The organism is Paucilactobacillus wasatchensis, from assembly GCF_000876205.1.
GTDB lineage: Bacteria > Bacillota > Bacilli > Lactobacillales > Lactobacillaceae > Paucilactobacillus > Paucilactobacillus wasatchensis.
Map to the genome: position 1 here is coordinate 1 of NZ_AWTT01000004.1, position 57,671 is coordinate 57,671.

Sequence of the window (57,671 nt, forward strand, 5' to 3'; positions counted from 1 at the left end):
CAAATTAATTTAAGGATTGTAAGCCCTTACTATTTTGTGGTAGGCTATAGATAATCAAATAAATATGGTTTATTTCGTTCAGTAAAACGATTTACCTCATAACAAACTAAAGGAGTTTTCATATGACAAACAAAGTTACAGTACTGGGAAGTTTGAACGTCGACACAACATTAAGGATTAAGCGGATGCCACAACCGGGCGAAACGTTAATGACAGAAAACAAAAGCAGCGCCGCTGGTGGCAAAGGTGCTAATCAGGCCGTGGCCGCTGCCCGTGCCGGCGCCCAGACCAGTTTTATCGGGAAAGTTGGCAAGGATAGTGCAGGTCAGTTCATGGTGGAATCATTGAATGATGATCAAATTAATACAGATGGTATTGCTGTAGATGAAACGGTGGGTACTGGTTCAGCATCAATTTTGCTGGACGAAGAAGGCCAGAATAGTATCTTGGTTTATGGCGGATCTAATAAACGAGTGTCCAAACAAGAAGTCGATGCTGCTGCAGAACAGATTAAGCATGCTGACTTTGTGATTGCACAGTTTGAAACACCACAAGAAGCAGCATTAGAGGCATTCAAAATGGCCAAGGAGAATGGGGTAGTAACAATTTTAAATCCTGCTCCGGCAGCCCAAATCGATCCAGCATTATTGCAGGTAACTGATTTGATTGTGCCGAATGAAACTGAGAGTGCTAGTTTGACCGGCATTGAAATTACTGATGATGCCTCGATGGTTGCTAGTGCGAAAGCGTTCGAAAAAATGGGCGTCAAAAATTTGATTATCACAGTTGGTAGTAAGGGAGCCTTTTATTCTACGGCTACCGAGCATGATTTCGTACCAGCATTTAAGGTGAAAGCCGTCGATACCACTGCGGCTGGTGACACATTCATTGGTGCGTTAAGCTCACAGTTGAAGACGGATTTGTCCAATATCGCAACAGCACTGGTATTTGCACAGCGAGCTAGTTCGATCACGGTACAACGGCTTGGAGCAATGCCCTCGATTCCAACAGTTGCTGAAATTAAAGCTGCCAGCAAATAGTTTTTTAGTGACAGATAGGCAATTCACCTTAAAAATGATACAATGTTAACGAAATCACTTTAGGAGGACGAACATGGCTGTTAATATTTATGACTCTGCAAATCAGATGGAACGTGACTTACGAGAAACACAGGAATTCGTTGCATTGAAAGAAGCTTATGAAGCAATGAAACAAGATGCCGCTACATTTGAAATGTTTAAACAGTTCCAGACAATGCAAATCCAGCTACAACAAAAACAATATCAAGGACAACAGCCAAGTGAAGATGAGATTAAGCAAGCGCAAGAACTAGCTGGCAAAGTTGGCCAAGTTGACGCAATTAAAGCATTAATGGAAAAAGAAAAGGCAGTCGATCAATTACTGAGTGACGTTAATAATGTAATTACGAAGCCAATCCAAGAGTTGTATCAAAGTTAACTACAAAGCTGAGCGCCGGTAATTCACGAGCGCTCAGCTTTTTTAGTTGTGTTTTTGTGAAATGGAGAAATTAAGATGAAATTTATTCATACTGCTGACTTACATTTAGATAGCCCGTTTTTAGGCTTACAGGATGCACCAGAACAACTCTGTCAATCAATCCAGCAGTCAACGTTTACATCGTTTGAACGGATTGTTACCGATGCAATCAAGCTTGGCATTGATTTTATGTGTATCGCTGGTGATATTTTTGATCGCGATCAACGCAGTATTGCGGCAGAGAATTTCTTTGTTAAGCAATGTGAACGACTTAAGGCTGCTGACATTGATGTCTATTTAAGTTACGGCAATCATGATTATCAGACAATTACAACTACAACTCATATTTTACCAGCTAATGTTCATGTGTTTGGTAATGAAATTGAAACAAAACAATTGACACTTAAAGATGGTACGACAGTTGCTATTAGTGGTTTTAGCTATGCTAACCGGTGGATTGAAGACGATAAAGCAGTTGATTTTCCTGTTAAGAGCAGTGTGGATTGGCAAATTGGCATGTTGCATGGTGCGCTAACTGGGCTAAAAAATCCACACGATAATTATGCGCCGTTTACAGTGCAGGAATTATTGGCTAAAAATTATGACTACTGGGCGCTGGGACATATTCACAAGCGACAGATCATCCATGAAAATCCGGTGATCGCATATTCCGGCAATACTCAAGGCCGGCACCGTAATGAAGCAGGACCGAAGGGATATTATTTAGTTAGTGAGCAAAATCAGCAATTACAGCCCGAATTTCATGAAACGGCGCCCATTGATTGGCAAACGCAGACAATCAAATTGGACCAGGAAAGCTCAGCCGCCGATTTAGTATCAAATATTAATCATCAAATGGAAGAGCAAATCGCGCAAAAAAAATTAACGTTAGTATCACTAGAATTAACAGGAGCTACTTTGCTAGCACCACAATTGATAACGCAGATTGATAACGGGAGCATTTTAACCCGGTTGCAATCGCAAATAATGACTGTTAACAAGATTCAATTTTGGCCGTATGAAATTAAGATCAAATTGGATGAAATGCGGCCCGATTTTGCATCATTGGATCAACAGTATTGGGACAAGGCCGCACAAAATGTGTTCACAACGGAAAATGTAACTGATTTAGCGGAAAAACTTTTCAGTTATTCATTCATTGAGGAACAATTTAGTCAGCCGGAAATCTTAACATCACTGCAGCAATCAGTATCATTGGCACTCCAAACTAATCAAAACCAGGAGGAACAACAAGATGAAGATTCAACAGATCCAAATTGATGGTTTTGGTAAGTGGCAGGACCAGCAGTTTGATATTGATCCGCAGTTCCAGATTATTTATGGTAAAAATGAGGCTGGTAAAACAACGTTAAGTCATTTTATCACTAGTATTTTGTTTGGCTTTGCCAATGGTCATCAACAATACCAACAATATTTGCCTAAAAACGGTGCGGCATATGGTGGTCAATTAACGATTGAAGCAGAAAATCTGATATATCGGCTGCAGCGAGTTAAAGGTAAAAACGGTGGGCCATTAACAATTAGTGATGAGCAGGGGCAACAGTTACCGGCAACTAAGCTAACTGAAATATTGGGGCCAATTGATCAGCAACTATATGATTCTATTTTTAGTTTCTCACAAATAGATCTCACCCAAATCTTCCAACTGACGGGGCAAAATTTAGCAGATTACTTACGTCAAATGGGTGCTGTCGGTAGCTCTCAGTGGCTTGATTTGATTAAGGAACACAGGAAAAATGCAGATGAGATCTATAAACCAAGGGGAAGCAAACCACAGTTAAATCAGCGATTAAAAGAATACAAGGCATTAAATATAAAAGTACAACAAGCCGCTGGTCGATACGATCATTATCAAACGTTGCTCGCTCAGGTAAATTCAGCCAGTGAGAAACTAACTAAAAATCGAGCACATCTAAAGCAGGTACAACTTGAATTGGAGCACTTGCAAGGACTAAAACGATTGATGCCAATTTTCTTGAAACTGAAAGCTACGACTACTAATCAGGTTGAATTAACTAATGAAGATATTGCACAAGTGCAGCAACTGCAAGCTGACTTAACGCAAATTAATTCGCAAGTACAAAATTTGACACAACAATTAACTGATGTGCAGCAAAACAACCAATTAACTGGACAACAGCAATTTTATTTTGACCATGTGAGTCAATTTGAACGGGTGGCACAATTGATGCCACAATTAAAACTACGATTAGAACAAGATGAGCGTCAAAATGAGCAATTGGATGCATGGACTGTTGCGCAACAGCAAATTTTAGCACGTTATAATGTTAACAGATTGCCAGCAGCAACGTCAGATGAGCAGATTGCAATTTTGGAACAGCTGCAGGGACAACAGCGTGAATTACAAACTAAACTGGAAAGTTTGACGCAGTCACAAATGCGCACAAAACCGACTACAGTTCAATCGACGTGGTGGGGTTATGGCGTTGCAGTGGTCAGCTTAATTGCCTTATTAATAGTACCAAATCTATTTGTTAAAATTATACTGGTACTGGTCTTACTTGGCAGCCTTGTATCGAACGTATGGGTAAATCGAGGTGCAAAAGACCAGCAACAAGTGAACAACCAAGAAAAATTGCAGACGGTTAAAGCCTACCTTGATTCCGTGGAGCAGAAACTTACTAACTGGGGCAAACAAAATAAGGTCACCGCATTCAGGCAGGAGCAGTGGCTATCAATGCAGGGTGATTTACGTCGTTTTGCTGATTTAGAAAAGCAAATTAATCAAGTAGGCGAGCAACAAACCCAGACGAAGATCAAAGAAGCTGAGTTTAAGCAGGCACTGGCATTTGCTCGTGAATGGGTTCAATTGGATGGCTCGGTTAATGAATTAATTGAGCGAGTTGAACAATTTATTGCTAAACAGGCTGGCGCAAAAGATGCCTGGCAGTCACAACAACAACGTTTTTCGATTCTAGCTAAACAGTTGGATGACACCAAGCAACACCAGATTGTTAAACAACAACAAAAGACGGCCATTTACGCACGATTAAAAATCACTAATGATGCTGATTTCAAGGCAACTCACCAGCAATTTTTGATCGCCACAGCTGATCAAGAAAAAGCAGCAGCTTTGTCTAGCCAAGTTTCAGCAGAACAGCAACAGGAGTTGGCAGCATTCACTGACGAAGATGATTTGGCAAATCAATTGATCGCAAAACAAGCGACTGTCGATGAAGTTAAAAAAACTATTGATGATGCATTTGAAATGCAAACGAGCGTTCAACTTGAAATCAACCAGATGGCTAAAAGCGGAACACTCAGTGCTTTAAGACAGCAACAGGCTAATTTACAGGCAACTATCAATCAATTAGTATTCAATTGGTTAAGCGAGCAACTTACTTCTGCATGGATTAATCAGGCGTTGGACCTAGCTTCGAAGGGGCGGTTTCCACAAATTATCAAAAAGGCCAATAAATATTTTGCAACTTTAACCGGGCAACACTATGGTAAAATCGAAGTAGACGATGAAAAAATTACAGTGGTCGATCAAGATGGTGATTCGTTTGAAGTTGGTGAACTTTCACAAGGGACTGCGGAACAGTTGTATGTTGCTCTGCGATTTGGCTTTGCTGTTGTAATGAGTGATACAATCAATTTACCGTTATTAATCGACGATGGATTTGTTAATTTTGATAATTCACGCAAAACAGCAGTTCTAAATGTTATTCAACAAATTAGCGCAGAAAATCAAGTTATTTATTTTACAGCTAACGATCATATCTTGACGCAAATGACAGAAACTAGCATTCTTAATTTAGACAAAGAGTAGGTGAAGTAGATGGCGAATCAAAAATTATTCGATTTTGATGTAGATGAAGTAATGGACATCTTTGTTTTGATCAAAAGCGCAGACGTTCGAGTAGCTAAAAATGGAAAGCGATTTTTGGCACTTACTTTTGAAGATGACTCCGGTGAACTAGCTGGTATGTATTGGGATGCTAATGATGAAGACGTGAGTCTCTTTGTTCCTGGCAAAGTGGTTAAGTTGAACGCTAAGCGGGAAAATTATCAGGGTAAACCCCAAGTTAAAATTACAGGGTTACGGTTAGCAAAAGAAACTGAACCACATGATCCAAGTTATTTCTTACCACATGCGCCAGAGAAACGTTCAGAGATTGAGGCTCAAATTGATCAGTACATCTTTGAAATTACCCAACCAACTTGGAATCGCATTGTACGAAACCTACTGCAAAAGCATCATGAAGCATTCTTTACATTTCCTGCCGCCAAGACAAATCATCATGCCTTTGCCGGTGGATTGTCATTTCATACGTTGTCAATTCTGAATTTAGCTAAATCAGTTGTGAGTCAATACGAGGGAATTGACACGGCACTGTTGTATGCAGGGGCAATTTTACATGATCTAGGCAAGACGGTTGAATTGTCTGGGCCCGTGTCAACCAGTTATACAGTGGCAGGCAATCTAATTGGGCATATTTCGCTGGTAGATGGTGAGATTGTGGCGGCGTGCCAGACATTGAAAATTGATGCTCAACAAGAAGATGTTTTGTTATTACGGCATGTTATTTTAGCGCATCACGGCTTACTAGAATACGGGTCCCCGGTGACACCACATTTGTTGGAGGCTGAAATTCTGCATCGCCTGGATGAACTTGATGCTTCCGTAATGATGATTCAAGGCGCATTAGGACATACTAAACCGGGTGAATTTTCAGAACGAATATTTGGGTTAGACCGGCGTAATTTTTACAAAGAAACAGATAATGATGAACTTAAATCTTGAGGATCAAAAAAAGATTGGCAATCGATGCCAATCTTTTTTGATCTTCAGTTTAGTTTGAAGTTGATGTTGAACTTGATGAAGTTGAAAGGTAATCATCAAGAATGTTCTTCAAGTCACTATCCTTGATAGAAACATTCCCCTTCTTCAATACTTTTGTAACCACGCTGTGTAACTTGGTGCTGTTACTCATATCTTCGGTAATGATTTGTTCTTTCAAGTCTGCAGTGTGTTGCTTTTCAGTTCCTTTACCTGGATTCTTAATCATGTAAATGACCTGATAGCCGCTAGATGTCTTAACAGGTGAGGTAGTGTACTCGCCTGTTTTTAGTTTAAAAGCAGCTTTTTTGTATGCTGAGGCGAGGGAAGTATCAGTGTTATCAAATGCACTGACAACACCACCAGTACTCTTATTAGAAGTATCTGTTGATTTACTTTTGGCTAATTTATTAAACGCCTTTAGCTTATTGCCAGAAGTACTATTCAAAGTATCAATAATATCTTGAGCAGTTGATTTCTTGGCAACTAGGATCTCAGCAGTCTGAACTTTTGGTTCGAATGACTTCCACTGTTTGTTAATTGCTTTTTGAGTAATTTTGGTATGATCCTTAACGGCTTCCTTCAAGAGTAAGTTAGACCGAATTTCTTCTTTCAAGCTTGAAGTTGTCATACTATTTTGAGATAAAACAGTACTAAATGATGTTCCGTATTGTGATTTGTAAGTATTGTATTCTTTAGTAACAGCGGCTTTGGAAACATCATCACCGTATTGCTTTTCCAATACCTTGTTCAAAATCATTTGTTGCAGGACCTGCTTACCACTTGAAGTTGATTTCAAGCTACTGTAATAAGCACTTTCTGTAATTTTTCCACCACTAGTGGTAGCGACAGCCTTATTACCACACGCTGCCAATGGCACCATCAGTGCCACACCGGCTAAAATTGCAAGCCATTTTTTCATGTAATATCCACATCCATTTCTTAGATTTAAGTTTCAAGCTTAAAAACTCACCTGTCTAATATAACACAAACCCCAAAACGGGTAAGCAAAGTAAGGAAAAATTTACAAAAAAATCACATCCAGCCTAAACTTTGATACTTTCTTTAGAATTGGATGTGATTAATTCAGTTATTTTTGATTAGTTATTTGTGTCAATCGATCGATTTCAGCTTGCATTTTTGTTTGTAACTCTTGGATTCGAGTTAGACGTGGTTGTGTTTTGAAGTTGAATTCAGCGATTTTCTTTTGTAAATCATCTAGCTGTGGTTTACTTTGGGTGACTGCTGATTCTAAGTTGGCGACACTTTCAGCTAAGGACTGGCTGACTGTACCTAAATTTTTAACGTCATTGATTAAACTTTTAATCGAATTAAGTAGATTTTTCATATTAGACTCCTAAATGGTTGATAATCGATTGTTGAATTTTTTCGTAATCAGCCGGAGTGTAATTTGCTGAATTGTCTTTGAAAATCATTTGGAAATCGTCTTGTTCCGTATAGCGTGGGATCAAGTGAAAGTGAGAGTGAAAGACGGATTGATAGGCCACAGCACCGTTGTTATTGAGGACATTCATGCCCTTGATCGACGGATCTGATTCTTTAATCGCACGAGCAATTTTAGGGATTCGTGCAAAAACAGCACTGGCTAACGCTTCATCATAGGCAAATAGATCTGGGATGTGTTTCTTTGGAATAACAAGAGTATGGCCAGGTGTTCCTTGCGAAATATCAAGAAAAGCCTTGACTACGTCGTCTTCATATACTGTGTAGCTAGGAATATCACCTGCAATAATTTTACAAAAAATACAATCATCCATAAAAAGAGCCTTCTTTCAGTATTTATTATTTTCAATTATACAAGACAATCACAAGTCGCGCATCTTTTTGTGCTCTTTTTGATATGCTATAATTAATTAAAATATGAGACATTGATGTAAGAAGGAAAATAAATGACACTAAAAGTTGAACACATTGTGGGTGGCTACTCACAAATCCCGGTTTTAAACGATGTTAGTTTTGACGTGCATAATGGTGAATTGGTCGGTTTAATCGGGCTAAATGGCGCTGGCAAATCAACGACCATTAATCACATTATTGGTTTATTAACGCCGTTTAAAGGTTCCATTCAAATTGATGGCATCAGTTTGCAGCAAGATAGTGAACAGTATAAGAGTCAAATTGCTTACATTCCAGAAACGCCGGTCTTATATGACGAGTTGACATTAAAGGAACACTTAGAATTAACAATGACAGCTTATCAATTAGAGCCTAAGTCTGCTCGGCAACGAGCTAATCAGTTATTGAAAGTATTTCGGTTGGACAATAAGTTAGATTGGTTTCCAGCTAACTTTTCAAAAGGAATGAAGCAAAAAGTGATGATTTGCTGTGCTTTTATGACTAATGCCAATCTATTTATCATTGATGAGCCATTCTATGGTCTGGATCCACTTGCTGTGCGAGATTTATTGACTCAAATTGAATCAGTTAAGCAGCGTGGGGCTGCCGTGTTGATGTCGACGCACGTGTTAGATACAGCACAGAAATACTGTGATCGCTTTGTCCTGCTGGCAAACGGTCAAGTTAAAGCAAAGGGTACTTTAGATGAGTTGCGGCAATTGAGTGATAATAAAAATGAATCGCTAGATGACATCTATTTAGCACTGGCAAAGGAAGATTTAGATGGAAAAACTGTATAATAAACGTCGAAGTCAGCATTTTTTGTTGCTGTTGCGCTATTGGCGCTTAGTGTTCAATGATCATTTTATGATCGCCCTATTCGTTTTCTTGGGTGCGTTAATTTGGGGCTATTCACAGGCACTGGATCAGCTAACGCCACCAATTTGGTGGGCTCGACCGATTACAATCGTAATTTTATTAATATTGCTTCAATTTGGCCGGTTAGCGACCCTACTTAAACCTGCAGATCCTGTTTTTTTATTACCACAAAGTAAAATGATGGATCACTATTTAAAACAGGCAGCTCGTTACAGCCTTTTGCTGGCAGAACTGATTGTAGTGGGCTGCACGGTGATTGTCATGCCATTTTTGATGAGCGCAACACAGACAACTAACTGGCAAGCGGGGATCATTATTATTACCGTTATGTTGTTAAAGTATAGTTGGATGGATTTCAGCTTACTGCGGTTATATCGGCGTAATTTTCAACAAAACTCAATCAAATGGCTGCTTCAATGGGGATGTCCGGCAATTATCTTGATCGTGACACTACTGGTGAATGCAATTGCTGGCATGGTATTGGCATTACTGTTATTAGTGTTCACTAAATATCAGTTGTCACAGCTCAAACATCAGTTGTTCAATTGGCGGTTGGCGGTAGCAACTGAATCTCAACGAATGTTGGGTGTGTATCGTTTCTTTAATCTATTTACTGATGTTCCTGCGGTACAGGGGACAATTCATCGACGTAAATATTTGGATTTTATGCTGACATTTTTAAATCGCGACAAGACCGTTTTTTCTTATCTGTATGCACGCGGCTTGTTACGGGGAACCGAAGTCAGCGGTTTGATTGTCCGATTAACTTTAATTGGAATGGTAATTGTATTTTTCGTGCCAGAATTTTGGCTCAATCTAATTTTATTTTTATTATTTATCTACTTAATTGCAGTTCAAATAATGCCATTTTACTGGCAATATGATAGTCACGTGTTTACTTATTTATACCCCATTAAAGTTGAAACTAAGATGAAAAGCTTCAAAAAAATGATGGTTAAAATAATGGCAATCGTCGGAGGATTACTCTGGTTAGCCAGCTTAACAACCCAAATTTCGTTAACTGGAATGGGAATTAAATTAATTTTAGGCATTTTAGAAATATGGTTATTAGGTGGCGTATATGCAACCAGTCGAATTAATAATAAAAAAAGCAAGTGAGGAATAAATAAATGCGAGTGAGAAATAAGCCATGGGCCCAACCTTTAATTGATGCTAACTCTGAACTAATTACTGAGGCACCTGAACAATATGCCGGACAATGGGAAACCCGGTTTGTCGCTAATCAGCCAATTCACGTAGAAATTGGCATGGGCAAGGGGCAATTTATCGTTGGGATGGCCAAGGCTCATCCAGAAATTAATTTTATTGGGGTTGAAATTCAAAAATCTGTGGCCGCGACGGCTTTAAAACTGGCACTGCCGGAAAAGTTACCAAATTTACAATTGGTTTCTGGAGCAGGCGAATCGATTGACACGTACTTTCAGCCCCAAGAGGTAACACAGCTTTATTTGAATTTCTCGGATCCATGGCCAAAAACGCGGCACACAAAACGACGGTTAACCTATAAATCATTTCTGGCAGCTTACCAAAATATTTTACCTGCTAACGGCGTAATTGAGTTAAAAACTGATAATCAAGGCTTTTTTGAATATTCATTGGTGAGTTTAAATAATTTTGGGATGGTCTTTGACGGAGTTTGGTTAGATTTACACAATAGCGAAGAAAATGAAGCCAATGTTGAAACTGAATATGAGCAAAAATTCAGTGCCAAGGGACAACCGATTTACAAAGTTAGAGCGCATTTTATTTCTCCCAAAAATAAACAGAGATCGGAAAAATAAATTTTCACAATCTCTGTCATATTTTTCAGTTATTTAATTTGTTGGCAACACAATCATGATTAGATACGTTTTAAACTTAACACAGTGCCTGTTTTTGAATCTGCCAAAAATTCATAAGTTACTAATTGATTGTCCTCATAACGACTAATGCCACCTTGAAATGCTTCTGTTTTAAAGGCGAATCGTTGATATGGCACTTTTTCATTTTCAATCCAAGAGCCTTCAATTGGGCCTTCTTTTTGGAATGACCGCTTAATTAAAATTAAAATATCGCTTGAACTGAGGTGGTCTGCGCGCAGCAGCCGTCCCAAAAGAAATCCTGTCACGCCAGATATTCCAAGTGCTAGTGGTAATGCAAAACGATCAAATTGGTTTGGTGCTGTATCCATACTAAAACCTCCAGTGCAATAGGAATTAAAATTATTATAACAAATTATTGAATTAACAACAAAGAAATGCAAAATCGGTGCTATTAATTTGATTTTGCGTATAATATAGCATTAGTGAATAAAGTATGCTACTGATTACTACAAAGGAGATAGATAAAATGCAAACAATTGCAAAAACTTCTAAAGATGAATTAATGGACCAAATAAAAACTGGCAAGTATATGCTATTTTTCTCAGCCGGCTGGTGCTCAGATTGTAATTTCATTAAACCACACATGCCAGCGATTGAAGCTGAGTATTCCGATTTCCAATTTATTTCCGTGGATCGTGATGAAAATATCGATTTAGCGGTTGAACTAAACGTGTTTGGGATTCCAAGTTTCATCGCATATGAAGACGGTAAAGAAATTGGTCGCTTTGTTAATAAAGACCGGAAGACAAAAGAGCAGGTAGAACAATTTATTGACGGTTTAGCTAGTTAAAAAATAATATTAGTATTTAAATGGCGGTGCACGCCATTTTTTTGTGATGAAGGGGATAAATTATGTTAATTGCAAGTTATAATCAAGCTGCGTTGGGAGATGTGCTTGTAGTGATTGCAGCAGCTGATGAAGCTGAACAAACAACTACAAAGCGTGACGATATTGTTGAAATCGTGGCGCAATCCGATGGTCATTTAATTGGGTTTAATTTTTTAAAAATTAAAACAATTTTGCCAACTCTCAGTGGTAATGGCAAAATTGAATTGAGTGATGACCAGATTGGTATTCTAAATGAAGCAATTAAGACGGCAGGATTTAGTACAAAATTAGTTGCGGACTATGATGCCAAATTTGTGATTGGCTATGTTGAAACGGTAGAAAAGCATCCTAAATCAGACCATTTGCATATTACAACAACGCTTGTTGACGGCGAACACGAGCTACAAATTGTATCTGGATCGCCTAATATCAAGGATCACATTAAGGTAGTAGTTGCCAAAGTCGGAGCAATGATGCCTAGTGGTCAAATTATTTGGCCGGGACAATTGCGCGGTGTTTCAAGCAATGGTATGATTTGTTCAGGCAGAGAATTAAAGTTAAAAAATGCACCAGAAAAACCAGGCGCATTGATTTTACCTGATGATTTTCAAGCAATTGGACAACCATTTGATTTTGCTAAGGGCAATCTGCTATTTTGAGATTGCTCTTTTATTTTTTAGTTGAGGTGAGGGGTATGACACAGCAATACGATGGACCATCGTTATTTCGTCATCCTTCTAGTGCAGACGATGACAAAATAAACCAATCTGAACGACAGACATTAAAACGGGCAAAGCAAACTTTGCAACAGGTTTATGTTCCACCGGTTATGGCAAATAAGGTCGTTAAACAACGAATTGATTTTAACAAAATCATCCGACAATTACATAAACAACCTGGCTCATATTACTTGCCAGCAACTGAGGTGCCAAAAGCAGGCTTAACTAAGAATGTTGCACCAAAAGAAGCTGACCTAAAGACGTCTCAAGTTCATAAATCAAACAATAAAGCGTTAGGACATTCACTGCACGATATTTTACAAGGTGAACAAAATTCGCAACGTAATTTAAAAATTTTTGATCAAAAATAAATAATATTGGCAAGTGAAAGGAATCTAAATCGGTATGGATAATAAAACAACATATTATTTTATAGGAATCAAGGGTTCAGGAATGAGTGCATTAGCTTTGGTGTTGCACGATAAGGGATTTAAAGTTGAAGGTTCCGATATTGACCAGTATACGTTTACTCAGCGTGGACTGGAAAATGCAGGCATTAAGGCGTATTCTTTTTCTCCATCGAACTTGCATGCTGGATTGACAGTAATTGCTGGCAATGCATTTCCTGATGATCACCCTGAAATTATCCAGGCTAAAAAGCTGGGTCTCAAAGTTTATCGGTACCATGAATTTTTAGGTGAATTGATCGAAGGTTACACGAGCATCGGGGTGGCTGGAGCTCATGGAAAAACCAGCACTACCGGATTATTAGCGCACGTGTTAAGCGGTATTGCACCAACTAGTTATCTAATTGGGGATGGCAGTGGTAAAGGTAAACCTGATGCTCGATTCTTTGTTTTTGAAGCAGATGAATATCGCCGACATTTCATGGCTTATCATCCAGACTATGCCATTATGACCAATATTGATTTTGACCATCCTGATTATTATAGTGGGATCGATGATGTAGCCAGTGCATTTGAGAGTTTTGGTAAGCAGGTAAAAAAGGGTATTTTTGCCTGGGGTGATGACCAAAATTTGAGAAAATTAAACGTCGATGTTCCCGTTTATTACTATGGAACGAGTGCGACCGATGATTTTCGGGCAGCTGAAATCAAACGGACCACCAAAGGATCCAATTTTGATGTGTATTACCATGATGAATTGTTGGGTAACTTTGAAATTCCGTTGTTTGGACAACATAATATTTTAAATAGTTTGGCTGTCATTGCGGTTGCGTACTTTGAAAAAGTTGACTTAAACGATATCAGAACAGAATTATTGACATTCAAGGGCGTCAAACGTCGTTTTAGTGAGCGCAAAGTGGCGGATATGACCATCATCGATGATTATGCGCATCATCCGTCAGAAATTAAAGCCACACTGGATGCGGCCAGACAAAAGTACCCAGATAAAGAAATAGTTGCCGTTTTTCAGCCACATACATTTACCCGAACAATTGCATTACTAGATGATTTTGCTACCAGTCTTAATTTAGCAGATCATGTTTATCTGACTGACATTTTTGGTTCAGTTAGAGAACACGCCGGGAAAGTTTCAAGTGCCGATTTGGGCGCCAAAATTAGTAAGGGCGGCACTGTTTTAAAACTGGACAACATGTCTCCTTTACTTGATTACCATGACGCGGTGGTTGTATTTATGGGAGCCGGTGACGTTCAAAAATATGAACGAGAATATGAAACATTGCTTAGCAACCTAACGCCTAAGAATAACTAGTATTTTGATCATTTTACTTGCGGTTTATAGTGTAGTTCGATAAGATATTGAGAAATATAGATGAAAGAAGTGGATTAATTGAATAACATGAACGAAGATTATTCATCAACTGAACGTCGCGTTGTCGGTAACGAGGCAGGATTAGCCAAATTTATGACCAGGATGTATGGCAATATGACGTTGGCTGTTTTGGTATCTGCGCTCAGTTCCTTTTTAACTTTAACTGTGTTTAAGGAACAAGTCTTTGGTTATATGACACAACATCCAGGTATGATGTGGATTATTTTATTATTGCCTGTGGCCTTATCGATGGGGGTTAGTTTTAGGGCAACTAGAAATCCAGTGATGAGTTTTATTATGTTAATGGCCGTGGCAGTTATTTATGGAGTCGTGTTTGCTCTGATCTGTGCCGCGTACACTGCAACTAGTATTTCAGCTGCATTTATTTCCTCTGCAGCAGTCTTTATAACCATGGCAATTTATGGAAGTGTCACTAAACGTGATTTGAGTAAGTTTGGTGCCCATGCTTTTGCAGCGCTAGTTGCGTTAGTGGTGGCTAGCTTTATCAATATGTTCCTGCAAAGCCCTGCAATCACATATATTTTTTCTTACATTGCAGTGATTATCTTTACTGTTTTGACAGCCTGGGATGCACAAAATATGAAAAATATTTACGTTCGTTATGGTAATCAGGTGTCGGTAAGTGGCTTAGCCGTGATGGGGGCATTACAGTTATACCTTGATTTTGTTAATATCTTCATTAGCTTATTACAAATTTTTGGAATGAGTGACCGAAACTAATAATCAATATTGAAATAATGAGCACTGACGACTAACAGTTGTTGGTGTTTTTTTATGCAGTTGTGTGTTATCAAACGATCCTTTTTGATACAATGGACAGTGTAGGAATAATTTAGTCAGGAGATTATAATGACAAAACAATTATTATTGATCGATGGTAACAGTGTTGCGTTTCGTGCTTTTTTTGCGCTTCATTCACAGTTAGATAAATTTACAAACCAAAATGGTCTCCATACGACTGCAATTTATGGCTTCAATTTAATGCTAGATCATATTTTAAAAATAGTTAAACCGGATGCAGCACTGGTTGCATTTGATGCGGGTAAAACTACTTTTCGTACCGCAATGTTTGCTGATTATAAAAGTGGTCGCGCCAAAACACCACCTGAATTGTCGGAGCAAATGCCATATTTAAAACAACTCGTGGCGGCACGCGGCATTAAGAGTTATGAGCTTGCTAATTATGAGGCTGACGATATTATTGGCACATTAGCACAACAAGCTAGTCAAAGTGATTATAAAACCACAATTGTCACTGGTGATCGTGACTTAACTCAATTAGCCACAGAGCAGGTTACTGTGTCTGTCACACATAAAGGGGTTACTGAAGTAGAGCACTATACACCAGCCCATGTGCTAGAAAAATTTGGCTTAACGCCAGCGCAGATTGTTGATATGAAAGGGCTTATGGGTGACACGTCCGATAATTATCCTGGTGTTACCAAAGTTGGCGAAAAAACAGCCATTAAACTGTTAAAAGAATATGACTCAATTGAAAATTTGTACGACCATATTGATGATTTAAAACAAAGTAAAATGAAGGACCATCTGATCGAAGACCATGATTTGGCAATGATGTCAAAAAAATTGGCTCGAATTAATCAATCGGCACCGCTTGAAGTTGAACTTTCTGAGTTGACGTATTTAGGCGATCAAACTGATGAATTGATCAAGTTTTATCAGCAAATGAATTTTCGTTCATTTCTAACTAAAATGAATGTCGAGCAGACAGAATTATCGCTGGAAGCCCCAGTAGATAAACCAATCGATTATACGGTATTGACAGCAGCGAACCTTGATTTAGTTAAGCAATTTGATCAGCCGGTTTCATTTTATTTAGAAATGCCAGCGGCCAATTACCATGTGTCTGATTTTGCTGGCTTCGTGATTGGTAATAATGATCAGTGGTTTGTCAGTCGAGACGTTGATTTGCTTAAACAGCCTGCACTAGCTCAAGTGTTAGCAAGCACAAAAATAAGCAAAAATGTGTTTAATGCCAAGGCTATGATCGTCGGCTTGCATCGGTTGGGGGTTCAATTACAAAACGTTAATTTTGATTTATTGTTAGTATCGTATTTACTTAATACAAATGACAATAGTGATGATCTAGGGCTAGTAGCGCGTGAACATGGCTACGAAGATGTGCAAGAAGATGAAATTGTTTATGGCAAAGGTGCTAAGTTGGCAATTCCTGCTGATGATTCTGTTTTGTTTACGCACTTAGCCAAAAAGGCCCGGACGATTGATTTATTGTCATCACAGTTATTTGATGAATTAGATCAAAATGAACAAACACCGCTCTATACAGATATTGAATTACCATTAACGAACGTGTTGGCACAAATGGAAATCATGGGTATTAAAGTTGATGTTGACCGTTTGAGTGCTATGGGCAGCAAATTAGTTGAACGATTAAGTGAAATTGAGCAAACTATTTACCAGGAAGCAGGGCAAGAATTTAATATTAATTCAACCAAGCAACTGGGTGAAATTTTATTTGAGCAGATGAAGTTACCCGTGATTAAAAAAACCAAAACAGGTTATTCAACGGCGGTTGATGTGCTCGAAAAATTGCGCGATCAAGCGCCAATTGTCGACAATATTTTGCAGTATCGTCAAATTGCTAAGTTGCAATCGACTTATATCGAAGGACTGCTGAAGGTTGTTCACTCTAGCGATCAAAAAATCCATACCCGTTATCTGCAAACGCTCACGCAGACAGGTCGATTATCATCGGTTGACCCCAATTTGCAAAATATTCCGATTAGACTTGAAGAGGGGCGTAAAATTAGGCAGGCCTTTGTGCCCAGCCATCCCGATTGGGAAATTTTTTCATCTGATTATTCACAAATCGAATTGCGGGTTTTAGCACACATTACAGGCGACAAAAACCTACAAGAAGCTTTTTTAGAAGATCAAGATATCCACGCTAGCACTGCTCGTCGAATTTTCAAACTAGGACCGAATGATGAAATTGACAGAAATTTGCGTCGCCAAGCTAAAGCGGTCAATTTTGGAATTGTTTACGGCATTAGTGATTATGGTTTGTCGCAAAACATCGGGATCACGAGAAAACAAGCGAAGGCATTTATCGACACCTACTTTGAAGAGTACCCAGGTGTAAAAAAATATATCGACACTGTGGTTAAGCAGGCCAAAAAGATGGGGTATGTTGAGACGCTTACGCACCGTCGCCGTTATTTGCCAGACATTAATACCAAGAATTTTAATCAACGGTCATTTGCGGAGCGGACAGCTATGAATACACCGATTCAAGGTAGTGCTGCTGATATTATTAAAATCGCCATGATTGGCATGCAAACAGCACTAAAACAGCAAAATTTACAAGCCAAAATGCTGCTACAAATCCACGATGAATTAGTTTTTGAAGCACCAAAGGAAGAAATTCCAGTGTTAGAAAAATTGGTTCCTAGTGTAATGGATTCTGCGGTCAAATTGGATGTGCCCTTGAAGGTTGAAAGCGCCCATGGAGCAACATGGTACGATGCCAAATAATATATTTTAAAGCAGCAGTGGTTGATTGGAGGACTTAAAATGCCAGAGTTACCAGAAGTTGAAACAGTGAGACGAGGATTATTAAAAATTGCGACTGATCGACAGATCGTTGGCATCGATGTTTTATACGGCAAAACAATTACAAATGATGTTGAATTATTCAAGGAAGCATTAATCGGCCAGACAATTAATACGGTTGATCGACGCGGTAAATATCTGTTGTTTCGTTTTAGTAACCAACTGACAATGGTGTCTCATTTGCGAATGGAAGGTAAGTATTTTAACCTACCAGAAAGTGAGGTGCCACGGAAGCATACACATGTTGTGTTCCATTTTAATGACCAAACCAAACTCTGTTACAATGACACCCGGAAATTTGGCCGCATGACGCTGGTGAAAACGGGTGAAGAAATGCAGGTTGCCGGATTAAAAACAATTGGCCCTGAGCCAACAGACACTACATTGACGGTTGAATATTTAGTCAATATTATGGCGAAAAGTCGGCGTGAAATTAAACCATTTTTGCTAGACCAAAGTAAAGTGGCTGGACTAGGCAACATTTATGTTGATGAAGTGCTCTGGATGAGTCGCATTAATCCGTTGGAGCCAGTGAATCATTTAACAACGCAACAGATTACAAAATTAAGGGCCAACATTATTAATGAGCTTGCCACTGCAACCAAACATCATGGTACAACCGTGCATTCATATACGACGGCGTTCGGTGATGCAGGTGAATTTCAAAATCAGTTGCATGCGTATGGAAATGCTGGTAAACCTTGTGAGCGCTGTGGAACAACAATGATTAAAACAAAGGTCGCTCAACGTGGGACGACTTATTGCCCCCATTGCCAAGTTTTAGGGGCCTAATCATGACAACAATTTTAGGCTTAACTGGCGGGATTGCCACGGGTAAATCCACTGTTAGTAGTTTTTTGCGCCAATTTAAAATACCAATTATAGATGCTGATGTGATTGCTCGTCAGGTAGTTGCGCTTGGCTCAGTTGGGTTAAAACAACTAAGTGACACCTTTGGGAGCGAATTTTTAAATCAAGATCACAGTTTGAACCGTTCAAAATTAGGCAGGTTGGTTTTTAGTGATCCGCACAAGCTAGTTCAGTTAAATACGATTATGCAGCCATTGATTGCTGCCGAAATTAAACAACAAATACTGGCTTACCAACAGCAACAGACGCCTTTAATTGTACTGGATGCGCCGTTACTATTCGAACAACACCACGAAAAAAAAGTGGATTTTGTCATGGTAGTATCGGTCCCACCGAAACTTCAATTGAAACGGCTGATGCAACGTGATCAGGTTAGTCGAATAGATGCTGAACAACGTATTAAGTCGCAATGGTCGGTCACACAAAAACAAGCGCAAGCAGATGTAGTGATTGACAATTCGGGTTCAGTTGCTGATACTGAAAAGCAAGTATTACATTGGCTGAATAAAAATAATTTGATCTAACTAAGAGGAAGTGAACTAAATGCATTGTCCCCATTGCCAACACAATAACTCACGGGTGATTGATAGTCGGCCAACTGAAGATGGTCGTTGTATTCGTCGTCGCCGTGAATGTGAGAACTGTGGGTTTCGATTTACCACGTTTGAGCGTTATGAAGAAACAACTTTGTTGGTGATTAAAAAAGATGGTAATCGCGAGGCCTTTAACCGGCAAAAAATTTTAAATGGAATTATTCGCTCAGCTGAGAAAAGACCAATTAGTATGGAAAAAATCAATCAAGTGGTCGAAGAAATTGATAATCAAGTGCGTGGTTTAGGTGAAAGCGAAGTTACTAGCCAAGTAATTGGTGAATTTGTGATGAATGCACTGAAAGATTTAGACGAAATTGCATATATCAGATTTGCCAGTGTCTACCGTCAGTTTAAAGATATGGATGATTTCATGAACGAATTACAAGATGTGATGCACCGTGATCGGTCACATAAACGAAAATAGGAGGGACAAAGTTGGCTGATTATAACAGTTCATTGACACCACAAACGGGATTTATTGTTTGCTTATCAAATCAGTTTAGTACGTTTTCTGAAGATAATTTAATTGATTTTTATCAGCCAATTTTAGGTTCTCAGGCCCTCGGATTGTTTTATGCATTGAAAGCAAGTTCGACGAAACATCCATTGCTAACAAAGCGGCAGGCACATACTCATTTATTGGCCCGTTTGAATATTGATGTCCAAGCATTCTATCAAGCACGGGTACGGTTAGAAGCCATTGGCTTAGTTCGTTCGTTTGAAACTAGTGATCAAATTGGTGATGTTGTTGTGTACGAATTGCAACCAACCCTGACCCCCCAGCAATTTATTCAAGACGATCTACTTAGTGTTTTGTTGCTAGAGGCTATTGGAGAACAAAACTATGAGCAGTTGGTTGCTGATAGCACTGCATATCAGTTTGACGTGCATTCATTAACAAACGTTACGAAGAGTTTTTTTGATTCTTACCATATTAATCAAACCGAAGTTACCAAATTACCAGATATGATTCGTGAGAGTAGGCAAAAATTTGTAGTAAGTGAGCCTAGTGAGCATAGTCATTTGTTGACTTCTGATTTTGATTTTCAATTATTAGTGCAATTATTACAAAGTCAGCCAATTAATAGAGACGATTTAACGGCGAATCGGCAGTTAATTGAAAATGAACATTTAATTTATGGCATTGATGAACCACAAATGGCACGCCTGTTGATGCAGGCAACTAGTTTGACGGATAATCGGTTGGACAAAAACCAATTAAAACACTTAATTTCTGCCAGCTACCAACAGGTAACTGATAACGTTGAGCAACCAGAAAAGAATGAACAATCAATAAAGCAAGCTGATTTGAAGGGGCTGTCCACTAATGAACAGGCATTGATTAAGGCTTGTCAGTCGTATGCCCCCATTGAATTTTTACAAACATTGATGGTACAAAAAAATGGATTTGTGACCAGTGGTGAGGAATATATTTTGCGCGATCTAATTAGTCGCAAACTTTTTGCTCCCAGTGTCGTTAACATGTTAATTTACTATGTATTACAAGAGCGCGGCCAGGCAACACTGACCAAAAATTTGGTTGATACAGTGGCTAATAGTTGGTCGCAAGCTAAATTAACAACTCCAGTTCAAGCACTAAATCAGATCAAGGAACGTAGCCAAAGAAAGTCAACCACCAGACGTACCAGTACTAGTAATTATGGTCATCGTCAGGTAAAAGAAAAATTGCCTGATTGGGCAAAAGATGATTACCAAACAGCTGATGATAAAGCAACACCAGCACAAATTGCTAAGTTAAAAGCACAAATAAAGCAGCAACGTGAGCAACAATCAAAGGAGGGATAACTAGTGGAAAGTGTTAGTGAATCAATCAAAAAAATGATGAAAAGTCGTAATTTTGATCCCGAGTATCAAAAATTAATTGAACACGTTTATGCTGATAAGGATGTTCAATCATTTTTGCAAGTAAATCAAGATAAGCTTAGTGAAAACAGTATTATGCGGGGCGAAGCTAAGCTGTATGAATTTGTTAATGAAAAAACTAAATTAGCGCGAAACGAAGCAACATTTGCCCCTGGTTATCGGCCAACTTTAGTGCTTAACAAAAATCTCATTGATGTTTCATATGTGCCAACAAATGAATTATTAGCACAACAAGCTCAAACAGCTCTGAAACATCGTGTTCGCTCGATAAGTATGCCCAAGTTAATTAAGTCTGCTTCTTTTGATCAATTCGATATGGATAATGCTTCACGTAATCAGGCGTTGATGCAGGCAAATGAATTTGTGGCTAGTTATCGGCAACATAAGGATCAATTTCAGCCAGGACTGTATCTGTATGGTAGTTTTGGAGTGGGTAAGACCTATTTACTTGGTGCAATCGCTAATGAGTTAGCCAAATATAACGTTACGACTACTATGATTCATTTTCCGAGTTTTGCCGTTGAAATGAAAAATGCGATTGGTGACAACAATACAGGTAACAAGATTGAATCAATCAAAAAATCGCCAATTTTAATGTTGGATGATATTGGGGCAGATGCGATGTCTGCTTGGATTCGAGATGATGTTTTAGGGGTTATATTAGAATATAGAATGCAGGCAGAGCTGCCAACTTTCTTTAGTTCAAATTTCTCTATGACTGATTTTGAAAGTGAACATTTAGCCGTCAATCAGCGTGGGGATGTTGAGCCATTGAAAGCTAAACGAATTATGGAACGGATTAGATTTTTGGCACGCGAAGTGACGATGACAGGGGATAATCGTCGGCCTAAGGCTTAAACTCAAAGGTAGCTGTCTCTTATTTTAGACGTGTTCACTTGGCCAGCTACCTAGGGCTAAGCCAACAATGATCATCAATAAATCACAGACCGATTTATTAATCATCATTGTTAACTTAGCCTACGGTACCTTAGCGGCCATGCTCACACTTTTTTTAGACGTGTTCACTTGGCCAGCTACCTAGGGCTAAGCCAACAATGATCATCAATAAATCACAGACCGATTTATTAATCATCATTGTTAACTTAGCCTACGGTACCTTAGCGGCCACGCTCACACTTTTTTTAGACGTGTTCGCAAAGGCAGATGTCTAGAGCTAAGCTAGTTATGTCAATCAATAAACCAAAAAACGGTTTATTAATCGACATAACTAGCTTAGCCTACGACACCTTAACGCCTTTGCTCACACTTTTATTTGACAAGTTTCATTTACTTTGATATATTATACGAGTTGAAAGATTAAGCAGAAGCACCCGCTTCTCGCCTTAGTGATTTGGTCGCTGGGCTTACGAGATTAATGAGTAGTTCTTGGTAGAACTGCTAGTGGCGGGGTGCGTGTGCACCTCGCCTTTTGCTTTTCTTTCGCCAATAAATTTGGAGGTGTGTTGCCATAGCTCAAGATATGATGGTCAATAACGGAATTCGTGCTCGTGAACTAAGATTAATTGACGCCGATGGTAGTCAATTAGGCGTTAAGTCCAAGCAAGATGCGTTGAAAATGGCCGATGATGCTGAATTAGACCTTGTTTTAGTTGCTCCGAAAGCCAAACCGCCAGTTGCTAGGATCATGGATTATGGTAAGTATCGGTTTGAACTACAAAAAAAGGAACGCGAAGCACGTAAAAAGCAAAAAGTTATTTCAGTAAAGGAAGTTCGTTTGAGTCCCACCATTGACACCAATGACTTTAACACTAAACTTAAAAATGCACGTAAGTTTTTGAGTAAGGGTGATAAGGTTCGTGTTTCAATCAGATTTAAGGGTCGAGCAATTACGCATAAAGATATTGGGCGTAATGTGTTAAATCAAATGGCTTCTGAAACAAAGGATATTGCGTCAGTTGAGCAATATCCTAAGATGGAAGGACGGAGCATGTTTTTAGTACTAGCTCCAACCGCCGATAATTCAAAATAATGATGAGAAAGTAGGATAATTGTTATGCCAAAGATGAAGACAAACCGTGCCGCTGCAAAACGTTTCAAACGAACTGCAAATGGTGGTTTAAAGAGTGCCAATGCTTATACTAGTCACCGTTTCCATGGTAAGACAAAGAAACAACGTCGCCAATTACGTGGTTTAAGTATGATGAACAAAACAAATGTTAAACGTTACAAGAAATTACTACAAGTTAAGTAATTAAAATATTTTAAGAGAAACGTAGGAGGATACCACAATGCGAGTTAAAGGTGGAACAGTTACACGCGCACGGCGCAAAAAGGTTTTAAAATTAGCAAAAGGTTATCGTGGTTCAAAGCACCGTTTATTTAAAACAGCTAAAGACCAGGTAATGAAGTCATATGTTTATGCTTTCAGGGACCGTAAATCAAACAAGCGTAACTATCGTCAACTTTGGATTACTCGAATCAATGCAGCTGCACGTTTGAATGATATTAGTTACAGCAAGTTAATGCATGGTTTGAAGTTGGCTAACATCAATATGAACCGTAAAATGTTAGCTGAATTGGCTGTCAGTGATGCTGCTGGTTTTACAGCATTAGTTGATGCAGCAAAAAAAGCAAGCAAATAGTAATTAAGTTGAAGATTGGAGCAAATACTTTTGTTCTAGTCTTTATTTTTTTGACGGTAAAAAAATCAGTAAGTATGCTAAACTACAAGTAAATCAGTTTTAACAAAGTTATGAAAATATATACAGACGGGGGAACAAGATGCTGCTAAGGGAATTTAAACCAACATGGATGATCAATTCGGTTTATTCAATTGCACCACAACAATTAAAACAACAAGGAATTCGTGCTGTTTTTACGGATTTAGATAATACTTTGATTGCGTGGAATAATCCCGATGGCACTCCCGAACTAAAAAAGTGGATGCAAGAGTTAGATGACAATAATATTCCATTAATTGTTATTTCCAATAACAATTATGCACGTGTCAAGCGAGCAGTGGCGCCATTATCATTGCCATTCATTTCGCGTGCGTTGAAGCCGCTCGGCGTTGGTATTAATCGGGCGGTCAAAAAATTGGGATTACAACCACACGAAGTCGTGATGGTTGGTGATCAACTACTAACTGATATGATCGCGGCTAATCAGGCTGGTGTATACAGTATCTTGGTGCGACCGTTAATTAGCACAGATGCCTGGAATACTCGGATTAATCGTTTTTTTGAACAATATGTAATGAGGCAATTACTCAAACAATACCCAGCCCTAAAATGGCAGGAGGAACTGAATGACTGAAGCAACAGAATCAGAAAAATTAATTTGCATTGGGTGTGGCGCAACGATTCAAAGCGATGATCCACATGTAATTGGCTACACCCCTCAAGCTGCAATTAAAAAAGGGATCGACAGCAACGAACTATACTGTCAACGTTGTTTTCGACTACGTCATTATAATGAAATTGCACCGGTTTCTCTAACCGATGATGATTTTTTAAGATTACTAAATCAAATTAGTGATGCTAATGCATTGATCGTTTACGTTGTCGATATTTTCGATTTCAACGGTAGTGTAATTCCTGGTCTTCATCGATTCGTTGGTGATAATCCAGTAATATTGGTTGGTAATAAAGAAGACCTGTTACCACAATCACTAAAGCGGACTAAGCTTGCGGATTGGATGAGACAACAGGCCAATTTGAACGGAATTCATCCAGATGCAGTTGCTTTGGTTTCTGCTAAAAAGAATCATCAAATTCAAAGTTTATTAGATCTGATTAACAAGCGTCGTCAAAATCGTGATGTTTATGTTGTCGGAGTTACTAATGTTGGAAAATCGACGTTAATTAATCAAATCATTAGGCAAACTACTGGAGTTCAAGAATTGATCACGACTTCCCGTTTCCCTGGGACAACGTTGGACCGAATTGAAATCCCATTAGATGATGGTCATCAATTAGTAGATACTCCTGGGATTATTCACCCAGATCAAATGGCGCATGTATTGTCCGCTTCAGCATTAAAAATTGTGGCACCACAAAAAGAGATCAAGCCACGAACTTTCCAATTAGATGAGCAACAAACGATCTTTTTAGGTGGGGTGGCACGGTTTGATTATGAGTATGGTCCCAAAAAAGGGGTTGTGGCCTACTTTGATAATAATCTTGATTTGCATCGGACTAAATTAAGCAATGCCGATGCATTTTATGAGAAACATTTGGGTGGTTTATTGACACCGCCTACCAGTGATGAAAGTGAAGCATTCCCATCACTTGAACGCCACGAATTCCACGTTGACGAAAAAAGCGATCTTGTCATCGAAGGATTGGGCTGGGTAACTGTTCCTGCTGGATCAACAGTTGCTGGCTTTGCCCCTAAAGGTGTGTCAGTAATTGTGCGTCGAGCAATGATTTAGAAATTGAGGAAAATAATGGAATTAAGAGGAAAACAAAAAAGATACTTACGAGCACAGGCACACTCATTAAGACCGATGTTTTCAGTTGGTAAAGAAGGGTTATCACAAAACTGGTTAGACCAGTTGAGTGGGGCTTTGGATAAACGTGAGTTGATTAAAATCAACATTCTGCAAAATGCTGATGTGGATATTGATACCGTCCGTCAGTTTATCGAGAGTAAAACTAATATCCAAGTGGTTCAAACTATTGGCCGGGTGCTTGTCTTATTCATGGTATCAGCTGATGAATCAAAGCGTCATTTATCACAGGTAGTCAGTGAAATTTGAGGAAGTGATTTTTTGCAACGTCAAGCAAGTACAGCAGCCAAAACACAAACGGTAACGCAGACAGAAACGCAGACAGAAACTGCTGGCCATAAACGGCGAGTTGGATTGTATGGTGGTACTTTTAATCCCATTCATAACAGTCATTTAATTGTTGCTGATCAGGTGGGTAATGCGCTGGGGTTAGATGAGGTGTTATTTCTGCCAGATGTGATTCCACCACATGTTGATCATAAAGAAAGCATTGAGCCTCAGTTACGGTTAGAGATGATCCAACTGGCGATTGAAGGAAATCCACTGTTTGGAATTGAACTAGCTGAAGTTAAGCGTGGTGGTATTAGCTATACTTTTGATACAATCGCTGAATTAAAAAGATTACATCCTGAAAATGATTACTATTTTATTATTGGTGGTGACATGGTAGAATATCTGCCCAAATGGCACCGCATTGACGAATTAGCCAAAATGGTGACATTTGTGGGTGTGCAACGACTTGGATACCAAACTAAGAGTAAATATCCTGTGATTTGGGTTGACGCACCGCTAATTAATATTAGTTCAACTGATATTAGACATCGAGTTGAAAGCGGACAGTCGATTCGATACTTAGTGCCTGATAAGGTTGCCGAATTTATAAAGGAGCATCATTTATATCTTGAATGAAGAATTAATTTATCATCAGCAATTAGTACCACATAGCCGGACTGAATTAGTTGCTGTTTTACGTGATCAGCTTAGTCAGCACCGATTTGAGCATGTTTTGCGCGTTGAACAGACGGCGATTAAATTAGCACAGCAAAATAATGTTAACCTAGAAAAGGCAAGCATTGCAGGATTGGTTCACGACTACGCTAAGCAACGTCCAGATCAGGATTTCATCACTGTCATCAAAGATAAACAAATGGATCCTGAATTACTCAACTATGGTAATGCTATTTGGCATGGAATTGTGGGTGCTGAATTAATTAAAACAGAGCTCGGTATTTGGGATGAAGATATTTTGAATGCTGTGCGTCATCATACCACTGGGGCAACAATTATGAGTAAGCTCGAACAGGTCATTTATATGGCCGATTATATTGAACCCGGTCGTAATTTTGCAGGAGTTCAACAAGCACGACAAGTAACTAATCAGAGCCTGCAAGCTGGTGTTAGTTTTCAAACGAAGCAGACACTGCAGTATTTAATTGGACAAAACAAAGCAATTTACCCTAAAACAATTGCAACTTATAATGCATGGGTTGCTGTGAATGGAGGAAATTAATGGGTAGTAAAGAAATTTTAACAACAGTAGTTAAAGCAGCTGATGATAAGCGGGCTGAAGACATTGTTGCATTGGATGTGGCACAAGTTAGTTTGTTAGCAGACTACTTTGTCATTATGAGTGCAAATTCAAAGCGACAGGTCCAAGCAATTGCAGACGCTGTGGTTGAAGAAGCACATAAAACAGATATTGATGTGCGCCGAATTGAAGGTAAGCAGACTGGAACATGGGTGTTGGTAGATTTGGGAGATGTGGTTGTCCATATTTTCCAAAAAGATCAACGGCAATTTTACAACTTGGAGAAACTCTGGTCACAGGCACCATTAGTCAATATTGATGCGTGGATTGAAGCATGATTTACGGTAATTTTGCGCAATTATATGATGAATTATTTGATGAGACATTGTATATTGAGTGGCGTGATTTTGTTGTTCAACGTGTTACACCTGATAATACTATTTTAGATTTAGCTGGTGGTGCAGGGCGGTTGGCTGTATTACTCGCACAAAAAAATTATTCAATTACTGTCGCTGATTTTTCTGCTGGTATGTTGAGTCTAGCAGATCGACATGCACGCGAAAATAATGTGAACATTCCATTGATCGAAGCTAATATGCTTGATTTAAGTGAGTTAGATCAGTATCAAACGATTCTTTGTTTTGCTGATTCGTTGTGTTATTTGAAGAATTTGGATCAAATAACAACAACATTTATGAAGGTTAATCAACATTTAGCTGAGGATGGTAAATTTTTATTTGATGTAATTACACCATATCAAACGGATCATGTTTATCCAGGGTATATGTACAATTATGAAGATGACCATCATGAACGTGCCTTTATGTGGCAAAGTTACGCTGATGAGCAACAAGCGCATGGTGTCATTCATGAATTGACGTTTTTTAATCAATTACCTGAATCCAAGCAATATGAGCGGGTGGCAGAAACTCATTTCGAGAAAACCTACGAATTAGAACAGTATTTGATGGCATTAACACAAGCTGGTTTTAACAATATTAACGTTAGTGCTGATTTCGGCCGACAAAAAATTAATGACCAAACAACTCGTTGGTTTTTTGAGTGTCAAAAGTGAGTGTGATGAAAAATGAAAGCAGTAGGATTAGTAACAGAATATAATCCATTGCACAATGGTCATTTATATCATTTAGCAACCGCCAAACAGCTTGTGAATGCAGATGTTGTTGTAGCAGTTATGAGTGGTAATTTTACACAGCGAGCTGAACCTGCTATTTTGGACAAGTGGCACCGCACTAAAGCAGCTTTGCTGGCTGGGGTTGATCTGGTGGTTGAATTGCCAGTTCAGTTTGCGGTGCAACCGGCACATTTATTTGCGCATGGTGCGATTACGCTTCTCGACAGCCTGCAAGTAACTGATTTTGTGTTTGGTGCGGAACATGCTGATTGGAATTTCGGTGACTTAGTTGCGGCCGAAGATCAATTTGAACCTGTTAATTTTTCGCATTTTAATGCTACTTATGCAACATTGTTTAATGATCAGCTGCAACGCCAAACCGGAATTGCACTAACTGAACCCAATGATATATTAGCTTTTGGCTACACTAAGGCCAATTTGCAATTAGCGACTCCAATTCAGCTACACGCAATTAAGCGTACAGGCAGTGCTTATCACGATGAAAATATTGATGATCAAATAAATCAAATTGGTAGTGCTAGTGCAATTAGAAAAGCCGTTACAGATGGTAATTTAGCTTATGAGAATTTAGTACCACCACAAACGGCGTTCAATTTAAAACAACTAAAGCATGTTAATGATTGGGAAGATTTATATCCACTGTTGCGCTACCAGTTAATCCAAGCTCCACTCACATATATACACCAAATATACCAAATGTCTGAGGGATTGGAGTATCGCTTGAAACGTGCCGCACAGACAGCAACCAGCTTTAGAGAATTTATGCAACTGGCTAAGAGCAAGCGTTACACTTATTCACGATTGCAACGGGTATGTTTGTATACATTATTGCAGGTTAGTACTCAGGAAATGCAAGTACGATTCAAGACACCGTATTTGCGGGTGCTAGGGTTTAATCACAGCGGGCAAAAATATTTACACCAGATTAAGAAAACTGTTAAAATACCGATCATCACGAAAGTCGATGTAGAGTTAAAGAAGCAACAATTGCAATTGGATTATCGCGCAGGTAAATTATTTGAGCAGTTAAGTGCCAGTGAGCAAGATTTACGTCGAAAACCAATTATTGTTTAGCACTGTCAAGCATATAACGTTGACAATCAATTTATGAGCTAGTATAATTAAGCTCGTTGCATTAGGAGGTAGTACCATGAAATGGTCATTGAAAGAACTAGCACATTACAAAGATGAGCCACTTTCATTTAACAGTACGCTCGACCTGAACGCATCGTTGACTGAGCGTTTTTCTGATTTAATTTTGGCAGTTGATCCCGTACAAATTAAGGGTGATCTGTCTTATGAAAAGGGAGATGTGATGGTGACAGCGACGGTTACAACCGTTTTAACTGTACCATCTAGTCGCTCATTGACACCGGTGAAGCTTCCCACTCATTTCTCATTCACTGAGTTTTATTTAGCGGATGCAAGTCATCTTGAGCGGTATGAAAGTGATGAAACGGTGATTGTATTGGATGAAGATCAAATGATTGATCTGGATGAAGCAGTGGCAGAAAACATTGTTTTAGGGATTCCAATGCGCGTTTTATCAAGTGAGGAACAAACAGGGGCACCGTTACCAACCGGCAGCGATTGGGAAGTTGTTTCTGAAGATGATTATGTTGCTCATGCGACGAAACATAATTCAGTTGATCCACGTCTGGCTAAGTTAAAAGAATTATTTCCTGATCAGGATGATAACAAAAATTAGCAGGCAAGCTTAAATTTTTAAGTGGATAAATATTTTGATAGGAGGTGGCATCAATGGCTGTCCCAGCACGAAAAACATCAAAGACCAAAAAGGCTATGCGACGTGGACACATTAAACTCGCAGTTCCCGGCTTGGCACCTTGCCCAAATTGTGGCGAGTTACGTAAGTCACACATGGTTTGCCCAAATTGCGGTTACTATGATGGCAAGCAAGTAATCAACACAAACAATAACTAATATAAAAAAAGAAACGTTCAAGGCGCCGGACCTGAATGTTTCTTTTTTTTGCGTATTTTTACTTTGATTGTGAGCAAATGTCTCATTTGGCAATCGATTAAAAAAACAGGCTGCAGCAATTGGATTCGCACGCAGTCTGACTTTTTTGATTTTATTAAAACATAATCGGTTTATAGTGACATATCAACAACTTCACGGCCAACAATCTTACCAGCCTTCATTTCATCAATGATGTCGTTAACTTCGCTTAACTTACGTGTGTGCACGATTGGATGAACCTTGCCTTCAGCACCAAATTGGAAGGCTTCTGCCAAATCTTGGCGAGTTCCAACCAATGAACCAGCGACTTGAATGCCGTCAAGAACTGTCTTGGCAATGTTTAACTCCATGTTACCTTGTGGCAGGGCAACAGCAACTAAACGGCCATCAGGACGAAGGGAGTCAACTGCCTGTGTAAATGCATCAGCATTAACCGCAGTAACTTGTGCATTATTGACGCCACCAACTTTTTCCTGAATTTGTTCAGCCACGTGACCCTGGTGGCGATTAATTAGTACATCTGCACCAAGATCCTTAGCTGCAGCTAATTTATCATCATTACCATCAACGACAACAACATGAGCATTGAAAACGTTCTTAGCATATTGAATCGCCAAGTTGCCTAGGCCACCAGCGCCAACAACAGAAACCCAGTCACCTGGCTTAGTGTTACCAACTTTAAGGGCTTTATACATTGTGACACCAGCACAAGTGATTGAACTAGCTTCAATTGGATCGAGACCATCGGGAACTTTAACAGCATAATCAGCATCAACAATAACTTGTTGTGCCATTGCACCATCAACAGTGAAACCTGAATTACGGACGTTACGGCATAAAGTTTCGCGACCTGTTAGGCAATATTCACAGTGCCCACAGCCACCAAAAAACCAGGCGATTGAAACACGATCACCAACTTTTAAGCTGGAAACACCAGCACCAAGTTTGCTGACCCGGCCAACACCTTCATGCCCAATCACGCGTCCTGGCACCTTGCCAAAGTCGCCAGCAGCAACGTGTAAATCTGTGTGACAAAGTCCACAATATTCAACATCAACTAACGCCTCACCATATTCGAGGGGGCGTAAAGTTTTCTCCACAATATCAACATAACCATCAACAGGATCACGAACGATAGCAGCTTTCATTAAAATATAACCTCTTTCCAACATTTTATGTAGTCAACATGTTACTTGATGAGCATAGCAGACTAATTATAGCTTTTCAAGTGAATAAAAGCACAATTTTAAAATTTATTGAACATTTTTTTTGTGGTTTTTGGTTATTTTGAGTGGCACGTCGAAGGATTGATAAAACTAAATTATGGCAAAGTTGACCAAAGGTTTGTTAGTTACTAGGTTTGATTAGAAAATTATGATAAAATAAAGTGTGTTTGCGAAAAACAGTTTAGAATTTTTTTAATAATTCTAGCTAAATATAGATAGGGAGCAGGATGGAATTCATGAGTCGAATTTTAATTATTGAAGATGAAGAAAATTTAGCACGGTTTGTCGAGCTAGAATTAAAGCATGAAGGCTACGATACAGTGGTCGCTTTAGATGGTCGTAAGGGACTAGAAGATGCGCTAAACCAGCATTTCGATGTTATTTTATTGGACTTAATGTTACCTGAGTTAAATGGAATTGAAGTTGCTCGTAGGGTTCGTGAAGTGAAGAGTACACCGATTGTGATGATGACTGCTCGTGATTCTGTGATTGACCGCGTTTCTGGGCTCGATCACGGAGCAGATGATTATATTGTTAAACCATTTGCAATTGAAGAATTATTAGCACGCGTGCGGGCGCTATTGCGTCGAATTAATATCGTTGGCTCACAGGGTGGGGCACATCAAACCACAGTGAGTTATCGCGATTTAACAATTGAAAAAGAAAATCGCATTGTACGTCGTGGTGATGAAGTCATCAATTTAACTAAACGTGAATACGAATTACTATTAATCCTAATGGAAAATGTCAATGTAGTAATGGCACGCGATGTGTTACTTAATCGTGTCTGGGGATACGAGTCGCAAGTGGAAACTAATGTTGTCGATGTCTACATTAGATATTTACGTAATAAAATTGATCGTGTCGGTGAGAAGAGCTATATCCAGACCGTCCGCGGCACTGGTTATGTAATCAGATCTTAACTTAAAATCGATGCTTGGGGATGCCTCACCAGTGAAAACACAAAGCGATAATAAAAAAACTGAATATCGATTATCATTAAAAGTTAAATGGGCGCTAGGGACAGCTTTGGGAGCATTGCTGATTTTTGCCGGTTTAACTTTTGTTTTGTTCCAAACCTTCACACAAGATTTATTAAAACAGGAACGACAGAATGTTAATCAATCTTTAGTGGCAGTTAATCAGCGGTTAAACGGTAAAAGGACTGAGTTGACTAGATCACAGTTAAATCAAGCTATTCGTCCGGAAGATTTGCTCCAAAAAGCAGACCGAGCTCCTAGTAAAATTTATAGTGCCAGTATCACCCGTGGCCTGAGCTCGTCAGAGATGGTTGTTCAAGTATTCAATTTAAAGGGTCAGGTATTATTTAGTACAGGGAAGCAAACGAGTGATTTCAAAGTTAGTTCTGCCAGAAAAATACGATTGGTGCCTGGTAAAACACATAAAATTTTGTTAGGTTCGATGCCAATTATTTCAACCAAAAGCCATCGCACAATTGGCTATTTGCAGGTTGAAAACAAATTGACCAATTATTACCAAAGTTTTAACCGGTTATTAGTTATCTCAGGGTTGGTATTGATACTAGTGGTCATAGCCAGCGGTTTATTAGGTTACGTGTTATCTTATTTTTTGTTGCGACCGATTGATGATATTCACGACACCTTGACCGCAATCAGAGATGATCCAACAGCAAGTCAACGAGTTCCTAAATTGAAGCGACATGATGAACTGTCTGATTTAGGCGAAATGTTTAATGAAATGTTGGACCGAATGCAGCGCTATATCGAGCAGCAATCTCAATTTGTCGAGGATGTTTCACATGAGTTACGAACACCTGTAGCAATTATTCAAGGTCATATGGAAATGCTAAACCGGTGGGGCAAAGATGATCCTAAAATATTAGCTGAATCATTGAGCGCATCGCTAAAGGAAACTAAACGGATGCAAGACTTAGTTCAAGAAATGTTGGATTTAAGCCGTGCTGAGCAAGTTGAAATTAACTTTCGGGATGAAAAGACAGATGTTGACGAAGTAGTTCATCAGGTATTTAATAATTTCCAGATGATTCATCCGGATTTTACATTTGTCCTAGATGATGATTTGAAGGAGAAAGTGATTGTGCCGATCTATCGTGATCACTTTGAGCAGGTATTAATTATTTTGTGTGATAATGCGGTGAAGTATTCAACGAAACGAAAGGAAATTCATATTTCATTGTCGCGGACACTGAATGAGGTTGAAGTTGGTGTTCAAGATTTCGGTGAAGGAATTTCACAAGCTGACATGAATAAAGTTTTTAATCGTTTTTATCGGGTCGATAAAGCACGTAGTCGGAAAAAAGGTGGCAACGGGTTAGGACTGTCAATTGCTAAACGGCTAGTTGAAGGTTATCATGGCGACATTACGTTGGAAAGCTCAGCTGGATATGGTTCTTTGTTCAGGATCACTTTGCCAGTGATTGACGCTGATGTGAAGAGCTTAGATGACTAGAAAAATATAATTTCATTGATCAAAAAAGGTGCTGCTCAATTATGACTGAGTAGCACCTTTATTAATGCGACAAAACTATTCTTTGATTTTTATTTACGTTTATGCTGTTTACCAGCGTTACGATTTAGTGGTTTAGTTGGTGCAATTGGCTTTGCTATTGGTTGTGGTTTGACAGGTTCAACAGGTGTCACAACCTTAGGCGGATTCTTTTTCATTTCAGCCTCGATATCTTTACGAATTTTGGGGCGATAAAGATTGATGATTAAGGTTTGAATAATGGCAAATAATCCGCCAATAAAGAAATACAATCCTAATCCTGCCGAGGCACTCATTGAGATAAACAAGATCATGACCGGACTGGTAAACATGGCTACCCGCATTTGCTTTTTTTGGCTCTCAGGCATACCAATTAATGAAAGCCATCCCTGGGCTAGATAAGCAATAAATGAAAAAATTGCTAACAATATGCTAGGATCACCTAATTTGATCCCCATAAATACAGCACTCGACAAATCAGGAGAATAACGGATCGCTGCGTATAATGCCCCAAACACTGGTAATTGAATTAGTAGTGGTAAACAGCCAATTCCACCAGTCATACTGATACCGTTTTCCCGATAGAGGGTCATCATTTCTTGGCTGATTGCAGCTCGTTCTTCGGCTGTTTTAGCAGCTTTTTGGCGTTTTTGAATATCACTTAATTGAGGACCAACCATGCCCATTTTTTCTTGTTGAATGGTTGACTTGCGCATTTGACTAATCATGATTGGCAGTAAGATCAAACGGACGATAAAGACGATTGCGATAATTGCCCAGCCATAACTGCCATTAAACAGGTTGGCCAACCATTCCATTATGTGTTGCGTTGGCTTTGCTAGGTAATCATAGACCATTCCGTAGGGTTTTCCATTTTTAGTACGAACGCACCCACTTAAAAATAACAGCAAAGTGGTCATCATAATGATGAGTGAAAATTTTTTATTCTTCATATTAAGTATTCAATTCCTTTAACTCTATTTAGTTGTTTCAAACATTTAGTACTATACCTTAAACAACGATTAAATGCCACTAAGATTCACAAGACCGGTAAATTAACGAATCTCAAATTGATTAAATGATTTTAGGGATTGCTGCTTAATTGCTATCTGATCAATCCGGGCAAACGGCGAGGAAGTTTGCTGAATGGCCGTTGTAAAATGTTTTAGTTGTTGTTCAGTTCCTTGTACTTCGATATAGACACTGCCGTTATCCCGGTTAGTGACAAAGCCCGTAACTTCTAATTGGCGTGCTAGGCGCAAAGTTGTATAGCGAAATCCCACACCTTGAACGATTCCAGTAATGGAGAGATTGATTGCTTTCATTGGACTTACCTCCAGTTAGCCTATTAAGTCAGGCTATTTCATGGTATAATTTTAAACAATTGGAGTGAAAAATTTGGAAAAAATAACATCAGTACATAATCAACATGTTAAGGATTGGAAAAAATTACAAACAAGAAAAGAACGTCAAAAAACCAATACCTATTTATTGGATGGCTGGCACTTAGTGAATGAAGCAATTGCTAGCCAGGTATCAATTTTAACGCTAATTGGAACGCAGGAACAATTTGAGTTGCATCCGGATATTTTAACACATGGGTTCGAAACGTATGAAGTTACTAAGGAAATTATGACAGATATCACTGATTCCGTCACGCCACAAGGAATTGCAGCTGTCGTTGAAAAGCCTAAGGATGATTTAGAAATTCCGACGAAACTTACCGGTGCATGGCTATTGCTGGATCAGATTCAAGATCCAGGTAACATAGGTACAATGGTACGAACAGCGGATGCGGCTGGCTTTGTTGGTGTGGTTGCTGGTCGTAAAACAGCTGATCTATATTCGCCAAAAGTAGTTCGGTCAATGCAGGGCAGTCAATTTCATCTGCAGCTCCGACAAGGGAACCTATTTTCTTGGTTGAATCAGTTCAGACAAGCTGCGCTTCCTGTGTATGGCACAGAATTAAATCAGGATGCTAAGAGCTTTCGAGAGGTTGAATCAGCTGATGATTTTGCTTTGATCATGGGTAATGAAGGTCATGGTATGCAGCCGGAATTATTACAGCAAACGACGCAAAATTTGTATATTCCAATGGCGGGTAAAGCGGAGTCATTGAATGTGGCCGTGAGCGCTGGCATCTTAATGTTTCAGTTAAAGCAAAAATAAGCCAAATATTTTGCATTTTAGCTAAATGCGTGTATGATGTTGGAAGAATAATGAAAAGGGGCAATGTATGAAGACAAACGCTTGGCGAGAAGATCAAGAGTATTTGACATTGGTAGGAGATTTGTTGGCGCAGCCGGCAGTTCAAAAATTGGCTAATTATACTCAACATCACCATTCAGATCGGTTGCAACACTCTATTGCTGTGTCATTTGATAGCTATGAATTAGCTAAAAAGATGCATTTAGATTATCAGAGTGTTGCCCGAGCAGGCTTGTTGCATGACTTGTTTTATTATGATTGGCGGACCACTAAATTTGATTTAGGTTCGCACGCATTCATTCACCCACGGGTGGCATTGCGTAATGCAGAAAAAATTACACCATTAAATGAAATGGAAAAAGATATTATTTTGAAACATATGTTTGGCGCAACTTTAGCTTTACCGAAATATCGGGAGAGTCTGCTGGTTTCCTTGGTCGACGACTATGAAGCTGAGCATGAGTTTTTTGGTCCGGCTCGGCAAAAAGTTGAAGCATGGTACCGCAGAGTTAAAGTTCGGATGTCATTTTAATTATTCAATCACAGATGGGAGGGTGAAAGATGGATCAAATGACAGTTAATCAGCCGTTAGATAGTTTTACCCTTTGTCCAAAGTTTGAACAGACTTTTTCAATTTTGGGTAAAAAATGGAATGGATTGATCATTGAAGTTTTACTAAATGAGGGGACGTTACGATTCAAAGATATCGTCACCAATGTGCCAAAATGTAGCGATCGTGTTCTAGTAGAGCGCTTGAAGGAATTAGAACAAGATGGCATTATTGCGAGAAATACCTATGCTAAATCTGGTAAAGTAGACTATTCTTTAACGGATAAAGGATTAGAGCTGCGGTCAGTGATGGATGCAGTACACTCATGGGGAGACAAGTGGTTCGCATAATTTGTACTTGACCATGTCCAACTTATTAATTACAATGAATTGTGTTAAAGACTTTGATGGAAATTAGTAGAGATATAGTTATTAACAGGAAGTTGTTGTCGTTGATTGAAAGCAACAATAATAATTAGTCTCGAATTTCACTTCCGGAGTCGATACTTAAACAGTATTCCGGTTGATAACCGTTAAGAATTAACTTAAGTGTGTGTCTGTTTGGACACAAACTAGGGTGGTACCGCGATGCTTCGTCCCTTTTTACAGGGATGGAGCTTTTTTATTTGCAGAAAAGAGGAGAAATAATGGGACTAAAAGATAAATTAGATCAATTACGGCAACAGGGATTGACTGAAGTCAAAGCCAGCTCTGATTTGAATAAAATTAATGATATTCGAGTTAAAATGCTGGGCAAAAAAGGACCAATCACTGAAGTTTTACGTGGTATGCGTGAGCTCAGCGCGGAAGAACGTCCCAAAATTGGTCAATTTGCTAACGAAGTGCGTGATGATTTAACCAATGCCATCGAAGCCAAGCGCAGTGAGTTAGAGCAAGCTAAAATTAATGCGCAGTTGGAACATGAAAAGCTGGATGTAACTTTACCAGGAAATACAGTTCCACAAGGACAACCACATGTGATCCAACAAATTATTGATCAATTAGTTGATCTGTTTATTGGAATGGGCTATGAAGTTGCGATCGGTGATGAAGTTGAAGAAGATCACTATAATTTTGAAATGTTAAATCTACCTAAGGATCACCCGGCACGTGATATGCAGGATACATTTTATGTAACACCAGAAATCCTAATGCGAACACAAACATCGCCAATGCAAGCTCGAATGTTAGAGCAACATGACTTTACAAAAGGGCCGTTGAAAATGGTCTCGCCTGGTAAAGTTTATCGTCGTGACACAGATGATGCCACCCACAGTCATCAATTCCATCAAGTTGAAGGAATGGTAATCGGCAAACACATTACGATGGCTGATTTAAAAGGGACGCTTGAAGTAGTTGCTCAAGAATTATTTGGTGACGAATTAGATGTACGGTTGCGTCCCAGTTATTTTCCATTTACGGAACCATCTGTTGAGGCGGATATCACGTGTTTTAATTGTCATGGACGTGGTTGTGCAATCTGTAAGCAAACTGGCTGGATTGAAGTGCTAGGTGCTGGGATGACCCATCCCAATGTCCTGAAAATGGCGAGCGTAGATCCTGAAGTATATGGTGGTTTTGCTTTTGGTCTTGGTCCAGATCGGTTCGCAATGCTGAAATATGGTGTTGAAGACATTCGTGATTTCTACCAAAATGACGTACGCTTTTTGACTCAATTTAACCAGAAAGGATAGGCTGAATACATTATGAAAGTTTCATACCAATGGTTACAAGAATACCTTGATTTACCAGAAAAACCTGCTGATTTGGCTGAGCGAATTGCACGAATATCTGTTGATATTAATGATGTTTATTCTCCCAGTGATGGCCTGACCAAGCTTGTTGTAGGCCACGTCGACAGCATCAAACCGCACCCAGATTCTGATCATCTCACTCTTTGTCAGGTTAATATTGGTACGGCAGATGACGTTCAGATTGTGTGTGGGGCACCTAATATTGCTGCCGCTAAAAACGTCATTGTAGCATTACCCGGAGCACGAATTGGTAACAATATTAAAATTAAACGGAGTAAAATGCGGGGTGAATTGTCTGAAGGGATGATTTGTGCGCTCCAAGAAATTGGGTTTGGTGAACAAATTGCGCCAAAGGCCTATGAAGAGGGTATTTGGTTCTTACCTGCTGAAGCAACCCCTGGTGAACCAGTGTTTCCATATTTAGGTATGGATGATACGATTATTGATACGGATGTCACGCCTAATCGTGGCGATATGTTTAGCATGTTAGGCAATGTGAATGACATTGCTGCTTTTTATGGACTAACCTCCAAGTTTAAACCCTTATTAGTGCAAGAAAGTGCTGATCAGCAAACGGCAGATTTGGTTAGTGTCCAAATTGATGACAAAAAAATTGCCCCAACATATAAAATGCGTGTTATCTCAGATGTTCAAATTAAAGATAGTCCCTTGTGGCTTCAAATTCGACTCTGGAATGCGGGCATTCGGCCAATTAACAATGTGGTGGATGTTACTAATTATATTTTACTAAAATATGGACAACCACTGCACAGTTTTGACTATGACAAACTGCCAGCAAAAAATATTGGGGTTCGATTTGCTCAGCAAGATGAACCATTTGTTACTTTAGATGAAAACAAACGTGATTTAAGTTCAGATGATGTTGTTGTTACAGCCGGCGACCACCCAGTTGCCTTAGCTGGAACAATGGGCGGGTTGGAAACTGCAATTAGCAATCAGACTACAAGTGTGGCACTCGAATCTGCTATTTTTGACCCGGTCTTAATTCGGAAACAGGCGCGACGTCATGATTTACACAGTGAATCATCATCTCGCTTTGAGCGGGGGATTAATCCGGAAACTAGTGAAATAGCGCTCAACGAAGCAGCTCAATTGATTGCTCAGTTAGGCACTGGTAAAGTAGCAACCGGGATCGTTACTGGCAGCCAGAAGCCGGCGACACCAATCGAAATTTCACTGACATTGGCAAGAATTAACCACGTGTTGGGAACTGAGTTATCAGCAGTTGAAGTCCAAGATATCTTTGAACGTTTGGCTTTTAAGTGCATTAACAATGATGATACATTTCTTGTGAGCGTACCAGCACGACGGTGGGATATCAGCATCGAAGCTGATTTGTTGGAAGAAATTGCTCGGATTTATGGTTATGACAAAATACCATCAACGTTGCCAGCACAAACAAGCAACATTGGTGGACTGAGCCAACAACAAAAATGGGTGCGTGCTTCCAGACATGTGTTAGAGGGACTTGGTCTCAATCAGGCCATTAGTTATTCTCTGACGACGGTGACAGAGGCACAACAATTCGAAATAAAACGCCATGCCACACCGATGGAATTGGATTATCCAATGAGTCAAGATCATGTGGCTACTCGAATGAGCCTTATTAGTGGTTTATTAACGGATCTTGCTTATAATACGGCCAGAAAACAAGTTGATGTTAGTTTGTATGAACAAGGACGTATTTTTGTTCCGGTCGGTAAAAACAAGCGACCGCAGGAACAAGAGCATATCGCTGGAGCCATTACAGGTCAATTTAGTGCTAAGACATGGCACCACGAGGCTCAAATGGCTGATTTCTATCTCATTAAGGGAATTGTCGCGCAGTATTTGGCCAATATGGCAGTTAAAAACGCAGTGTCATATGTAGCTAGTAATGAACGTTCTGAAATGCACCCAGGAAGAACAGCAAATATTTTTGTTGGTGAAACTTTGGTTGGGTACGTTGGCCAGATTCATCCTCAGACGGCAAAGCAATACAAAATTGGCGCAACGTACGTGTTTGAACTCAACCTTGATAAAATCATGGCGGAACCAAAGAAGCCACGTCATTACCAGATGATTAGCAAATATCCGACAATAACACGTGACATTGCGTTGTTAGTCGATGAGAATATTACGAATGAATCAATTTTAGATGTGATTAATGATAAGGGTGGCGCATATTTGACTGATGTGACATTGTTCGATGTTTATGAAGGTAGTCACCTGCCAGCGCATAAAAAGTCGCTCGCTTATACACTGACTTACCAAGATAAAGAGGGAACACTGGTTGAAGAAAAGGTCAATCAAGCTTTTGATAAGGTAATCAAACAGTTAATGGATAAATTGAACGTGGAAGTTAGATAAATAATTCGGCGAGGAGCTGGACAAAAACTCTGTTTTTGCTTCAGCCTCGCTTTATTTGCAGAATCCTATTTTTCTCACTCTTTTTGGTAAAGTTTGAGATTTAGTATATGCAATGCGGTATTTTTTAGTATAATGGACAGGATATTAAAAAATAGGGTGGAAACTAAGTTGAACAATAATGAAGTGCATGATAAACAAAAGAAAAAATCAAAAAAATATTGGTGGATTGCGGGTATTGTGGTTGTTATACTGGCAGTTTTTGGTGGTGCCAAGTTTTATTTTGATTCGTCAATGAAACCAGTCAATCCCGATAGTTCTAAAACTGTTCAGGTTAAAATTCCGTTAGGCGCGACAAATAAAAAGATCAGCCAAATTTTAGCTAAGAAGAAGCTAGTTAAAAGTGCGTTTGTGTTTAACTATTATACTAAAACACAAAAGAAAGCTGAATTTAAAGCGGGATATTACTCGTTGCGTTCATCTATGAATGTCAAAACAATTGTTAAAATTCTAAAGCAGGGCGGTTCAACTACCGCTGTGTCGGGATTAAAAGGGAAAGTTTTAATTCAGGAAGGTCAAACAATTGACCAGATTGCTGCAACGGTCCAAAAACAAACTAAATATTCCTCCAAGAGTTTCTTGAAATTGATGAAAAATGAAAGTTATTTGGATGGCTTAGCTAAAAAATATCCCAAGTTACTAACATCTGCAATGAGCGCTCAGAATGTGCGATATCGTCTGGAAGGCTACCTTTTCCCAGCCACCTATGATGTATCACACATCAAGAGCTTAAAGTCATTAGTTAATCAAATGGTTGCAGCTGAAAACCAGCAAATGAAGCCATACTATCAAACCATTACCAAAAAGCATCTCAGTGTACAAGAAGTTTTGACTTTAGCCTCGTTAGTTGAACGTGAAGGTGTTTCTAATTCTGATCGCAAAAAGATTGCTGGTGTGTTCTTCAATCGAATTGCTGCCCAGATGCCGCTCCAATCAGATATTTCGGTCATGTATGCACTTAATACACATAAAAAGAACCTGACTTATAAGGATTTGAAAGTAGATTCACCATATAATCTGTATACTAACAAGGGCTATGGACCCGGTCCATTTAACAGCCCGGGAATTCAATCGGTTAAAGCCGTATTGAAGCCTAGTCAACAAAGCAAAAAGTACTTGTATTTTGTTGCTAATATGAAGACGGGAAAAGTATATTATTCAAAAACATATGCTCAACATCAGAAAATAACAGCTAAAATTGCCAAGGATAATAAATAAGGCATAGGTTAAGGGGATGCAGTTAAGTTTGAATGCAAAAGTAAAACGACCAATTATTATTGGTGTCACAGGCGGATCAGGTAGTGGTAAAACCACTGTTAGTCAGGCAATATACAAGCAATTGGCCGGTAAGTCAATTATGATTTTACAACAAGACACGTATTACAATGATCAAACAGAAATGACAATGGCAGAGCGGCAAGCAGTTAATTATGATCATCCACTGGCATTTGATACGGATCTGTTAATCAGTGACTTAAAAAAGTTGTTGCACAATCATGCAATTGAAATGCCTGTGTATAATTATGCGGAATTTACACGCTCTTCTGAAACTATTTTGACTCAACCACGTGACGTGATTATCTTAGAAGGGATTTTAATTTTAGACGATCAAAGATTGCGTGATTTGATGGATATCAAGGTATTTGTTGACACTGATGATGATATCCGCATTATTCGGCGAATTCAACGTGATATGCAAGAGCGTGGCCGTTCTTTGCAGTCGGTAATTGATCAATATTTGGCAACGGTGAAACCGATGTATCACCAATTTGTTGAGCCAACTAAACGATATGCAGATATTATTGTGCCAGAGGGTGGTCAAAACACTGTTGCGATTGATTTATTAACTACCAAAGTTAGGGATATTTTAACCAAAAAGGGTCATCAGGAACTGATGGCTGATTAGTTAGTTACTAATTAACTAGGATTGTGGTTTACAATCGAGTACGTTCGTGTTACTGTTTTGACTGTCGTATTAAAAATTTATATCGAGGTGCATTATGGCGGAAGAAAAAACATACCCTCTGACCGCAGAGGGCAAACAGCAAAAAGAAAAAGAGCTTGAAACTTTAAAAACTAAAACACGTCCTGAAATTATTGAACGAATCAAAATTGCACGGAGCTTTGGTGATTTGTCAGAAAATTCAGAATATGAATCTGCTAAAGATGAACAAGCGTTTATCGAAGGTCAAATTAGTAAAATTGAACATATTTTGCAAAATGTTGAAATTATTGATGACACTGCAGTCGCCAAGGATGAAGTTTCACTTGGACGGACGATCACTTTTAAAGAATTGCCAGATGAAGACCCAGAAACATATACAATAGTGGGTGAGTCTGAGGCTGATCCAATGACCGGGAAGATTTCTAATGAATCACCAATTGCAGCTGGTTTATTGGGCCACAAATTAAATGATGAAGTCACAATTAAAATTCCAAGTGGTGAAATGAAAGTTAAAATTATTTCGGTTGAATAAGCTAACGGGAGCTAGATGCGAATTAAGCATTTACTTCCCGTTTTTTTTATTCCTGTGGTAAAATTGATTTCATAAATTATAAATGTAAACGGGTACATGCCTAAAACGAAGGGAAGCAATTAGATGCAATTAACGGTTACTGATCGTGCTAGTCAGTGGTTTCAAGATGAAATGGGATTAACTAAAGGAAATGGGGTCCGCTTTTTTGGTAAAGTTTATGGCAAAACACCTGTCCATGATGGGTTTTCGCTCGGAATGGCTCGTGATGATCATCCCCTTAGTCCGGTTGTAGACACCGTCAAAGATGGAATTCATTACTTTGTTGATGGCCAGGATGAGTGGTTCTTTAAAGGCCTGGATTTTGGAGTTGACTATGATACTAAAACTGACGGACCCAAATATCAGTACACACCAAATAATGAATTGTAAAACAACAGCTTTCTAAAATAACCTAGGATTAATTCAGGAAAAAGTTAATTATTTCTGAATTAATCCTAGGTTATTTATTGGCTATTTTTCTGTTAAAACCGATATTTCTTGGTAGCACGGTGGATATAGATAAATGTAATTCCACCTACTATGATAAGAGTAACCACTGAAACAAGCACTCCAGTCAACAGGTACGGAGAGCGGTAGGTAAATACAACATGATGCTTACCTTGAGAAATTGGTACCGCTAAGAATGTTTTAATTGCTTTTTTAGAAGCAACTGATTTGCCATCAATTTTGACGTGCCAACCAGCAGAATAAGGAATTGTTGTCATCAGGACTTGATGCTTTTTGTTAATGGTAACAGTGCCCTTAATTTTAGTATTGGAATGGCTGGTGACGTGCAAGCTTTCGCTTTTTAGTTTTGTTTTTAGCCGATTAAAATGGGTCTGATTTAATTTATACAAACTGACATTTTGCATCCATAAAGTTTGATGCTTTAATCGGAAGGTTAGGGTAATTGGTTGTCCCTTTTGCTTAGAAGCCACATTGATGACGACGGTATTTCTAAAAGTTGGGTACTGCGTCAATTTCTTACCATTCAGATAATAACTACCACTATCGGCATCCAAACTAGGTCCAAAAGTTAGATAATACGATTCATTCGTTTTGGGAGTAAACGTCATTTTAATTTCGGCTGTTTTAATTAAATCTTGTTTGGTAAATGTGGTGCCAGTAATTTTGGTTGCAGTCTGAACGTTTGTAAAAGTAACGTGGTCAAAGTTTTGTACCTGGAATAACGAGTTGGAGTTTTGATCGTTTGCTAATGTTTGATAAATTTTAGACTGTCGGGCAACTGGATCACTTGTTTTTAAATTAAGCTTGGTTATTTTATCGGAAGCACCAAATGCAATTGCAAGTGCATTATTATTTTTGGTAGTAGTGGTTAGAGAATCGCTTGCCACCGTTTTTTGTCGATTTAAATCGGGCTTGTTAGAAACAGCTGGTAAAACCGACGACGTAGTACCCTGTCCCAAAATACTTTGAACTGGCTGGCTAGTCATGAAATATCGCATATCAAGTAGTGAATCACTTACTTGGGTGCCGTTGGTATATGTGACAAAGCCATCGCCGTCAGGTTGGCCGATTGAGCCCATAAATGATGGGATACTTGGTTCTAGTGTTGAACCAAAATGAGAACCGCCGTAATAATCGGCTTGCATCGGATCGTCTTTGGTTCGCATAAACGTTTGTCCAATTCGATAAAAGCCACTGGCTTTTTTTTCTATGTCTTTGACGCTCTTGTTTAATTGTGTAGTGTAATCGCCGAAATCAGATTGAGACACATAACTAATATTATTGAGAGAAGTATAGGCATTGGTCATGGATTCACAACCCACTAGTAAAATGAAAACTAGATCATACAATAACGGGGCATGATATCGTGGAATCAAAAGCCAGATCAAAGCAATCGCACACATTCCAATACTGATTAACAGCTGATTTAACGACAGGTAGGTAAACGAAGATAGGTTTAGTCCTAAATAAACGTATACACCTGACAGGACAGCAACAATCGGAATTAATTGACGCCATGAAATATGGAAATTGGGTGTCAGCGTATGGGCGGCTAACCAAAGCATCCAAAATGACATTAAAAAGGAAAAACGGTACGGATACCACACCGGAAATTGTCCGGCATGCCATAATAGGTCCAATGGTTCAAAGCAAAGTGAAAATAAAAAGAATAGGGTTAAGATTCCTGAGGTAATCCTATTTTTTAAAGAATGGCGGCGATCAAATAGATAAAGCACAAAAGCAATTGTCAATAATGTACCAATAAAAAGATTTGGCTCGCCATCCGGCATTTGGTCAAAATTAAATGATCCTGGAATCAGTTTACCTAACATTTTGAAGGGGAAATATTCAAATTTAAAATGAACACTTTGTTCGGTGTAGGTACCTTTAGTTTTAGTCAGCGAATAGAAAGTTGGAATTAATAAAAATGATGCCAATAATGCTGAAATGGTTGAACTACCAACATATTTAAGAAATCGTCGAGCGGCAAGCTGCCAGCCAAAATTTTGGGTCGATAATTGCCACAAGGTGAACATGATTGTAAATAGGGCCACCATCCATGCCATGTAATAATTATCAATTAGCAAGACAGTAAACCATAAAATATAGGTCCATGGTTTGTTTTGGGTTACTAATTTAATCAAGCCCCAGACAATGAGAGGCAGTAAGATTAACACATCAAGCCAAATGATGTTGAGCTGGTTTGCGATCATCCAACCCATTAAAGCGTAAGCCACGGCGAAACCGAGAACGCGAATTCCTGCTTGTAATTTTGTCTTTAATAATAACCAGGCAAAGCTCAGTCCAGCGAGACCGTATTTTAGCAACAGCAACAACAAAATTCCGCTGGTTAAATATTTTCCCGGGAAAAATAATAACAATAAATTGAGTGGACTCATTAAGTAATATGCAAAAATGCCAAGCATGTCACCGCCTAAGTCCTTAGAAAATGAGTAAAAAAAAGTATCAAAGTGATGAAGTAACGTAGATCTAAAATAAGCAAAGAAATCAACATATTGTTGGCCTAGATCAACAGTTAAAATGGTACTTTTACCAAACGGGGCCATGCCACGATATGCAAAATAGCCCCCCATGATGAATACAGGAATTAAAAAGCTGAGCCACAGGATGACAGATTTTTTGTGCCAAAAATTTAAATGTTTCACTTGAAAACCTCGTTTAAAATATTTTAAAAAATTAAAATTGTGTCAAACAACTGTTTCTTTTGCCGCACTTCGTATAGAATAGCATAAGAATGTGATCAAATTAGGATTGATTTACAAAATTTGGTAAAATAAGTGTATTAAGTCTGGTTAAGGAGTATTGAAGAACTTGAAATTTTCGACACGGATCAAAAACATATTTAAACCGCGCAACAAGGAAAAAGCCGTTCAATCAGAAATCCCTTTTCGGTTGAACTTTTTACTATGGACAGTAGCGATCTTATCACTGATTTTAGCAGCTCGACTTTTCTACCTGCAAGTATTAAATGGTGATACGTATAAAGCGGAGGTTAATCGTTCTGATACCACCACTGAAACAAATAGTGTTCAGCGAGGGATGATTTATGACTCCACTGGCAAAGTACTAGTGGGTAATCAGGCTCATCAAGCGGTCACATACACCAAAGATTCGAGTGCTACGACAACGGATATTTATAAAACTGCCAAAACATTGGGTAAATATTTAACTGTTTCAACTACAAAGTTAACCAAAAGAGAGCAAAAAGATTATTTTTTGGCTGATACAAGTAATCTAAAGAAAATCATAAAAAAGATTCGGGGTTCCGCTAAATTAACCGATAGCGAGAAATATGATAAGGCAATTGCTTACCTTGGTAAGCATCCGAGTGCTTATAAATTGAGCGCCAGTCAGAAAAATAAGGCGATGATATATGCCACCATGAGTGGAGCATATTCATTGTCAACGACATATATTAAAGAAACTGGTGTCACCAGCAAGGAGATTGCCGAAGTTGGTGAACACCTTAACGAAATGTCTGGTGTCAAAGTTGGTACCAGTTGGACCCGTAACTACCCATCTGGCAAAGCAATTCAATCGCTCACTGGGACGGTTTCCACTCAAGCAACTGGATTACCAAGTGATGAGGTTAACACACTACTGTCAGAAGGTTATTCACGTAATGATAGTGTCGGTCAAAGTTATTTGGAAAAAGAATACGAATCTACACTGGCGGGCTCAAAATCACAAACAGAAGTTTCATCATCTAGTTCTAATCAAATTACGGATGCCGTTACTAAATATGCTGGCAAAAAAGGTGATAATTTAGTATTAACGCTCAATGCCAAATTTCAAAAACAAGTTCAAAAAATTGTGAAGGATGATTATAGTAATTCTGGAGAGATTAGTAATTCAACTGGATCTTATGCAGTGGTGATGAATCCTAATACAGGTGCCATTTATGCCATGGGTGGGGTTGATCGCGATATTAACACTGGCAAAATAACCAGTGATCAAATTGGTTCAATTAACCATCCGATTGTAATGGGATCCGTAGTTAAGGGCGCTACAGTCATGGGAGCTCTAATGGATGGGGTTATTACACCTAGCAATAATACATTGAACGATCAGCCAATCAAGGTTGCCGGAACTGCTAGTAAAAGTTCATGGTGGAACAGGACAGGGTCGGTGCCGATTACTGCAGCAGAGGCATTGGAAGTTTCTTCTAATTCATATATGATGCAGTTGGCTATGAAAGAAGCAGGCACAACGTATGTGTCTGGAGCTAGTTTGAACATGCCAACCAGTATTTTTTCAAAATTGAGGGGTTACTTTAATCAATTTGGGTTGGGCGTCAAAACTGGAATTGATCTGCCGGGCGAAAGTTCAGGATATACTGGCCCCACTAACGTGCTTGGTAAAGCGTTGGATTTAGCTTATGGTAACTACGATAGTTACACTGTTATGCAGTTGGCTCAATATGCTTCTACCATTGCTAATGGTGGTTACAGAATGAAGCCATATATTGTTAAACAAGTCAGAGAATCAAACAAAGATGGTTCACTTGGTAAAGTTGAATCAACCACGCAGCCAACAATCTTGAACACAATTAACGCCACCAAAGCACAGTGGAAAGTGGTTCGTTCCGGAATGAATATGGTGGTTCATGGTACCAGTGCATATAAAACTGGGAGTCAGTTAACTAGTTTATCGCCATCTGTATCTGCTAAGACTGGAACGGCGGAAACATTCCAGGGAACCACATCAACGTTGACCCATAGTTTAATTATGTTTGGTCCGTCAAGCGATCCACAAGTTGTCATTGCTGTTGCCGTTCCGGGTGCCTCCGTTAGCAGTAGTGCTGTCAGCCTGACAATGGGTAAACAAATCTACAAGGCTTACTGGAAAACGGTTCAATCAAGCAGCGGCTACAACTGAGTGTCAAGAGAAAATACTTAACAAACTACAACAAAAGACTGGTCAAACTAAATAAATGATGATATAGTAGTACGAGTTAGGGGTTACACCCAATTATTGAATAAAGTTTGGAGGTTTCAGCCATGCGTGTACACATTACTTTAGAATGTACTGAATGTCATGAACGGAATTACTTATCAAGTAAAAACCGCCGTAACAATCCCGATCGTGTTGAATTTAAAAAATACTGCCCACGGGAACGAAAAGTTACATTGCACCGTGAAACAAAATAATTGCATAATTTTCGCCTGGTGATTGACATCAAGCGCTGGATAATGCTTTTGCGATACTTCTTCGCAGACAAAAAGGCTGGAGACAAATTATTTTGTCCAGTCTTTTTGTTTTAAATTTGAAGGGATAAAACGATGTTGCTAACAAAAAAAGAGGCACGGCAGAAAATTATTGAGTCGTTAATCAAGGTTAAACCGGCCGAAAAACAACAAGCTGAAAATAGTCTTTATTGTCAATTATTTCAAACCAGGATGTGGCACGATGCTGCTGTAGTTGCAGTGACGGTTAGTCAAGCAATTGAAATTAATACTGAACCAATTATCAAACAGGCACATCGTGAAAATAAGGTTGTCTGCATTCCACGAACATTACCTAGTTGGCAAATGGAGTTTGTAGAATTAAATGCGCAGACAACATTGAAAAAAACAGACCATCAGTTACTGGAACCTGTTGGTGGGAATGTATTTTCGGCTGATGAAATTAATTTAATCGTGGTGCCGGGTGTTTCTTACACCACTGATGGGTATCGGTTAGGTTTTGGCGGTGGCTACTACGATCGTTACCTAGCAAGCTATGCGGGTGATACGATTTCATTAGCGTTACCAGAACAGCAAAATACCGAAATCAACTGGCCAATCAAACAGTATGATATTAAAATTAAACAAATATTAGTCGCAACGGAGGAAGATTAATGAATTTAACAGATATAAAAAAGCAAGCGTTTGTCACTCAAGCAGTGGTTGCGATTCAAGTGATTGTTTTCTTGATTATGACTATTGCCGGTGGCTCAACCAATTCTTCAGTGCTCATTGAATTTGGTGCGCGGGTATCTGTATTAATTCAAGATGGGCAATGGTGGCGCTTGATCACACCCGTCTTTTTGCACATTGGTTTAATGCATTTAGTGGTTAATTCTGTCACGGTTTACTTTATTGGAACGCAAATTGAAATGTTGTTTGGTCACTGGAGATTTGCAATAATATATTTTGTTACTGCAATTACAGGTAACGTTGCCAGCTTTGTTTTTTTGCCTAATACAATCTCCGCTGGAGCTAGTACGGCCATTTTTGGACTTTTTGGTGCGTTCTTAATGCTAGGCGAGTCATTTAGAAATAATCTTTATATTCGAGCAATGAGCCGCCAATTTTTAATATTTGTAGTGATGAACTTAGCGTTTGATTTATTTTCGCCGGGTATTGATATCTACGGTCATATTGGCGGTTTATTTGGTGGCTTTTTGATGGGGTATGTAGTTGGTGCACCAAGAATTGGTAAAACTAACTTGATAAAGCGGTTTCTTAGTGGCATTATATTGCTTGTAGCAATTGTGTTATTTTATTCAATGGGAATGCGGACCAGCTAATGTTGGGGGTAAATATGAAAACTTTGTATGATGTCCAACAGTTGTTAAAACAATTTAATATTTATGTTTATGTTGGTAAACGAATGTGGGATATCGATTTGATGGCGTTGGAACTAGATAATCTATATAAAGCAGGAGTTGTGGATCAACCAACTTATTTAAAAGCCAAAATTGTTTTGCGCCATGAATATAGGTTAGAAGAAGAGCATGAATCTAATAAACAAAGATAGATTTCAGGAGGATATGGGACATGAATAGAAAGTTAATTGGTGTTGATTTAGGAGGCACAACAATTAAGTTTGCCATTTTGACAGCTGAAGGTGAGGTGCAACAAAAATGGTCGCTACGAACAAATATATTGAACGAGGGTCAACATATTGTGCCTGACATTGTTGAATCAATTAATCATCACATTGATTTATACCAAATGAAGCGAGAACAGTTTATTGGCATCGGCATGGGTACTCCTGGAACAGTGGATTTGAAAAACGGTACTGTTGAGGGAGCATTCAATTTAAATTGGAAGACTGTGCAAAATGTAAAAAAACAAATTGAGGCTGGTACAGGGCTGCCCTTTGCATTAGATAACGATGCCAACGTGGCTGCGCTGGGTGAACGTTGGAAGGGCGCTGGTAACAACGGTTCCGAAGTGGCTTTTATTACACTAGGTACAGGTGTAGGCGGTGGCTTGATCGCCAATGGTAAATTGATCCACGGCATCAATGGTGCTGGTGGTGAGGTTGGTCATATGAATGTTGAACCTGATGGGTATCTATGTACCTGTGGGAACCGCGGCTGCCTCGAACAATATGCATCAGCAACTGGAATAGTTCACTTAGCGCAAGATGCAGCTGAGGAATATGTTGGTGACAGCAAATTGAAGGCAATGATTGATGATGGCCAAGAAATTACATCTAAAATTGTTTTTGATCTGGCTAAAAAAGAAGATGACTTTTTAGCTAATGAAGTTGTTGACCGAGTGGGTTACTATTTAGGCCTTGCTTGTGCTAATATTAGTGACATACTAAATCCACAATACGTGGTCATTGGTGGTGGTGTTTCGGCTGCAGGTGAATTCCTACTAGATCGTGTTAATGCGAATTTCACACGGTATGCGTTTCCAACTGTCAGAGAATCGACCAAGTTAAAATTGGCCCAGTTAGGCAATGATGCTGGTGTCATTGGTGCCGCATCGTTAGCAATGAATTTTAAATAGGTTTTGGAGGAATGAGCGTTGGTTATTGGTGTTAGTTCAGGTTTATTAATTGTAGATATTGTCATTGTCCTGGTAGTAATTGCTTGGTTGTTGAATCGCCTTTATCAGTATGCACAACGTCGCCGTTATGCTAATGTGCTGACAGAAGATGAATTCACACAGGGCATGCACAGGGCTCAGATAATTGATCTACGAGAAAAAAATGATTTCGATCGTGGCCATATTTTGGGAGCTAGAAATGTCCCCCTCAGCGTGATGAAACAGCGCTACGTTGAAATTAGAAATGATATGCCAGTCTATTTATACGATCAAGGAATGGCACTCAGCACCCGTGCTTCAGTCATGCTTGGGAAAAAAGGCTATACAGATATTTCAATTTTAAAAAGTGGTTATGCTCGTTGGAACGGTAAAACTAAGTCAAAAAAATATTAAAAAAGGGTCGGGGCAAATAAATTGCCGCCAACCCTATTTTAATTGTTTCTAATTGAATATTATTTGCTATGTGCAGAACGTCCCTTACGAACAGCAGCTCGGCGGTTTTCGTCGAACTTGTCTTCCTGTTCCTCGATTGGCTGAATGACAGATTTATGAAATGAAAAAATCCCTCCAGCGACGGCTCCAATTGTGGCTACCGTTCCAATTAAAAAGCCCTTGGTAAACTGTTTCATGATCTTAGCCTCCCATCTTAATACCTCTATTATGCAAAATAATATTTCAATTTACCAGTGTTTCGTGTCTTTTAGGAGTTTTTTATGACAAAAGTAATTGCAATCGTAGGTCCGACGGCTGTCGGTAAAACAAATTTATCGCTGCAACTAGCAAAAAAATTAAATGCCGAAATTATTTCTGGTGATTCAATGCAGGTATACCGGCACCTAAATATCGGAACTGCCAAGATTATGCCTGCAGAAATGCAAGAAATAAAACACTATTTAATTGATGTGCGTAATTTTGATGAACGTTTTTCCGTTGCCGAATTTAAAACATTGGCAACCAAGAAAATTGAGCAGATTACCAGTCAGCAAAAGCTGCCATTAATTGTTGGTGGAACTGGCTTTTATATTCAGAGTTTAACTGACAATTTGGCGCTGGGTAATGATCAGTATGATGATCAAACGCAACAAATTCGACAACAATGGCAACAATATTATCAGACATATGGAGCACAACAGCTGTGGCAACAACTAAATCAAATAGATCCACAAGCAGCAGTGACAATTGCGCCCACCAACGTTAGGCGCGTTATTCGCGCCATTGAAGTAACTCTGAAGACTGGAACACCATTTTCACAGCAGTTTCAAGCTAACAGTCAATTAAATTTTAAGTTAATTGGACTGACAACCGATCGAAAGATTTTATATCAGCGCATCAATCACCGAGTAGATGAAATGATCACTGCTGGATTGGAGCAAGAGGCTCGGTGGTTGTTTGATCAAAATGGCGGTCAATTTCAGTCGGGCAAGGGGATCGGTTATCGTGAATTTTTTAAATACTTTGCGCAACAACAAGATTTGACCACGACAATTAATGAAATTAAGCAAGATTCACGCCACTATGCAAAGCGACAATTAACGTGGTTTCGTAATAAGATGGATGTTCAATGGTTTGATATTGTTAGTGGGAAAAATACGATTGAAGAGATTGTAAATGTTTGTCAGCAGTGGCTACAGTAATGAATCAAGGCTTCATGTTATAAAACATAACATGAAGCCTTGACTTTTTATTTTGTTGCTGGTAAGCTATGCAAGTATAGGAAGGGAGGAAGTTCATTATGCGAGGTAAAGAGTTGCGTCGATCGTTATCTGTATTACCTATCGGCACTGTCATGAAGTTAACCAGTTTGACTGCACGTCAGATTCGGTATTATGAATCGCAAAAATTGATTTTTCCACAAAGAAGTGATGGGAATCGAAGATTGTATTCATTAGCTGATGTTGATCGGCTACTGGAGATTAAAGATTATCTCGATGATGGGTTAAATATGGCAGGCATTCGTGAAGTCTATGATCAAAAACAGCGTGAATCTGAACAGCGAAAAAATCAGGACCATCAATTGACCGACGATGATGTCCGTAAAATCTTGCATGATGAATTTCTGCAAGCAGGAGGTTTGAAAACGCCATCTGCACAACAACCGCAAGCACCATTGCAAAAGCCCCTTTAACATTGGCAAATTCAGAATAGGAGAGATTTTATGGCTAAACATGTGTATTCAGATGAAGAAGTACGAAAATTGATTAAAGATGATAACGTTCGTTTCTTACGCTTAATGTTCACGGACTTATTTGGAACGATCAAAAACGTTGAAATTCCAATCAGTCAACTAGATAAACTATTAGAAAATAAGATTATGTTCGATGGTTCGTCAATTGATGGATTTGTCCGAATTGAAGAAAGTGATATGTATTTGTATCCCGATATGTCGACATGGATGGTCTTTCCTTGGGGGGCTGAACATGGTAAAGTTGCACGTGTGATTTGTGATGTTTATACTTCGGATCGCAAACCGTTTGAAGGCGACCCAAGAAACAACCTGATTCGGGTATTAAAGGATATGAAGGCAGCTGGCTATACTGATTTTAATATTGGACCTGAGCCAGAATTTTTCCTGTTCAAAATGGATGAGAATGCTAAGCCAACTACAAAGCTAAACGATCAAGGGAGCTATTTTGACATGGCCCCCATGGATTTAGGCGAAAATTGTCGCCGTGACATTGTGCTTGAATTAGAAGATATGGGGTTTGAAATTGAAGCTGCCCATCATGAAGTCGCACCTGGCCAGCATGAAATTGATTTTAAGTATGCTGATGCACTTGAAGCTGCCGACAATATCCAAACGTTTAAATTAGTAGTTCGAACTGTAGCTCGGAAATATGGTTTGCATGCCACGTTTATGCCCAAGCCACTGGCTGGTATTAATGGATCCGGGATGCATTTGAACATGTCATTATTCAATAAGTCCGGTAATACGTTTTATGATGCGAAGGGTGAACTGGAACTTTCTGACAGTGCATATCATTTCCTTGGTGGCATATTGAAGCACGCACGCAGTTTTACAGCGATCTGTAACCCAATTGTAAATTCGTACAAGCGGCTCGTACCAGGATTTGAAGCACCAGTATATGTTGCCTGGTCTGGTTCAAATCGTTCGCCGTTGATTCGAGTGCCGAGTTCGCGCGGAGTTTCAACGAGGTTGGAATTACGGTCAGTTGATCCGGCAGCTAATCCATACTTAGCTATTGCTGCTGTTTTGGAAGCAGGGTTAGATGGAATCCGTAATGAAATTAAGCCGGAAGAAAGTGTTGATCGCAACATTTATCGGATGGATGAAAGTGAACGTGAAGATAATAATATTACGAATTTGCCAGATACATTGCATAATGCATTGAAAGACCTGGCTAAAGATCAGGTAATGCGCGATGCAATGGGAAAGCATCTATATCAAAGCTTTTTCGAGGCTAAAAATCTTGAATATGATGCTTATCGACAACAGGTATCTGAGTGGGAAAGAGAACAATACCTCGAGTTATACTAAAATATAAATAAACAAAAGTATGTTAAACCAGTGGTTGCTTTGCCACTGGTTTTTATGTCGAATTAATAAATTTTAGTCAAAAAGTAAAATATCCAAGAAACAATCCTTTAATCTGACTCGAAAATTAGGTAAGATGAACTAATAGAATGATTGATGGGAGATTGATGATGGCTAACGTAGTAAATCAAGACGATCAAAATGACGTCGTAAAAGTAATTAACACACAAATTACAGCTAAGATTTCGTATTTACAAGAATTGCAGCAAGCAATCTCGCAACATGATGACCGTAAAATCTATGCATTATTAGATAATCAGCGGTATGCTTCAGCAATTTTACATACTGAAAAACAAGAAAATGATCATGGGGTCATTAACTTAGTTGATAATTTATCCGCTCAGTTAAGCAATTATTTAAGTACCAGCTTAATTCAATATTTAGGTAAGACGTATCCATTCTTTTATTATGAAGAATACAAGCAGGGCCACTTTAAAGTCTTTTTTGGTAACTGGTGGGACCGCCGTGAATTTGGTGAACTAGATGTTTTGAATATCCGTTTTGCCTTTGATCAGGATGAATATAGCAAATTAAGTCAGGCTTTTGAGTTAGCGAAAAGTAGTAAAAGATATAATAGCGAACAAATTCAGTCGATTTCGGCTGAAAATGATCACTTACAAGATTTAATTGACAACGCCAACCAACGTGAGGCACAAAAAGAGCAATTACAAGCTCAGTTAAAAGAGACCAACACAAAAACTGGTATGCCATGGGAATCAGGCAAACAAAAAGAAGCTCGGCAGACATTAGTCGACCAATTGAGCGAATTAGAAGATGAAGATGAATTAGCACGTAACGCCGTTAAACAAATTAAAAACAATGAGGCAAAAGTGCTCGCTTTATCTAAGGAAAATACGATTTTAAGTTATGAGCAAAAAAGTATTGTAGATACGTTTGGTAGCTTTGCCGACTTTGAGGTGGCTAATCGTAATCTTTATGCAGACTATTTGCATACATTCATGAGCGAAAAGCAGGTGGATGACAATGACTAATGAAAAATATACTGCTACAGAACAGTTACATTCCTTTAGTGCTTCAGTTAAGCATGGCTTAAAATTAGGGGAACAATATGTTCAACTAATTGATCAACTAGTTGATACAGAGGATTTAGAAAAACTACTAACAGCAGCTCAACGTCTAGCTAATCTTGAATTAGATGATCAGTTTGTTAAATTTCCACATCAGTATCGATCACAAGATTATTACATGTTATTTGTCAGCCGTGTATTAGAATTGCACAGCGATCAGTCATTGCAATTGAACTTGTCGCGGTCAAGTTGGTCTCTTACTGGTCAATTTGAATCAATTGCTTCCTTGACGAATTTTGAATTTGTATTGGAACAAAGCGATAATGGTGGTGCATTTTTTACTGAAACTGGCTCAAATGAACGCTTGTTTTATTTGAATCTAGAGCGCCGGATGATTCGGTTCAATAATCGTGCATTAGTTAATTTATTTGTTGTGCAATTAGCTGAAAGTGTTGACAGTACAGCGCTTGAACAAGCGGTTAATCCGTTAATTGCGTTGACCCACTTTTTGAAACAGGATTTCGGATTTAGTGTTGATTTTGGCATACTAGATGCTGCCAATACAGCTCAATATTACCTACAAAAAGGTAAATTATCTGTTGATATTATTGATAAATTATTTGTGCAGACTGAGGGAACTGATTACATGTTGCTGAATATGCAAGAGCGGGTCGGAGCAACCTTAGTGGTTGAATCAGACGTGAAATTAAACTTGTTTGCTCAAAACAGTGATAGTCAGCAAAATAATAACTGGTTGTTTAGTGTGCTGGATTCACGCGAAGCTGTTTCCTTTTTTGACGTGTTAGTGCGATATCCGCTAATCAGAAAGTGGTACTTAGAAAATCGTCAGGAGCTGGAAGTTAAATCAGATCCTTTGATTTTTGCAGGCTAGTTTGGGGGCAATGATGTTTGATTTTACTAGATTATTACACGCTGCAATTCAATTAGATGAACAGATAACACTTGATAAGAAAATCGTTTGGAAACATGAAGAAAGCTTAAGAAATGCCTATGTATCACTAGATGTGGAGTTAGCGGAGGTTGCTAACACCTCTGAATGGTTTAAGGTGTGGAAAACTCATAGTGGGAAAAACGATCTTGGTAAAACAGCGCGTGAAACTTTATTGGTTGAGTATGTAGATGCTTTGGATTTTATTTTATTGATTGGTGCCAAACAACAATGGACTCACCTGATTGTACTAGATCGGGAGGGAGTCGAACTGCTCAAAAGTAAACCGAAAACGGATCTCAATAAAGAATATTTAGCTTTGAAAAAGATGTT

At 38.9% G+C, this 57,671-nt stretch carries 65 protein-coding genes and 2 other annotated features (1 of these 67 running past the window's edge); of the genes, 56 read left to right on the forward strand and 9 right to left on the reverse strand.

Annotation, left to right across the window (positions count from 1 at the left end; genetic code table 11):
• Positions 1-122 precede the first annotated feature (122 nt).
• The 5 genes from rbsK to WDC_RS01240 all read left to right on the forward strand — a co-directional run bounded on the left by rbsK (position 123) and on the right by WDC_RS01240 (position 6,286).
• Positions 123-1,040 carry a ribokinase gene (gene rbsK, locus WDC_RS01220; RefSeq protein ID WP_044009993.1) on the forward strand — a complete coding sequence of 306 codons (918 nt, stop codon included), beginning with the start codon at positions 123-125 and terminating at the stop codon, positions 1,038-1,040.
• A 73-nt stretch (positions 1,041-1,113) separates the two neighbouring features.
• Positions 1,114-1,458, forward strand: a complete 345-nt coding sequence (locus WDC_RS01225) for a YlbF family regulator (protein WP_044009994.1) — start codon at positions 1,114-1,116, stop codon at positions 1,456-1,458.
• A 75-nt stretch (positions 1,459-1,533) separates the two neighbouring features.
• A complete protein-coding gene (locus WDC_RS01230; RefSeq protein WP_044009995.1) occupies positions 1,534-2,778 on the forward strand; it encodes a metallophosphoesterase family protein in 1,245 nt (414 codons plus the stop codon).
• Entirely contained in the window at positions 2,753-5,311 is a 2,559-nt protein-coding gene (locus tag WDC_RS01235) for an ATP-binding protein (RefSeq protein ID WP_044009996.1), read from the forward strand. Before WDC_RS01230 ends, WDC_RS01235 begins: the two co-directional genes overlap by 26 nt.
• A 9-nt stretch (positions 5,312-5,320) precedes the next feature.
• Complete coding sequence (locus WDC_RS01240; protein ID WP_044009997.1) at positions 5,321-6,286, forward strand: 3'-5' exoribonuclease YhaM family protein; 966 nt, start codon at positions 5,321-5,323, stop codon at positions 6,284-6,286.
• Between the two features lie 49 nt (positions 6,287-6,335).
• Here the strand turns inward: WDC_RS01240 and WDC_RS01245 are convergent, their stop codons facing one another.
• The 3 genes from WDC_RS01245 to WDC_RS01255 form a co-directional block, all read right to left on the reverse strand.
• Positions 6,336-7,244, reverse strand: coding sequence for a peptidylprolyl isomerase (locus WDC_RS01245; protein ID WP_044009998.1), 909 nt, complete (start codon positions 7,242-7,244; stop codon positions 6,336-6,338).
• 168 nt (positions 7,245-7,412) lie between these two features.
• Entirely contained in the window at positions 7,413-7,670 is a 258-nt protein-coding gene (locus WDC_RS01250) for a hypothetical protein (protein ID WP_044009999.1), read from the reverse strand.
• Position 7,671: 1 nt separating this feature from the next.
• Positions 7,672-8,100 carry an HIT family protein gene (locus tag WDC_RS01255; protein ID WP_044010000.1) on the reverse strand — a complete coding sequence of 143 codons (429 nt, stop codon included), beginning with the start codon at positions 8,098-8,100 and terminating at the stop codon, positions 7,672-7,674.
• 132 nt (positions 8,101-8,232) lie between these two features.
• Here WDC_RS01255 and WDC_RS01260 point away from each other — a divergent pair, with 132 nt between their 5' ends.
• Genes WDC_RS01260 through trmB form a run of 3 tightly spaced genes read left to right on the forward strand, consistent with a single transcriptional unit; the run spans position 8,233 to position 10,860 of the window.
• On the forward strand, positions 8,233-8,979 hold the full coding sequence (locus WDC_RS01260; protein WP_044010001.1) for an ABC transporter ATP-binding protein: 747 nt from the start codon (positions 8,233-8,235) through the stop codon (positions 8,977-8,979).
• On the forward strand, positions 8,963-10,177 hold the full coding sequence (locus tag WDC_RS01265) for an ABC transporter permease (protein WP_044010002.1): 1,215 nt from the start codon (positions 8,963-8,965) through the stop codon (positions 10,175-10,177). The genes WDC_RS01260 and WDC_RS01265 overlap by 17 nt, the downstream gene beginning before the upstream one ends.
• 11 nt (positions 10,178-10,188) lie before the next feature.
• Positions 10,189-10,860, forward strand: a complete 672-nt coding sequence (gene trmB / locus WDC_RS01270; protein ID WP_044010003.1) for a tRNA (guanosine(46)-N7)-methyltransferase TrmB — start codon at positions 10,189-10,191, stop codon at positions 10,858-10,860.
• A gap of 59 nt (positions 10,861-10,919) precedes the next feature.
• On the opposite strand, the gene WDC_RS01275 is transcribed toward trmB, so the two are convergent.
• Complete coding sequence (locus WDC_RS01275; protein WP_044010004.1) at positions 10,920-11,249, reverse strand: hypothetical protein; 330 nt, start codon at positions 11,247-11,249, stop codon at positions 10,920-10,922.
• A gap of 158 nt (positions 11,250-11,407) precedes the next feature.
• Between WDC_RS01275 and WDC_RS01280 the strand changes: the two genes are divergently transcribed.
• The 24 genes from WDC_RS01280 (at position 11,408) to rpmF (ending at position 30,347) form a co-directional block, all read left to right on the forward strand.
• Positions 11,408-11,731: a thioredoxin family protein gene (locus tag WDC_RS01280; RefSeq protein ID WP_044010005.1), complete on the forward strand. Its 324-nt coding sequence runs from the start codon at positions 11,408-11,410 to the stop codon at positions 11,729-11,731.
• 62 nt (positions 11,732-11,793) lie between these two features.
• The gene (gene ytpR / locus WDC_RS01285; protein ID WP_044010006.1) at positions 11,794-12,429 is read left to right on the forward strand and encodes a YtpR family tRNA-binding protein; all 636 of its coding nucleotides are present in this window, start codon (positions 11,794-11,796) and stop codon (positions 12,427-12,429) included.
• Between the two features lie 35 nt (positions 12,430-12,464).
• The gene (locus tag WDC_RS01290; protein WP_044010007.1) at positions 12,465-12,860 is read left to right on the forward strand and encodes a hypothetical protein; all 396 of its coding nucleotides are present in this window, start codon (positions 12,465-12,467) and stop codon (positions 12,858-12,860) included.
• 34 nt (positions 12,861-12,894) lie between these two features.
• Positions 12,895-14,226 (forward strand): UDP-N-acetylmuramate--L-alanine ligase, encoded by a 1,332-nt coding sequence (gene murC, locus WDC_RS01295; RefSeq protein ID WP_044010008.1) that lies wholly within the window; start codon positions 12,895-12,897, stop codon positions 14,224-14,226.
• A gap of 87 nt (positions 14,227-14,313) precedes the next feature.
• Positions 14,314-15,027 carry a Bax inhibitor-1/YccA family protein gene (locus tag WDC_RS01300; RefSeq protein WP_044010063.1) on the forward strand — a complete coding sequence of 238 codons (714 nt, stop codon included), beginning with the start codon at positions 14,314-14,316 and terminating at the stop codon, positions 15,025-15,027.
• A 129-nt stretch (positions 15,028-15,156) separates the two neighbouring features.
• Complete coding sequence (gene polA, locus WDC_RS01305; protein ID WP_044010009.1) at positions 15,157-17,823, forward strand: DNA polymerase I; 2,667 nt, start codon at positions 15,157-15,159, stop codon at positions 17,821-17,823.
• Positions 17,824-17,862: 39 nt separating this feature from the next.
• The gene (gene mutM / locus WDC_RS01310; RefSeq protein WP_044010010.1) at positions 17,863-18,693 is read left to right on the forward strand and encodes a bifunctional DNA-formamidopyrimidine glycosylase/DNA-(apurinic or apyrimidinic site) lyase; all 831 of its coding nucleotides are present in this window, start codon (positions 17,863-17,865) and stop codon (positions 18,691-18,693) included.
• Positions 18,694-18,695: 2 nt separating this feature from the next.
• Positions 18,696-19,295: a dephospho-CoA kinase gene (coaE, locus tag WDC_RS01315; RefSeq protein WP_044010011.1), complete on the forward strand. Its 600-nt coding sequence runs from the start codon at positions 18,696-18,698 to the stop codon at positions 19,293-19,295.
• 19 nt (positions 19,296-19,314) lie between these two features.
• Positions 19,315-19,788 (forward strand): transcriptional regulator NrdR, encoded by a 474-nt coding sequence (gene nrdR, locus WDC_RS01320; protein ID WP_044010012.1) that lies wholly within the window; start codon positions 19,315-19,317, stop codon positions 19,786-19,788.
• A gap of 11 nt (positions 19,789-19,799) precedes the next feature.
• Complete coding sequence (locus WDC_RS01325) at positions 19,800-21,170, forward strand: replication initiation and membrane attachment family protein (RefSeq protein ID WP_044010013.1); 1,371 nt, start codon at positions 19,800-19,802, stop codon at positions 21,168-21,170.
• A gap of 3 nt (positions 21,171-21,173) precedes the next feature.
• Positions 21,174-22,106: a primosomal protein DnaI gene (gene dnaI / locus WDC_RS01330; protein ID WP_044010014.1), complete on the forward strand. Its 933-nt coding sequence runs from the start codon at positions 21,174-21,176 to the stop codon at positions 22,104-22,106.
• Positions 22,107-22,561: 455 nt separating this feature from the next.
• Positions 22,562-22,689: a sequence feature (ribosomal protein L20 leader region), on the forward strand.
• Positions 22,690-22,731: 42 nt separating this feature from the next.
• Positions 22,732-23,238 (forward strand): translation initiation factor IF-3, encoded by a 507-nt coding sequence (gene infC, locus WDC_RS01335; RefSeq protein ID WP_044010015.1) that lies wholly within the window; start codon positions 22,732-22,734, stop codon positions 23,236-23,238.
• Positions 23,239-23,262: 24 nt separating this feature from the next.
• Positions 23,263-23,460, forward strand: a complete 198-nt coding sequence (gene rpmI / locus WDC_RS01340) for a 50S ribosomal protein L35 (protein WP_044010016.1) — start codon at positions 23,263-23,265, stop codon at positions 23,458-23,460.
• Between the two features lie 37 nt (positions 23,461-23,497).
• A complete protein-coding gene (gene rplT / locus WDC_RS01345; protein ID WP_044010017.1) occupies positions 23,498-23,851 on the forward strand; it encodes a 50S ribosomal protein L20 in 354 nt (117 codons plus the stop codon).
• A gap of 118 nt (positions 23,852-23,969) precedes the next feature.
• Positions 23,970-24,524, forward strand: a complete 555-nt coding sequence (locus WDC_RS01350) for a YqeG family HAD IIIA-type phosphatase (protein ID WP_225349606.1) — start codon at positions 23,970-23,972, stop codon at positions 24,522-24,524.
• Positions 24,517-25,641, forward strand: a complete 1,125-nt coding sequence (yqeH, locus tag WDC_RS01355; protein WP_044010018.1) for a ribosome biogenesis GTPase YqeH — start codon at positions 24,517-24,519, stop codon at positions 25,639-25,641. Before WDC_RS01350 ends, yqeH begins: the two co-directional genes overlap by 8 nt.
• Positions 25,642-25,656: 15 nt before the next feature.
• The gene (gene yhbY, locus WDC_RS01360; protein WP_044010019.1) at positions 25,657-25,968 is read left to right on the forward strand and encodes a ribosome assembly RNA-binding protein YhbY; all 312 of its coding nucleotides are present in this window, start codon (positions 25,657-25,659) and stop codon (positions 25,966-25,968) included.
• A gap of 12 nt (positions 25,969-25,980) precedes the next feature.
• Entirely contained in the window at positions 25,981-26,628 is a 648-nt protein-coding gene (locus tag WDC_RS01365) for a nicotinate-nucleotide adenylyltransferase (protein WP_044010020.1), read from the forward strand.
• Positions 26,621-27,229 (forward strand): bis(5'-nucleosyl)-tetraphosphatase (symmetrical) YqeK, encoded by a 609-nt coding sequence (gene yqeK / locus WDC_RS01370; protein ID WP_044010021.1) that lies wholly within the window; start codon positions 26,621-26,623, stop codon positions 27,227-27,229. Before WDC_RS01365 ends, yqeK begins: the two co-directional genes overlap by 8 nt.
• Positions 27,229-27,585, forward strand: coding sequence for a ribosome silencing factor (gene rsfS / locus WDC_RS01375; RefSeq protein WP_044010022.1), 357 nt, complete (start codon positions 27,229-27,231; stop codon positions 27,583-27,585). Before yqeK ends, rsfS begins: the two co-directional genes overlap by 1 nt.
• Positions 27,582-28,322: a class I SAM-dependent DNA methyltransferase gene (locus WDC_RS01380; protein ID WP_044010023.1), complete on the forward strand. Its 741-nt coding sequence runs from the start codon at positions 27,582-27,584 to the stop codon at positions 28,320-28,322. Before rsfS ends, WDC_RS01380 begins: the two co-directional genes overlap by 4 nt.
• Positions 28,323-28,334: 12 nt before the next feature.
• On the forward strand, positions 28,335-29,477 hold the full coding sequence (locus tag WDC_RS01385) for a nucleotidyltransferase (protein ID WP_044010024.1): 1,143 nt from the start codon (positions 28,335-28,337) through the stop codon (positions 29,475-29,477).
• A 76-nt stretch (positions 29,478-29,553) separates the two neighbouring features.
• Entirely contained in the window at positions 29,554-30,111 is a 558-nt protein-coding gene (locus WDC_RS01390) for a DUF177 domain-containing protein (protein ID WP_044010025.1), read from the forward strand.
• Positions 30,112-30,164: 53 nt separating this feature from the next.
• A complete protein-coding gene (gene rpmF, locus WDC_RS01395) occupies positions 30,165-30,347 on the forward strand; it encodes a 50S ribosomal protein L32 (protein ID WP_044010026.1) in 183 nt (60 codons plus the stop codon).
• 170 nt (positions 30,348-30,517) lie between these two features.
• Here rpmF and adhP read toward each other — a convergent pair whose 3' ends face one another.
• Complete coding sequence (gene adhP / locus WDC_RS01400) at positions 30,518-31,534, reverse strand: alcohol dehydrogenase AdhP (RefSeq protein WP_044010027.1); 1,017 nt, start codon at positions 31,532-31,534, stop codon at positions 30,518-30,520.
• Positions 31,535-31,848: 314 nt separating this feature from the next.
• On the opposite strand from adhP, the gene WDC_RS01405 reads away from it, so the two are divergent.
• Positions 31,849-32,535, forward strand: coding sequence for a response regulator transcription factor (locus WDC_RS01405; protein WP_044010028.1), 687 nt, complete (start codon positions 31,849-31,851; stop codon positions 32,533-32,535).
• A gap of 31 nt (positions 32,536-32,566) precedes the next feature.
• Positions 32,567-34,063 carry a HAMP domain-containing sensor histidine kinase gene (locus WDC_RS01410; RefSeq protein WP_225349604.1) on the forward strand — a complete coding sequence of 499 codons (1,497 nt, stop codon included), beginning with the start codon at positions 32,567-32,569 and terminating at the stop codon, positions 34,061-34,063.
• 89 nt (positions 34,064-34,152) lie between these two features.
• Here WDC_RS01410 and yidC read toward each other — a convergent pair whose 3' ends face one another.
• Both yidC and WDC_RS01420 read right to left on the reverse strand, forming a co-directional pair.
• On the reverse strand, positions 34,153-35,052 hold the full coding sequence (gene yidC, locus WDC_RS01415) for a membrane protein insertase YidC (protein WP_044010030.1): 900 nt from the start codon (positions 35,050-35,052) through the stop codon (positions 34,153-34,155).
• Positions 35,053-35,154: 102 nt separating this feature from the next.
• A complete protein-coding gene (locus tag WDC_RS01420; protein WP_044010031.1) occupies positions 35,155-35,424 on the reverse strand; it encodes an acylphosphatase in 270 nt (89 codons plus the stop codon).
• A 73-nt stretch (positions 35,425-35,497) separates the two neighbouring features.
• On the opposite strand from WDC_RS01420, the gene WDC_RS01425 reads away from it, so the two are divergent.
• The 9 genes from WDC_RS01425 to WDC_RS01465 all read left to right on the forward strand — a co-directional run bounded on the left by WDC_RS01425 (position 35,498) and on the right by WDC_RS01465 (position 43,943).
• Positions 35,498-36,268, forward strand: coding sequence for a TrmH family RNA methyltransferase (locus tag WDC_RS01425; protein ID WP_044010032.1), 771 nt, complete (start codon positions 35,498-35,500; stop codon positions 36,266-36,268).
• Positions 36,269-36,335: 67 nt separating this feature from the next.
• Positions 36,336-36,839, forward strand: coding sequence for an HD domain-containing protein (locus WDC_RS01430; protein WP_044010033.1), 504 nt, complete (start codon positions 36,336-36,338; stop codon positions 36,837-36,839).
• 29 nt (positions 36,840-36,868) lie between these two features.
• A complete protein-coding gene (locus WDC_RS01435) occupies positions 36,869-37,207 on the forward strand; it encodes a winged helix-turn-helix transcriptional regulator (protein WP_044010034.1) in 339 nt (112 codons plus the stop codon).
• A gap of 44 nt (positions 37,208-37,251) precedes the next feature.
• Positions 37,252-37,460, forward strand: a binding site (T-box leader).
• Between the two features lie 43 nt (positions 37,461-37,503).
• Complete coding sequence (locus tag WDC_RS01440; protein ID WP_044010035.1) at positions 37,504-38,550, forward strand: phenylalanine--tRNA ligase subunit alpha; 1,047 nt, start codon at positions 37,504-37,506, stop codon at positions 38,548-38,550.
• A 12-nt stretch (positions 38,551-38,562) separates the two neighbouring features.
• Complete coding sequence (gene pheT, locus WDC_RS01445; protein ID WP_044010036.1) at positions 38,563-40,980, forward strand: phenylalanine--tRNA ligase subunit beta; 2,418 nt, start codon at positions 38,563-38,565, stop codon at positions 40,978-40,980.
• A 132-nt stretch (positions 40,981-41,112) separates the two neighbouring features.
• Positions 41,113-42,255: an endolytic transglycosylase MltG gene (gene mltG / locus WDC_RS01450; RefSeq protein WP_044010037.1), complete on the forward strand. Its 1,143-nt coding sequence runs from the start codon at positions 41,113-41,115 to the stop codon at positions 42,253-42,255.
• Positions 42,256-42,283: 28 nt separating this feature from the next.
• The gene (gene udk, locus WDC_RS01455; protein WP_404824762.1) at positions 42,284-42,943 is read left to right on the forward strand and encodes a uridine kinase; all 660 of its coding nucleotides are present in this window, start codon (positions 42,284-42,286) and stop codon (positions 42,941-42,943) included.
• A gap of 94 nt (positions 42,944-43,037) precedes the next feature.
• Positions 43,038-43,514 (forward strand): transcription elongation factor GreA, encoded by a 477-nt coding sequence (greA, locus tag WDC_RS01460; protein WP_044010039.1) that lies wholly within the window; start codon positions 43,038-43,040, stop codon positions 43,512-43,514.
• 123 nt (positions 43,515-43,637) lie between these two features.
• The gene (locus WDC_RS01465; protein WP_044010040.1) at positions 43,638-43,943 is read left to right on the forward strand and encodes a HesB/YadR/YfhF family protein; all 306 of its coding nucleotides are present in this window, start codon (positions 43,638-43,640) and stop codon (positions 43,941-43,943) included.
• A 92-nt stretch (positions 43,944-44,035) separates the two neighbouring features.
• Here WDC_RS01465 and WDC_RS01470 read toward each other — a convergent pair whose 3' ends face one another.
• Positions 44,036-46,687 (reverse strand): YfhO family protein, encoded by a 2,652-nt coding sequence (locus tag WDC_RS01470; protein ID WP_044010041.1) that lies wholly within the window; start codon positions 46,685-46,687, stop codon positions 44,036-44,038.
• A gap of 166 nt (positions 46,688-46,853) precedes the next feature.
• Here WDC_RS01470 and WDC_RS01475 point away from each other — a divergent pair, with 166 nt between their 5' ends.
• The 7 genes from WDC_RS01475 (at position 46,854) to WDC_RS01500 (ending at position 52,201) form a co-directional block, all read left to right on the forward strand.
• On the forward strand, positions 46,854-48,920 hold the full coding sequence (locus WDC_RS01475; RefSeq protein WP_044010042.1) for a peptidoglycan D,D-transpeptidase FtsI family protein: 2,067 nt from the start codon (positions 46,854-46,856) through the stop codon (positions 48,918-48,920).
• 122 nt (positions 48,921-49,042) lie between these two features.
• Entirely contained in the window at positions 49,043-49,192 is a 150-nt protein-coding gene (gene rpmG, locus WDC_RS09460; RefSeq protein ID WP_081721478.1) for a 50S ribosomal protein L33, read from the forward strand.
• A 132-nt stretch (positions 49,193-49,324) separates the two neighbouring features.
• Positions 49,325-49,882, forward strand: a complete 558-nt coding sequence (locus WDC_RS01480) for a 5-formyltetrahydrofolate cyclo-ligase (protein ID WP_044010043.1) — start codon at positions 49,325-49,327, stop codon at positions 49,880-49,882.
• Positions 49,882-50,553, forward strand: coding sequence for a rhomboid family intramembrane serine protease (locus WDC_RS01485; RefSeq protein WP_044010044.1), 672 nt, complete (start codon positions 49,882-49,884; stop codon positions 50,551-50,553). Before WDC_RS01480 ends, WDC_RS01485 begins: the two co-directional genes overlap by 1 nt.
• Positions 50,554-50,567: 14 nt before the next feature.
• Positions 50,568-50,783 (forward strand): YqgQ family protein, encoded by a 216-nt coding sequence (locus tag WDC_RS01490; protein WP_044010045.1) that lies wholly within the window; start codon positions 50,568-50,570, stop codon positions 50,781-50,783.
• 20 nt (positions 50,784-50,803) lie between these two features.
• Positions 50,804-51,769, forward strand: coding sequence for an ROK family glucokinase (locus WDC_RS01495; RefSeq protein WP_044010046.1), 966 nt, complete (start codon positions 50,804-50,806; stop codon positions 51,767-51,769).
• 18 nt (positions 51,770-51,787) lie between these two features.
• Entirely contained in the window at positions 51,788-52,201 is a 414-nt protein-coding gene (locus WDC_RS01500; protein ID WP_044010047.1) for a rhodanese-like domain-containing protein, read from the forward strand.
• A gap of 59 nt (positions 52,202-52,260) precedes the next feature.
• On the opposite strand, the gene WDC_RS09465 is transcribed toward WDC_RS01500, so the two are convergent.
• Positions 52,261-52,437, reverse strand: coding sequence for a DUF3042 family protein (locus WDC_RS09465; protein WP_044010048.1), 177 nt, complete (start codon positions 52,435-52,437; stop codon positions 52,261-52,263).
• 84 nt (positions 52,438-52,521) lie between these two features.
• Here WDC_RS09465 and miaA point away from each other — a divergent pair, with 84 nt between their 5' ends.
• The 6 genes from miaA to WDC_RS01535 form a co-directional block, all read left to right on the forward strand.
• Positions 52,522-53,442, forward strand: coding sequence for a tRNA (adenosine(37)-N6)-dimethylallyltransferase MiaA (gene miaA / locus WDC_RS01510; RefSeq protein ID WP_044010049.1), 921 nt, complete (start codon positions 52,522-52,524; stop codon positions 53,440-53,442).
• Positions 53,443-53,540: 98 nt separating this feature from the next.
• Complete coding sequence (locus WDC_RS01515; RefSeq protein WP_044010050.1) at positions 53,541-53,933, forward strand: MerR family transcriptional regulator; 393 nt, start codon at positions 53,541-53,543, stop codon at positions 53,931-53,933.
• A gap of 30 nt (positions 53,934-53,963) precedes the next feature.
• On the forward strand, positions 53,964-55,304 hold the full coding sequence (glnA, locus tag WDC_RS01520) for a type I glutamate--ammonia ligase (protein WP_044010051.1): 1,341 nt from the start codon (positions 53,964-53,966) through the stop codon (positions 55,302-55,304).
• 167 nt (positions 55,305-55,471) lie between these two features.
• Positions 55,472-56,353 carry a hypothetical protein gene (locus WDC_RS01525; RefSeq protein WP_044010052.1) on the forward strand — a complete coding sequence of 294 codons (882 nt, stop codon included), beginning with the start codon at positions 55,472-55,474 and terminating at the stop codon, positions 56,351-56,353.
• The gene (locus WDC_RS01530; protein WP_044010053.1) at positions 56,346-57,281 is read left to right on the forward strand and encodes a hypothetical protein; all 936 of its coding nucleotides are present in this window, start codon (positions 56,346-56,348) and stop codon (positions 57,279-57,281) included. Before WDC_RS01525 ends, WDC_RS01530 begins: the two co-directional genes overlap by 8 nt.
• 13 nt (positions 57,282-57,294) lie before the next feature.
• A protein-coding gene (locus WDC_RS01535) for a dUTP diphosphatase (protein WP_044010054.1) crosses the window boundary here: on the forward strand, positions 57,295-57,671 show its 5' portion. The gene runs 163 nt beyond the window's last position; 377 of the gene's 540 nt are visible here — the first part of the coding sequence; it begins with the start codon at positions 57,295-57,297; its stop codon lies off the right edge, out of view.

Bases quoted from the DNA above. Each gene is read 5' to 3' on its own strand.
- rpmI (WP_044010016.1), top strand. From the start codon at position 23,263: ATGCCAAAGATGAAGACAAACCGTGCCGCTGCAAAACGTTTCAAACGA.
- WDC_RS01230 (WP_044009995.1), top strand. From the start codon at position 1,534: ATGAAATTTATTCATACTGCTGACTTACATTTAGATAGCCCGTTTTTA.
- WDC_RS09465 (WP_044010048.1), bottom strand. From the start codon at position 52,437: ATGAAACAGTTTACCAAGGGCTTTTTAATTGGAACGGTAGCCACAATT.
- WDC_RS01420 (WP_044010031.1), bottom strand. From the start codon at position 35,424: ATGAAAGCAATCAATCTCTCCATTACTGGAATCGTTCAAGGTGTGGGA.
- WDC_RS01235 (WP_044009996.1), top strand. From the start codon at position 2,753: ATGAAGATTCAACAGATCCAAATTGATGGTTTTGGTAAGTGGCAGGAC.
- WDC_RS01515 (WP_044010050.1), top strand. From the start codon at position 53,541: ATGCGAGGTAAAGAGTTGCGTCGATCGTTATCTGTATTACCTATCGGC.
- yhbY (WP_044010019.1), top strand. From the start codon at position 25,657: ATGGAATTAAGAGGAAAACAAAAAAGATACTTACGAGCACAGGCACAC.
- polA (WP_044010009.1), top strand. From the start codon at position 15,157: ATGACAAAACAATTATTATTGATCGATGGTAACAGTGTTGCGTTTCGT.
- WDC_RS01265 (WP_044010002.1), top strand. From the start codon at position 8,963: ATGGAAAAACTGTATAATAAACGTCGAAGTCAGCATTTTTTGTTGCTG.
- WDC_RS01465 (WP_044010040.1), top strand. From the start codon at position 43,638: ATGCAATTAACGGTTACTGATCGTGCTAGTCAGTGGTTTCAAGATGAA.
- WDC_RS01530 (WP_044010053.1), top strand. From the start codon at position 56,346: ATGACTAATGAAAAATATACTGCTACAGAACAGTTACATTCCTTTAGT.
- WDC_RS01430 (WP_044010033.1), top strand. From the start codon at position 36,336: ATGAAGACAAACGCTTGGCGAGAAGATCAAGAGTATTTGACATTGGTA.
- rplT (WP_044010017.1), top strand. From the start codon at position 23,498: ATGCGAGTTAAAGGTGGAACAGTTACACGCGCACGGCGCAAAAAGGTT.
- miaA (WP_044010049.1), top strand. From the start codon at position 52,522: ATGACAAAAGTAATTGCAATCGTAGGTCCGACGGCTGTCGGTAAAACA.
- WDC_RS01390 (WP_044010025.1), top strand. From the start codon at position 29,554: ATGAAATGGTCATTGAAAGAACTAGCACATTACAAAGATGAGCCACTT.
- rbsK (WP_044009993.1), top strand. From the start codon at position 123: ATGACAAACAAAGTTACAGTACTGGGAAGTTTGAACGTCGACACAACA.
- yidC (WP_044010030.1), bottom strand. From the start codon at position 35,052: ATGAAGAATAAAAAATTTTCACTCATCATTATGATGACCACTTTGCTG.
- WDC_RS01275 (WP_044010004.1), bottom strand. From the start codon at position 11,249: ATGGATACAGCACCAAACCAATTTGATCGTTTTGCATTACCACTAGCA.
- murC (WP_044010008.1), top strand. From the start codon at position 12,895: ATGGATAATAAAACAACATATTATTTTATAGGAATCAAGGGTTCAGGA.
- glnA (WP_044010051.1), top strand. From the start codon at position 53,964: ATGGCTAAACATGTGTATTCAGATGAAGAAGTACGAAAATTGATTAAA.
- WDC_RS01280 (WP_044010005.1), top strand. From the start codon at position 11,408: ATGCAAACAATTGCAAAAACTTCTAAAGATGAATTAATGGACCAAATA.
- WDC_RS01385 (WP_044010024.1), top strand. From the start codon at position 28,335: ATGAAAGCAGTAGGATTAGTAACAGAATATAATCCATTGCACAATGGT.
- ytpR (WP_044010006.1), top strand. From the start codon at position 11,794: ATGTTAATTGCAAGTTATAATCAAGCTGCGTTGGGAGATGTGCTTGTA.
- yqeH (WP_044010018.1), top strand. From the start codon at position 24,517: ATGACTGAAGCAACAGAATCAGAAAAATTAATTTGCATTGGGTGTGGC.
- rpmF (WP_044010026.1), top strand. From the start codon at position 30,165: ATGGCTGTCCCAGCACGAAAAACATCAAAGACCAAAAAGGCTATGCGA.
- WDC_RS01435 (WP_044010034.1), top strand. From the start codon at position 36,869: ATGGATCAAATGACAGTTAATCAGCCGTTAGATAGTTTTACCCTTTGT.
- rsfS (WP_044010022.1), top strand. From the start codon at position 27,229: ATGGGTAGTAAAGAAATTTTAACAACAGTAGTTAAAGCAGCTGATGAT.
- trmB (WP_044010003.1), top strand. From the start codon at position 10,189: ATGCGAGTGAGAAATAAGCCATGGGCCCAACCTTTAATTGATGCTAAC.
- WDC_RS01495 (WP_044010046.1), top strand. From the start codon at position 50,804: ATGAATAGAAAGTTAATTGGTGTTGATTTAGGAGGCACAACAATTAAG.
- rpmG (WP_081721478.1), top strand. From the start codon at position 49,043: ATGCGTGTACACATTACTTTAGAATGTACTGAATGTCATGAACGGAAT.
- WDC_RS01525 (WP_044010052.1), top strand. From the start codon at position 55,472: ATGGCTAACGTAGTAAATCAAGACGATCAAAATGACGTCGTAAAAGTA.
- WDC_RS01250 (WP_044009999.1), bottom strand. From the start codon at position 7,670: ATGAAAAATCTACTTAATTCGATTAAAAGTTTAATCAATGACGTTAAA.
- WDC_RS01225 (WP_044009994.1), top strand. From the start codon at position 1,114: ATGGCTGTTAATATTTATGACTCTGCAAATCAGATGGAACGTGACTTA.
- WDC_RS01240 (WP_044009997.1), top strand. From the start codon at position 5,321: ATGGCGAATCAAAAATTATTCGATTTTGATGTAGATGAAGTAATGGAC.
- greA (WP_044010039.1), top strand. From the start codon at position 43,038: ATGGCGGAAGAAAAAACATACCCTCTGACCGCAGAGGGCAAACAGCAA.
- WDC_RS01260 (WP_044010001.1), top strand. From the start codon at position 8,233: ATGACACTAAAAGTTGAACACATTGTGGGTGGCTACTCACAAATCCCG.
- WDC_RS01300 (WP_044010063.1), top strand. From the start codon at position 14,314: ATGAACGAAGATTATTCATCAACTGAACGTCGCGTTGTCGGTAACGAG.
- WDC_RS01440 (WP_044010035.1), top strand. From the start codon at position 37,504: ATGGGACTAAAAGATAAATTAGATCAATTACGGCAACAGGGATTGACT.
- WDC_RS01290 (WP_044010007.1), top strand. From the start codon at position 12,465: ATGACACAGCAATACGATGGACCATCGTTATTTCGTCATCCTTCTAGT.
- WDC_RS01490 (WP_044010045.1), top strand. From the start codon at position 50,568: ATGAAAACTTTGTATGATGTCCAACAGTTGTTAAAACAATTTAATATT.
- mutM (WP_044010010.1), top strand. From the start codon at position 17,863: ATGCCAGAGTTACCAGAAGTTGAAACAGTGAGACGAGGATTATTAAAA.
- pheT (WP_044010036.1), top strand. From the start codon at position 38,563: ATGAAAGTTTCATACCAATGGTTACAAGAATACCTTGATTTACCAGAA.
- coaE (WP_044010011.1), top strand. From the start codon at position 18,696: ATGACAACAATTTTAGGCTTAACTGGCGGGATTGCCACGGGTAAATCC.
- mltG (WP_044010037.1), top strand. From the start codon at position 41,113: ATGGACAGGATATTAAAAAATAGGGTGGAAACTAAGTTGAACAATAAT.
- WDC_RS01380 (WP_044010023.1), top strand. From the start codon at position 27,582: ATGATTTACGGTAATTTTGCGCAATTATATGATGAATTATTTGATGAG.
- adhP (WP_044010027.1), bottom strand. From the start codon at position 31,534: ATGAAAGCTGCTATCGTTCGTGATCCTGTTGATGGTTATGTTGATATT.
- WDC_RS01405 (WP_044010028.1), top strand. From the start codon at position 31,849: ATGAGTCGAATTTTAATTATTGAAGATGAAGAAAATTTAGCACGGTTT.
- nrdR (WP_044010012.1), top strand. From the start codon at position 19,315: ATGCATTGTCCCCATTGCCAACACAATAACTCACGGGTGATTGATAGT.
- WDC_RS01480 (WP_044010043.1), top strand. From the start codon at position 49,325: ATGTTGCTAACAAAAAAAGAGGCACGGCAGAAAATTATTGAGTCGTTA.
- infC (WP_044010015.1), top strand. From the start codon at position 22,732: ATGGTCAATAACGGAATTCGTGCTCGTGAACTAAGATTAATTGACGCC.
- WDC_RS01255 (WP_044010000.1), bottom strand. From the start codon at position 8,100: ATGGATGATTGTATTTTTTGTAAAATTATTGCAGGTGATATTCCTAGC.
- WDC_RS01485 (WP_044010044.1), top strand. From the start codon at position 49,882: ATGAATTTAACAGATATAAAAAAGCAAGCGTTTGTCACTCAAGCAGTG.
- WDC_RS01245 (WP_044009998.1), bottom strand. From the start codon at position 7,244: ATGAAAAAATGGCTTGCAATTTTAGCCGGTGTGGCACTGATGGTGCCA.